We start from the raw sequence: 57,371 nt of genomic DNA, 5'->3' as shown, positions 1-57,371 counted from the left end.
GGGAGATGTTCGATTCTTCGCTCCGTTTATGGGCATGCTGATCTTTATCCCGGCTGGAGCGGGCGGAATTATTAACGCTTCGCACCAGCTGAATGCGATGGTTCATAACACCCTTTGGGTAACAGGGCATTTCCATCTTACGGTGGCAACGAGCGTCGCGCTGACCTTCTTCGGAATCACTTACTGGCTTGTACCGCATGTTATGGGGCGTAAGCTGACAAAGAGCATGAATACGCTCGGGATTTGGCAGACGATATTATGGGTTGTCGGGATGTTCTTTATGTCTGGTTCGATGCACACTGTCGGGTTGTTCGGATCGCCTCGCCGCACGGCTTATACAACCTACGGCGACCATCCGGATGCGATCCTGTGGATGCCGTACCACGTAGCGATGGCTGTAGGCGGAACGATTTTATTTATCGCAGTTATCCTTATGTTTGTAAATCTCTTTATTCTTATGCGCGCTCCGAAAGGAGAAGAGGAGTTTCCGATTGGTGAAACGGCAGAGGAGGCCGCGCCGACTCCGGCGATCCTGGAGCGTTGGGGGCTGTGGATTGGTGTAGTCGCCGTGCTGATCTTGTTAGCCTATACGGTGCCAGTGTTAGACATGATCCGTTCCGATGTTCCGGGCTCCAAAGGCTTTATTACTTGGTAAACTAACAAATTCTTTAGCTAATATAGAGAAATCATTCATAGGATTTGCGCGAACCGGTGTCTGGCGATCAGGCGCCGGTTTTTTCTCATTTTGAAAGAAGAGGAACCTTTTTCCGGGGAAGAAGAAAAGGCAACTCGGGAAAACTGATAGCTGCGTCTCATATTGATGGAAATCGAGGAAGGAGGCTACTCGCGATGGAAAGCACAGAGCAGTTTGTAAAAAAGGTGCATGATACGCAAGCCAAGGATGAGAAAAACCGCCGCACGCAGGGAGGAAATCATCCGGAAAACAGCTTGCCGGCGAAGCAGCATAACAAAATGCCTTAATATGCTTCGCGCAGTCTTTCGGCTGGCGGTTGACCTCAATGGATTGTGAAAAATGTTAGAGACCGGGCAGGCGTTCATCAGCCCGGTCCATTCGCTATTTCACGCCTGCGTATCAAGTAAATACTTCGCATAAGCCATCGGATTGCGATAGGTTGCTGCGAACGCATCGTCCAAGCCGGCTTTGCGGAAGCTGTAGCGCTGGTCGCGTCCGTTGCACTCGATAAACAGCGGTGTGCCGTCCGCTGCAATGCCGATATCCATACCGAGGTCGGCGAGCCTCGGCAGCTCCTCGTCAAGCCGCCGCGCAATAAGCATTGCGGCTTCCTCCACATCTTTTCTCACCCGTTCCGGATTCAGCTGCGGATACTCCTTCAGCACGTCCTCCAGGGTACGCACACTTCCTCCCCGGGCTACGTTCGTTACAAATTTCCGCTTTCCAGCGATTTTGCAAACCATCCCCGTAATGCCCCATTCTCCATTCCCACCGCGTTGTACGGAAACACGAAGATCAAACGGCCGCCCTTTGTAGGTAGCAAGAGGCAGGTACTGCTGCACGATATATCGGCCTGTACGGAGCTTTGGATAGAGAATCCGGTTTATTTGCTTTGTGCCGATCACACTTTTCCATGCCCCGTTTGTAGGCCGGTAGCTGAGCTTCCACGATCCCCCTATTTTCTCCAGCTTCATTACTCCAATGCCGATGCTGCTGCTGCGCGGCTTAATAATTAGGGCATCGAAACGTTGCTTCATTTGCCCGACATTTTGGATGCTCGCGATCATCGTGTACGGCAAATATTGACGAACGGCATCACTTTCATTTAATAAACGATGAATATGCCATTTGCTGTAACGATTTTTCTGGTTGAACAAAATGGTGTCGCAGGATAAAAGGCGGCTGGCCTTTTGAATGGACGGCTTTTTAAAGTACAGCGCCCGATTATGGATTACGGCGGGGATCGGAACGGTTTTCAACTGAAATACACCGTCACTCTCGATATAAGCCTTCACGCTCCGGCGCTGAATGGAAACCTGCTTCAGGGTGAAAAAGCAAGGCACAACGCCGAGCAGCCGGCAGGCTTCCATATAATGCGGAAGCACTTCCTGCTTTGTTTTACACTTTGGAATCCCCTGGAATATATCATGATTCAGCAAAATGCCTACATAGGGTTGCTCCACTCCTGACACTCCTCATCATTTACAGATCTATACGCGAATGGCGTCTTTGTAGTATATGAAGCGGCACTTGAATCGGTTTAGACGGACGAGCTGGTTCACTCGTCTATTTTTTCGTGAAGAACGCCCATAGTCTGTACACCTGCCTTTACCGCGTTTGTCTCGGAGGCATACGATGCAGGGTAGTTATCCTGCTAAGGGAGTGACGAGACGATGAAACCGCGTAAATCGACCAAACGGCGGAACACGCGGCTGCGGCGGCTGACGGCAATTGCGAATGCTGCGGAGCCGGCAGTGTCCGTCATTATCCCAGCTGCTAATGAGAGAAAAACGATTCGCCAAGTCATTTATGAAGCAAGGCATGTGCATCCGGAAACGGAGGTTATCGTCGTTGTCAACGGCAGTACCGACGGAACCGAGCGGCTTGCGGAAGAAATGGGTGCGAGGGTGGTCGTTTTTCCCGAGGTGCTCGGCCATGATGTCGGCCGCGCCATTGGCGCGCGGGAAGCAAAAGGGCGCATCCTTTTATTCACGGATGCGGACATTGTTATTCCGGCGGCAAAGCTGCGTCCTTTTGTTGAGCAGATAGACCAAGGTGCAGATATTGCTTTAAACCGTTATCTTGGGCCCGTAAAGACGAAGAGACCGCATCCGGTCATCTTGGCAAAGCATGCGCTTAACGCAATGTGCAGCAGACCGGACCTTCGCGGCTTTTCATTGACAACCGTTCCTCATGCGATGAGCAGGGAGGCGTTGGAAAAGGTCGGTATGGAATTGCTGGTAATTCCGCCGAAAGCGATGGCTGCCGCCGTTCATCTCGGCATGAATATCAAGCTTCCGTGCCGGGTGGATGTAGGCCGCTCTAATCCGAGGCGGCGTACCAAGTATAGAGTAGACCCGGTCCAAACGCTTATACTGGGCGACCATTTGGAAGCGCTCGGCTGGCTGCTGGAGGCGGTGCGGGACAACGAGTCTGGAATTCGAATCGGGATGACGGATCTACAGAGGAACCGCCAGAGGGTGAGGTGAGGCCTTTTGAATCAATCGACGAAGACGAATAAAACAAAAAAGAACACGGTATTTGCCAGAACCGCCTTTTCTGCAGGCAAACGCTTGGGGGGCAGCAGTAAGCTGGGACGGTCCGCAGCGGATCAAGTCAAGGCAGGCCAGCTGTGGGCCGACTGGTATGCTGCACGTAAAAATAAAGTGCGGAAATGGAACACGTATCACCGCGCAGCTAAAGCGTTTTTGCGCGGCTTGTATGGCAAGCGGAAGGCGCCCGACTGGGTGCTGCCCCCCGTCGCTAAGCCGCTGGATATTGTGGTAACGGCGATGAATGAGGAGCGCACGCTGCCGCGGCTGCTCAGGCAGCTCGGACGTCTGCCGCAGGCTAACGTGGTTGTTGTGGTGAACGGCGCGACGGACCGCAGCTTTGAAGTATCGAGGGATGCGCTTGACGCAGCTATCGTTCATTTCACCGATCCGCTCGGGCATGACGTAGGCCGAGGCGTCGGGGCGAAGCTGACCCGGTCGGAGATCGTTCTATTCTTAGATGGAGATATGGTTGTGAAGGCGGAGGAGTTAATTCCATTCATTTCCTCCATAGCGTCCGGCGACGACGTTGCATTAAACCGGATTGACCCGCTGCTTCCGTTGTTTCATCGAAGGGACAGCGTGACTTATGTAAAGCAGTTTTTAAACCATGTGCTGGGACATTCGAAGCTGGGGGCCGCATCGATGACGGCCGTCCCGCATGCTCTTTCGCGGCGTGCGATTGATGTGATCGGATATCCGAATCTCGTGGTCCCGCCTAAGGCTCAAACGATTGCAGCGCTCAGCGGCCTTCGCATCAGTGCGCCGGGAATCGTAAACGTCATCCAAAGAAACCGTGTCCGCAGTTTAAATGCGGGTGAGGGCAATCCTGTCGCGGAGCTGATTATCGGCGACCATATCGAGGCCCTTCAGCACGCGTTGGAGGTAAAGGGAAATCGGATGACTTTTCCTGACCTGCTTCGCTTGCGGGGAGAATTTGTTCAGTAGCGGGTTGATTCGTTGTCGAAAGAGAAGCATTCGGTAACAAGGGAGGGCACGAAATGAAAACGAGTATCGTTATTCCAACGTATAACGGGCTGCACCTGCTTGCTCCGTGCATTGAATCCATCCGCCGTTACACGGCTGGATCGTATGAAATTATTGTTGTTGACAATGGTTCATCAGACGGCACTGTGCAGTGGTGCAGGCAGGAAGCCATCGACTTCGTGTCCCTGCCTGCCAATCTAGGCTTTCCCCAAGCCTGCAACATCGGTTTACAGGTGGCTAGCGGGGATGTCCTGGTGCTGCTGAATAACGACATCGTAGTGAGCCATCGCTGGCTGTCCAATATGCTTGCCTGTTTATTTGCGAAGGATTCGATCGGTATTGTAGGTCCCATGAGTAATTATGTGAGCGGCAGTCAGAAATCCGAACTGCAGTACAGCTCACTGGAGCAGTTTCATGCTTTAACACCCGAGGCGAACCGGCACGATCCGGAAAAATGGGTGGAGGTGCAAAGGCTTGTAGGATTCTGCATGGTTTTCCGCCGCGAGCTGGTGGAGCGGATCGGTCTGCTTGACGAACGCTTCTCACCGGGGCATTACGAGGATGACGATTACTGTCATCGGGCACGCGAGGCGGGATACCAGCTCTATATGTGCGGCGATACGCATGTGCATCATTATGGGAGCGCAAGCTTCCGGCAAAATCAACCGGAATCCCTACAGCTCTTAATCGAACGAAATCATCAGCTTTTTATGGAGAAATGGGGTTTCGATCCCCATCGCTATATTTAAATTCGGAGAAGGAGGATCGGTACGATGAAAGGTGTGATATTAGCAGGAGGAAGCGGGACTCGGCTGCGTCCGCTTACCACAGTGGTGAACAAACACTTGCTGCCGGTCGGAAAATTTCCGATGATTCATTATTCATTGGAGAAGCTTCATTCCGCGGGAATCCGCGAAGTAATGATTGTAACCGGAGCACAGTCCATCGGGCTGTACGCCGCTTATATCGGAAGCGGCGCGGAACGGGGAATGAAGGTTCATTATGCAGTACAGGATGAGGCCGGAGGAATTGCCCAGGCGCTCGGACTTGCAGAGTCGTTCATTGGCGACGATGAGAAATTTATTGTGCTGTTAGGCGACAATTTGTTCGAGGATTCGCTGGACCCGTTCGTCAAGAAATATGAGAGCCAGTCTTCCGGAGCGATGGTGCTGCTTAAAGAGGTAGAGGATCCCCGCCGCTACGGTGTTGCCGAATTGGACGGCGGACGGATTACCTCAATTGAAGAAAAACCGGAGCATCCGAAATCGAACTACAGCGTTACCGGCATTTATATGTACGATCCCGAAGTGTTCGATATCGTGAGACGGATAAAGCCATCGGCCCGTGGCGAGCTGGAAATTACCGATGTGAACAACGTTTATGCGGAGGCCGGCACGTTAACCTATGACGTGCTGGAAGGCTGGTGGACGGATGCGGGAACGCATGAGTCGCTGCGGGAAGCTGCAGATCGGCTGTCCAAGGACGATGGGGAGAACGGAAAATGAGCAGGGGCGTAAAGCACCAATTTGGCTTTTGGAGGAATGAGTATGCCTAAGGAAACAGCAGCTATCCGCGGGTCTGAGGCTGGGTTTCGTTTGGGGGAGGAGCACGGCTATCATTACGGTCGCTGCGAGGCGCTGCTTCGCAGCATTCCTCCTGCAGAGTATCAAGCGTGGCCGCTCCGCGTGCTGTTTATTCCGCAGGGGTTTCCTGCGATTGACTGCGGAATCATCTCCGCACTAACGAAGCAATCGGCAGAGCTGATTGTCGGGCAGCAGACGGATCTTGCCGGTCAGGCGGCCGCGCATCAGCCGGATTTGCTGCTGGTGATGAATGGCCTGCACACGTTTCCGGCTACCTTGGTTGAGGAGCTGAACACAGTGCGGGGGATGGGGATTCCGTCTGCGGTATGGTTTGCAGACGACCCTTATTTTACGGATTTCACAGTAGAGCTTGCTCCCCATTTTGATTATGTGTTTACTCACGAGCTTGGCTGCATTGAGCTATACAGAGGGGCAGGCTGCAGACAGGTGCACTATTTGCCGCTTGCTGCCAACTTGGAAGTGTTTCGTCCGCGTCCTGCCGGTATGAACTATCGAGCGGACCTCTGCTTTATCGGTACGGGGTTTTGGAACCGGATCGAGTTGTTTGATCGGTTGACACCCTTTCTGCGGGGCAAAAAGGTCATCATCGCAGGAGGAATGTGGGATCGTTTGAAGCACTACAAAAAGCTTGCTTCATCGATTATTTCGGAGGGAATTCCTCCCGAGCAAACGCCGTTCTACTACAGCGGTGCCAAGATTGTGATTAATTTACACCGCTCCTGGAAGCCAGGACCGGATAACCGAAACAGCCGTGGAGTACCGGCGTTATCCATTAACCCCCGCACCTTCGAAATGTCCGCATGCGGCACATTTCAACTGACGGATTTGCGCCATGACCTTCCTTCCTATTACGTTCCTGGAAGTGAAGTCGGTGTATTTCAGACGACAGATGAACTCATAGCGAAGATAGAATATTACTTGCGGCATGAAGAACAGCGAAAGGAAGCGGCACTGCGTGCTCTCGGCCGGACAGCACGGGAGCACTCTTACGATAACCGCGTTCATCGTCTGCTCCATGCCGTGTTCGGAGGATGAGGAGGAATATGAAAAAAAGAAAGAAAGCGGCGGTAACGGGGCCGCAATTAGGTTGGAATGACGGCTACCATGCAGGCTACAAATTAGGATCCGATTACGGATACTGGACGGGACGCCGTGAAGCAGTCGTGCGCAAGGTGTCGGCGGAGCCGACGACCTTCTGGGATCTTAAGATGATTTATGTGGCCAGCGGCAAAGGGTTCCCTTATTCACCGTTGGATCATTCGATCATGGAGACGCTTGGAAAGCTAGTGAGCGAATTGCACGTGGTTCAACCGGAAGAAGATCTGGTTCAGGCCGTCGACGCTATTTCTCCGCAGCTCGTTCTCGTGCTTGACGGATTGTCTTATCCCGTCGAGCCAATCGATAGTGTACGTGCGCGCGGAGTAAAAACAGCGATATGGCTTACCGACGATCCTTACTACACGGACATGACGGTGGATATTGCCCCGCATTACGATTATGTATTTACCCTGGATCTCAGCTGTGTTTCTTTATACCAGTCGTATGGCTGCAGTCAGGTTCATTATTTGCCTTTTGCTGCAGACCCGAATCTCTATGTGCCTCAACGGGTGCCCTATGGAGAAAATCGGGATGTAGGGTTTGTCGGCAGCGCCTACTGGAACCGTGTTGCTTTCTTTGATAAGATGGCTCCTTTTCTATCGGACAAAAAGATGAATATTGTCGGTATTTGGTGGGATCGCTTATCCAATTATGAGCTGCTGGCGCCAAAAATTCGCCTCAACCATTGGATGGGAGCGGCGGAAACAGCGTATTTTTACAGCGGTACCCGGATTGTTATCAATATGCATCGGGCTCATAATGACGATTCCTACAATAAAAACAGCCGGCTTATTGAGGCGATGTCGCCGAACCCGCGCACGTTTGAAATATGCAGTACCGGGGCACTGCAGCTGACAGATGCGCGCAGCGATCTCACCCGCTTCTATAAACCGGGCGAGGAGATCGTCACCTACTCCTCTCCGGAGGAGTTAATTCAAAAATTGGATTATTACCTGAATCATGAGGAGGAGCGGCGTTCGATCGCGCTCCGTGCTCTTGAACGTACTCGGCGTGAGCACACGTACGCCAACCGTTTGACTCAGATGCTGCAAATTATAGTTGGAAGCTAAAGAAGGAGGGGAACCGGATGGCAGCAATTAAAAATAAAAAATCCCGCAAAGTCAGAGGCAAGAAACGTCGTGTATTAACCAAGAAGAAGCGTCAGCATGCGGTGAGAGGGTCTGTCCGCCGCAAAAAAGGATTCGATTCAGCTGCATACAACACAGCTTACAATGATGCATTTAATATCGCTTATGACAGAGGGTTTGATTCGGGCTTCGCGAAGGGTCTCGCTGAGGCCGGGGCGCTCGAGCAGCAGCTTGTTTCCGTATAACAACCGGCGAATGGCAAGGCGGTCCGGCGGGGGTACAATTTTAGACGGATGCATCCGGTTCAACTGTCCGTGCCCCCCCGGCAGGCTGACCCATATATTGGTATGACCACACCGAAGGAGGTGAATTCCATACCTGTTCCCGCCGGTTAAGGTATGACACTATGACTGTTCACACAGGAAAAGTAATGATGTTTTCTCATATATGCAACGCCGACTATTTTACAGGGGCAGAACGGCTCCTCCATTTTCTGGCTAAAGAGCTTTCTAATGTGTTTGATTGCGTGCTTGTTGTTCCGAATGAAGGGATGCTGGCAGAATCGGCGAGAAACGATGGAATTTCGGTTGTTGTCTACGATTATCCGTTGCTTTGGAGCATGTATCAGGCGGACGCCACAACGGAAATGGAGCTGAATCAGCTTCGAGATAGCGCTTCGTGCGGCGGACTTATTAACCTGCTTCACATGCATCGCCCAGATTGGGTGCTGGTCAACACTGTTGTCAACCCGTATCCCGCTGCGGCCGCAAAAGCCTTAGGGATTCCGGTGGTATGGAATGTGACTGAGGCGATGGAAGCGGGGACGCATCTGGCAGGAGTGGCGTCGTTTATCGAACGCGAAGCGGACTGGGTTGTCGGTATTTCTCATACGACGCTGAAGCCGCTCTACGAAGGCAATGACTCACTCCGGCACAAGAGCGTCATTCTGTATCCCTCTTGGAGCGATTCGGCTGACGAGGCGCACGTTCAGAGCCGCCGCAGTTTGCTCCGCACAACGAGAGGGATCGGTGAGCATGAGCTCTGCGTCGGCTACGTATCATCCGTATTTTACCCGAATAAAGGGCTTGAGCATTTTGTACGGATGGCCATTGAAATAGCCGGTCAGCATCCAGATGTGCGTTTTGTCATCTATGGCAGCCCTGGGGAACCGGGCTATTATCACCAATGCGTCGAGTTGATTGAGGGTTCCGGTTTTTCCGAGCGGTTTCTCATGCTGCCCTTTGAGCCGGACGTCTGCGATCTATACGCCGTAATGGATATTCTTGTCGTCCCAAGTCTTGTGGATGAAGGGTTTGGAATGACTGCCCTGGAGGGACTCGTATACGGCAAGCCAGTCGTGGCCTACGATGCGGGCGGTCTTCGGGAAATCTTGGATTCGACCGGGCAATCGCAGTTTATTGCTGCGAAAGGGGACATTGCCGGGCTTGCCGAACGCGTTAAAGCCTTGTGCATCGATCCGGCGCTGAGGGCAGCGGCAGCAGTGCACGGATCCCACGCGGTACGCAGCGTCTTTGGTCAAGGAGCGTACCAAGGAAGACTTCATGCTTGGCTTCAGCAGCTTATGCCGACGATTCACAGCGCTAAGCAGCATACAGCCGGGCGAATGAAAAGCTTTCCGAGCGGTACGTTGCTCAAGGGAGAACGGTCGACAGCCGTGTTCCTGCTGGAAAACGATGTGAAACGGCCTTTTTCCAGCGGAGAAGCATTTGAATTTTACCGCTATTCGTGGGAAGAGGTTATCACGTTGCCGGATGCTGAGCTGCATGCTTATTCGACAGGAGCACGGGTTAGTGAAAAGCCTCCTTTTTCCACTCACGCGCCATCCACTTTTTTAGCAAAGGGAAGCGGACCGACTGTTTACTTGATCAAGAACGGGATCAGGCATCCGTTCCAGTCCGAGGAACAGTTCCGTTGGATGAATTACCGGTTCGAGCGTGTCGTGACGCTTTCGGACGAGGTAATAGGCAGTCTGCCGGAAGGTGAGCCATTCTCGGCCCGAATGACGCCTGTCGCCGTAAAGCGGAAGGCGGGCAAGAGCAAGCGCAAAAAGGCGAAAATCATTCGCAGTAAGCGCGGTGCGCACAAGAAGGGGCTTCGTTTACGCCGCCGTCACAAGCCAAGTAAAGCGAAGGGCGGCAAACGACATCGCAAAACCCGCACGATCAAAAACAGAAAACGGAAAATGGGGAGGAGAGCGGGATGAGGATTGTAACCGTACTGGGCACGAGGCCGGAAATCATCCGCCTCAGTCTAATCATTCCGAAGCTTGACCGAAACGCCGACCGCCATGTGCTGGTGCACACCGGTCAAAATTTCAGCAGAAGCTTGAGCGATATATTTTTTGAAGAGCTTGGGCTGCGTAAGCCCGATCACGTGTTGATGAACGCGCAGGCCTCGCTCGGCGGCCAGCTGGCCGCCATGTACTCGCAATTTGAAGCCATATTGGAGAAGGAGCAGCCTGATAAGGTTCTGCTGCTTGGGGACACGAACAGCGCGCTTTGCGCGATTTTAGCGGAGCGCATGGGGATCCCTGTTGTTCATATGGAAGCGGGAAACCGCTGCTACGATCTGAGAGTACCGGAGGAAAAAAACCGGAAGGTCATCGATGCAATTTCCACCATCAACATGCCCTATACGCCGCAGAGCAAACAAAACCTGCTGCGGGAAGGGGTCCCTGTAAATCGGATTATCGTAACCGGCAATCCGATTTACGAAGTGCTTCAGCATTATACGCCGCAAATCGAATCCAGTACGATTCTCAACAAGCTCCAGCTTCAGCCGCAGCAATACTACCTCGTAACCGCACACCGTGCAGAAAACGTCGATCATCCGGAGCATCTGGCCGCAATTATTGGCGGCTTGAACGCCGCAGCAGAACAAAGCGGACACCGGATTATATGCAGCATTCATCCCCGCACTCGATCGAAACTGGAAAACCAACCTGATATCAAGCTTCATTCGCTTGTAGAATTTCATGAACCGTTTGGCTTCTTCGATTTCGTCCAATTGGAGAAGCATGCCAAGTGCGCCATTACCGACAGTGGGACCGTGCAGGAGGAATGCTGTATCTTTGGTGTTCCTACAGTCACAATCCGCAATACGACTGAGCGTCCGGAAACCGTCGACTGCGGCAGCAATGTGGTAACCGGACTCGATTCGAAGCGGATTGCGGATGCCGTACGGCTCATGTCGGAAATGAACACCAAATGGGAATGCCCGGCAGGATATACGGCCCCTGATGTTTCGGACATTGTCGTTAAATATGTACTGGGAGGGAAAACGGATGTTTCGTAACAAACGTATTTTGGTAACCGGTGGTACAGGATCTTGGGGGTATGAGCTTGTCACCCAGCTGTTAAGCCGGGAACCGCAAGAAATTGTTGTGTATTCGAGAAGCGAATCGAGCCAGGTTTCCATGCAGCGCGCGTTTGACGACGATCGGCTCAGCTTTGTCATTGGCGACGTACGTGATCGCGAAGCTTTGACGATCGCCTGCGAAGGGATCGACTACGTGTTTCATTTGGCAGCCTTAAAGCATGTTCCGGTCTGTGAGGAGCAGCCGTACGAGGCGCTGAAAACGAACGTAGAGGGAACGGAAAATCTGATTCATGCTGCGATTGAAAACAATGTTGAGAAGGTCATTAACGTATCGACCGATAAAGCGGCGAATCCGTCGAACTTTTACGGTATGACCAAGGCCATTGGAGAAAAGCTGACGATTCATGCGAATCTGCTGAAAACAAACACGAAGTTTATGTGCGTTCGCGGCGGCAACGTTCTGGGTACGAACGGCAGTGTCATTCATTTGTTTAAGAAGCAGATCCGTGAGAAAGGGCAGGTAGGGATTACCCACAGAGACATGACGCGCTTTTTCCTTACCTTGGAGGAAGCGATCGGTCTGCTGCTTCGCGCCACGAAGGAAGGCATTGGCGGAGAAACCTTTGTTATGCATATGCCGACCTGCCGCATTATCGACTTGGCTGAAGTGCTTGGTGAAGCGATGGGTGTCAAAAATGTAAAGACGATTGAGCTTGGAATTCGTCCAGGGGAAAAAATTCATGAAATCTTGTTCTCAGAATTCGAGAGCGTATCGACGTACCATTTCGATCAAGAGAACTATGTGGTGCTTCCTCCGCTTGATATTCCCGGACTCAAGCGTCATTACTCGGGTTATACGCCTGTAGCGATGGGCAGCTATTCCTCCTCCGAAAACTTGATGAACAAGGAGCAAATTCGCCAAATGCTTGTGAAAGGCGGCTTCATTTCATGATAACAAAGCTTCTTGTCATCGGAGGAAATGGAATGGCCGGGCATGTCATCGCAGATTATTTCCGCAAGAAGGAGAACTTCCGCGTATTCTATACGAGCCGGGAACGCAAGGACCCGAACACCCTTTACTTGGACGTACGTAAGTACGACCAAGTGGACAGTGTTGTTAATGCAGTGAGCCCCGACATCATCGTTAACTGTGTCGGGCTCCTCAACCAATACGCCGAGCAGAACGAGATTGACGCGTACCTGGTCAACGGCTTGCTGCCGCATCGATTGGCCGATGCGGCGGATCGGGTCGGGGCTAAGGTCATTCATATCAGCTCCGACTGCGTCTTCACTGGAAACCGCGGCAATTACACGGAGAAGGATAAACCGGACGGAGTTACCGTCTATGCCCGGACGAAGTGTCTTGGGGAAGTTGTCCGCGCGCCGCATATGACCATCCGGACATCCATAATCGGTCCGGAAATTCGCCGCGGCGGCATTGGGCTGTTCGAATGGTTTATGAGTCGGAGCGGCACGATAAAGGGTTACCGCAACGTGCTTTGGAACGGTGTGACGACATTGGAGCTTGCGAAAGCGATTGACTATTATATTGAACGTCCAGTGAGCGGTTTGATTCATTTGACCGCTCCCAAAAAAATCAGCAAGCATGATCTGCTTCACCTGTTTCAGCGTACTTTCGATAAAAATAACGTCGAAATCATCCCAGACGATGAAATCCGCAACGACCGTTCGCTCGTTAATACCCGGGAAGACGCAGCGTTCAGCGTGTGCGGTTATGAGCAAATGCTGCAGGAAATGCGCGATTGGATGAACCGGCGGTGAAAACGCCGGTCATCTTGATTACCGGAGCCGGCGGATTTACAGGGCAGCATGCGGTTCGCCGGTTTTCCCAGCTTGGTTACGAAGTGGCCGCGGTTGTGCGGACTCTTCGAACCAAGGAGGAGCAGCTTCCCGGTGTAAGCGAGCTCCCTTGTGATTTAACGGACGAAGCAGCGGTAAGGCAGCTTGTCGATGAAGTGAGGCCTGACTATGTGCTTCATCTCGCCGGTCAAAATGCGGTTGGCGATTCCTGGAAGGAGCCGTCTGTGAGCTTCCGTACCAACGTCGCCGCTACGCTGTACCTGCTGAACGCGGTCCGCCATTACCCGCACAGCCGGACTCTCGTCGTAGGCTCGAACCTGAGCTCCGCCGCGCTAAAGGGTCAAACCCAGCCTGCGCATCCGTACGGTTTTTTCAAAGCGCAGCAGAGCAGTCTGGCTCTGGCGTTCGGACATTTGTTCGAAATGAACGTTATGGTTGCGGAGCCAACGAACCTGGTAGGCCCGGGACCGTCGACAGGCGTATGCGGACTGCTTGCCCGCTATGTCGTTCGCAGAGAACGCGGTGAAACAGAGCAGCCGTTCACGCTGTCCTCGCGGTATGAGGAGAGGGACTATCTGGATGTGCGAGACGCGGTTAGCGCTTATGAAAAGCTGCTTGTGCTAGGCAAGGCCGGAACGATTTATCCGGTTGGCTCGAGGGTGACGCGCAGCTTGCTTGAAATCGGGCGCACGTTTCAGGAGCAGGCCCGCGTTCCGATCACGTTTGAGATCGGAGAGGCGAAAGCAGCCGCACAGTCGAAGCCAGCCGATACGCAGGAGCTGCTAAAGCTGGGCTGGCAGCCTGCGATTCCCTTTTCCCAATCCGTTGCAGATACCCTTGATTATTACAGATCGAAAGGAGAGTAGCGATGCTGCCGAGAGTATCGATTGTTATTCCTTTTTATAATGACCCATATGTTGGAGTCGCCCTGCAATCGGCGGTGAGCCAAAACTATCCGAATTATGAAGTGCTCTTGGTCAATGACGGGGCTACTATGTATTTGGATCGAATTACTCCTTTTACAGACCGGATCAATGTGATTTCGAAACCAAACGGAGGAACGGCAACCGCGCTTAACGAGGGCATTCAGCATGCCAGCGGAGAATATATCGCATGGCTCAGCTCAGATGACGAATTTCATCCCGACAAGCTAAACAATCAGATTAAGTTTATGCTGGAACACAATTCCTCGCTTAGCTGCACTAATTTTGACCAGATCAATGAACATGGCGCAGTCATTCAACCATCGGCAAATCCGACGTACCCGTCGCCCCATGAATTTTACCGCACATTAAAGTCGGCGTGCCCGGTGAATGGATGCACGGTCATCATGCGAAAGCAGCTCTTAACGCATGTCGGCTTATTTAATCCGGTTTTTCGATACACGCATGATTACGAGCTTTGGTGCCGCGCGCTGGTGAATGGCTACGACATTCACTTTTTAAACCAGCCGCTTACACGGTACCGCGTGCACGGTGGAATGGGAACCAAACGACATTGGCCTGTCATCCAGCGGGAAATTTCACGAATCAAGCATAAGTACCGGAAACGTCTGCAGCGTCTATACGGCTAGGTGCTTGGGACCGGGGATAAGAGGAGTGTTACAACTATGAAAATATTACTCGCGACGTATTGGGTGCTCCCGCATTTAGGCGGCGTATGGCCCTTTATGACGCAAATGAAACGAAAGCTAGAGGAACAGGGGCATACGGTCGATATATTGGGCCATTCGCAAGATATGGAGTCGTTTCATCTACTGACTCGCGATGAGCATTTCCGCAAGGATTGGGTAATGCCCGTCCTGAACGCAAAGCTTTCTCCTGAGCAGGTCCCCAACATTTATATCCATGACTTTGTAAAGGATTACGAACTGTATCGTTATTGCATGGAATTGGCTGCCGGGTATTTCAATGTTGGGCAGTATGATCTCATTCATACTCAGGACGTTATTTCGACGCTTGCCTTAAACCGGGTCAGACCGCAGCATGTCCCGCTAATCGCGAGCATACACGGTTCCTTTACGAGTGAGATTGGCGAACTGCTGAGATATACAACGGACGGCAGCCCGGAGAAGAACCGGCAGGCACAGCTTGCTGAACAATATTTTTATGCCCTGGAGCGGGAAGGGGCAAGCGCGGGGGATGTTACGGTTTGCTCCACCTTTTGGATGAAGAAATTGCTGACTGACCGGTACGCGATTCCCGATCAGCAGTTTGCCGTTTTCCCTTACGGTTTGGACACAGATACGTTTTATAAAACAGGAACGTCTTCGGTTGAACGGGATTACGGGAAAAAGGTAATTGTTTATACAGGCAGACTGCATCGTTATAAAGGGGTTCATCTTTTACTCGACGCTCTGGCCGAGGTGAAGCAGTACAGAAACGATTGGGTCTGCTGGATTGCCGGTGAGGGCGCTGAAGAGGATATACTTCGCGCGCAAGCGAAAGAATTAGGCATAGCCGGAGATGTTCGCTTCTTGGGTAAAGTGGAAGGTATTGCTGATTTATTGCATAAAGCCGATATGTATGTGCTGCCCACGCTGAATGACAATATGCCGTTTTCTATTATGGAGGCGCAAATGGCGGGTCTGCCAGCCATTGTGAGTAATGCCGGCGGCTTACCGGAAATGGTCAGCCACGGAGAGACGGGACTCATCTTTTCGAATGGCGATACTGCAGGATTACGAAATCATCTCCTTCATCTTTTGGAGGACGATGCATATCGCGCGGCACTCGGACGTCAGGCTAAGCAATCGGCGCAGGTGAAGTGGTCGCTTGATACGATGATCGGCAAGTTTATGTCCCTTTATTCGCAAGAGCTTGTGAAGAAGGGCAGGAGTATGGAAGGAGGGCTGCGGTAAATGATGACGATTAGTGATCTCTATAATTCAATGTTCCGAATCGAAACGAGCAATCCGGAGGTACTCGTAAATTTGCATGTGTGGAACCGAATCTTGAAGGGACTACCAGCGAATTACCAGCTCCATGACGACACGCTGCTAAAGGAAATTACGGATTCAGTTATCGTGTAACACCTTTTGATTTTCGTTTCCGCCAATATTGGACGGAAACGATTTTTTGGCATGCGTTCGGACAGGCTGCGGGCCTTTGTCCATACCCCATCTTGATGCATTCACCAGTATCCTTGATTCGGGCTCGTCCTTAATAATGGAAAAAAGACGGCCTCAAGCCGTCCTGCATGATGACAGATTCTTCCCTCTCCTTTACGCTTCAAGTATTCCCCGCGTCAGCCCTCTTCCATCCCGCATTCCAATTCCGTAAACTCGGCTACCGTTACGCCGCGTACGTCCCTCATCGTAACGTGAATTGAAGCCGATGCACAATCCGGGGTGTTCGTTACAATATGCAAATGGAGCTGATCATACGCACAGCATATCGGTTCAAGTGAAAGGACAGAGCCTTGGCTGTTAGCCGGGAAAACTTTGTTCAGCGTGACTCGGAGAAGTGTTTCTTCATGATAAACTAAAATAAGCACATTAAACGGTTCATGAGAGTGATTTTGGACTTGGATTTCCATCGTTTGATATACGCGGTTACCGTCCAGAAGCGGATTCGGAATCCGGCCCATGTGATATACGGCCATTAAAGCACCTTCCTTATTTGATTTGGAGTAAACCTGCGCCCTTGCGAGCCCTACTGCATTGTACTCCGCAATGTATCGAAATTCTTGGACAGCTGCTTATTTCCCCAAGGAAAAGGCAGCGGTCCAGCTTGAACCGGTACTTGGCCCACGCAACCTGAGTATCGTCCACATAAAGTGGAAAGAAAGACCATTTTGACGGAGGAATAATATGAAGGTATTGGTTACAGGAGGCGCAGGGTTTATCGGCTCGCATCTTGCGGAGCAGTTGGCCGCACAGGGAGCCGAGGTTCATATCGCAGACAATTTGAGCACGGGCAAAAGAGAATATATCCCAAGCGGAGTTACACTGCATGAGCAGGACATCACGACAGAGGAAACGGCAGACTTAGTCCGCAGTTTAGCGCCGAAGGCTGTCTTTCATCTGGCGGCACAGGCGGATGTACAGCGGTCGATTGCCGACCCTGCCATGGATGCCGATGTGAATGTACTCGGCACGGTTCGGCTTCTAAAAGCGTGTGCCGATGCGTCGGTCGGTAAGCTGGTGTTTGCTTCAACCTCGGCGGTTTACGGGGATTTAGAAGCAAATCTTATTCAGGAGACGGATCCCGCGGTTCCTGTCTCTTACTACGGGCTTTCCAAGCTGTCAGCGGAAGGCTATATCCGATTGTTTAGCCGGCTTTATGGGTTGAATTACACCATCCTGCGTTATGCAAACGTATTTGGGCCGCGGCAGACGCCAAAAGGGGAAGGCGGGGTCGTTTCGCAATTCATGACCCGAATTTTTAAAGGGGAGCCGTTGACCGTATTCGGGGACGGCGGGCAAACCCGCGACTTTGTTTATGTTCGGGATGTCGTAGGGGCCAATCTCGCTGCACTTACCGCCGGTGATCGTGCAACGGTGCATGTGAGCACTTCGCAAAGCACATCGGTTAACGAGCTGATCGCTCTGCTCGAAAGAGCCGCAGGCACAAGGCTTCCGGTTGTGCATCGTCCTGCGCGTGAAGGAGACATTCGCCACAGCTGCCTGGACAATCGATTAGCGGGGGAGCTGCTCGGTTATCAACCCCGTTACGCTTTGGATGAAGCACTGAAGGAAACGTATTCGTATTACCGCACAGCTTGGTCGGCATTGTAACGGACAGGGTGAGCGCACGGTATAAAGAATAAGGCTATTTCGATGAGAAGGACTGGCGCCCATAACTCCGAAGGCAGTGGAGGAATTGGGCAGCGCAGTCCTTTAGTTTTGTTATAAATTCGCTTTTCCGTTGTATAAAAAACGCAGCGTAGCGATCTAGTAAGATGCGCCGCTGCGTTACTTTGCCTGCACTTCCCCCTACACAGCCCCGATAGCACGCAGCATGCTTGCTAAATTTACTACATATAGATCGGGCGAAAACGTACTGTTCACATGATGGTACGCGTGCTGCCGGATCGCTTCCCGTAAAGGGTGGTTCTGCATCAAATGCAGCCCCTCGGCTACTGCGACATCGGTATATCCATAAGGGAAAAATTTACCGGTTACGTTGTGCGTTACGAAGCTGCGTACCCCGTCGGAATCCGTAGTCAGTACCGGACAACGGCAGGCCATCGCTTCCAAAACTGCATAACCGAATCCCTCCATCTTGGAGGTGGAGCATAAAAAACCTCCGGAATCCCCGATGATGGACAAATGATCCTGCATGACCGTGTGCGGCACATTAAAATGGCGCGTGATGTTCCCGCTAATGCCAAGCTGACGAATGGTTTCAAAGAAAGCTTCCTGTTCCGGGCATAAGTCGGCATCATCGAACACATGAAGCTGCAAATTAGGATAATGTGCGATGAGCCTTTGTCCAATTTCAAGAAAGCCCCGCCAGTTTTTATTCGGTTCAAAGCGACCAATCCAGCCCACGATCGGAAAAGGGCGAACCGGGTAGGAGCGGTAGTTGAAGCTGTCGCTTTCAAACGGCAGGTGAAACACGGAACGCGGAAACGTCGGCAAATGATGCGAGAAAAGCTCGGATAAGTGCTGGGTTACCGGATGAAGAATGGCGTTCGCGTGTGCGAACAGTACCGGTGCCGCTTGGATGATGGTTTGCTCCGCCTCCGCTCGGTCTCCTAATCCAACGGCTTCATATACAATGATGCGGTGGTAACCGAGCGCGCGCAGCCGCTGTACCATCCAGAAATCGGAGCTGACCACAATGGCATCGTACTGCTCTCTGTCCAAAATCGCTTTGATCTCCGCATCGCTGTTCGTAATCCATGTAGGGATCGCTCCGACATTTTGTATCCCGCTCCCGGCACGCAAATACAGCTGATGCGCAGCAATTCCGTGCCTGTGAAGCGCTCTGCAGCGGTATCGGTTCTGCGTCTCTACCCCGCCGCTGGCCACAAAGAACGTAAACAATATCTTCAAGGTATCGGCCTCCCCTCTTGTAAGCTTAACTTATTTTATGTTGGACTGCTCTGCCGCGTAATCGGCTGCTGTACTGAACCGGCTCATTTTAGGTAAATAGCTGTGCCGTATAACGCAGGGGTGCATATGCTGTAGTGACCTTATCCTGATTTGAGAAGAAACGGAGGAACGAATGTGCATCAATCGAACGCCATCCTGCATCACATGGCAAAATCGCATTCCGAGCTTGCGCGTATATTGGAAGCCAAGCGGGACACGATCATCCATGCGGCTGCGGTCGTCGGCGGTCTTCCAGACCGGAACACATCGTTTTGTACAACCGAGGACATTGCGGAGCATTCGCTCTCGCTTACGAAAAATCTTGCTGCATATTTGTACAGCTTGTCGGAGCTGGAGGAAGCGCTAGCCGAAAATTTGACATGTCTTGTAAAAGAAATGCAGCCGGGAGATGAGGAATAATGGAACGCGAGCAGTCCTATATGACGATTTTGGATGCGATGGCAAAAATCCAGTTCAACGTATCCTTAATTTTGGAAGCGAAGGCGGCGGAAGCTGAAAAAAGCCGAAACTGGGTGTGCGGACAAATTCATTCGGCATCGTTTGAAGCTCACGAAGACGGAGTCAAGCACTCGTTGGACTTTCATGAGCAGCTGATCGAAGTAATCGATGGGATTACCAAAATGGAAAACAGCTTAGCAAGAAATATGAAATTGGTGCTCGGTCACGAAAATGAAGACAGTTCATCCGGCGGCGGCTTTGGTAATTTTATGGAATTCGGCGCCGATTCGGATAATGATGACTAAGCAAAGGGGATGAAATCAATGTGGCGCAGCGGATTTACATCACCATACGACGCGCGCCGTTTGGAGCTTCAGCTGTCGATTTTAGAATCGCTTGCAGCCAGTCAAAAGGCGGTCACAAAGATGATCGAATCGGTAGCGGATCAAACTGTAGAGCCGAAGTTTGAGCTTGAGCTGGTTTCCCACGTGCAGGCCATCGCCTCTTATCAGCGCGCACTCGCCGATAAGCTTGCAGCCATTGAGCCGGGATTGCTTCCGAGAAGGCTGAAGCGGGGGGTACCCGCAGCGCCGTGGCTCTCATTCCGTTATACGGAAGGAAGGCGCGCCCATGATTAAAGATGAGCGGCAGCGTCTGCTTTGGATTACGCCGGGCACATTTCCCGTTCCTTCGGGCAAAAGCAGCTCGGTTGAACAGGCGGTGTATAATATGGCCCGGCGAATGGCGCCGTATGCCGAGATTACGCTGCTCAGCCGAAGAGCGGAATCGCTGCCGGGAGTGGAGCAGCAGGCGGGAATCCGCCACGTCCGTCCGCGTAAGCGGCGCATTTATTTGGAATCGGCCGGGAAGTGGCTGACCCGGCTCCAGCCGGATGTGGTGCTTGTGGAGAATCGGCCGATTGCGGCCTCCAGCCTGAAGCGCCGTTATCCGAAGGAGCGGATTTGGCTTACGCTGCATTCGCTTACCTACATTTCAAGGCCGAACGCGACGAAGGCACAGGTCTGCAGAGCGTTTCGCCGGGTAGAGAGGGTAATCGTGAACAGCGAATATTTAAAACGCGAGCTGATCCGAAAGTATCCTGCTTACAAGGGCAAATATGTTGTGAACCATCTTGGGGTGGAAGCGGAGGGCTTTCCTTCTCGCTGGTCGGAAGCAGGCGAGTTATTACGCTGGAAGAAGCTGAATGAGCTTGGTTACGAACAGGATAAAAAGCTGATCTTATTTGTCGGCCGGCTGCTTCCCATGAAGGGAGTACATTTTGCCGTAAAAGCCATGAAGGAAATCGCGGAAAAGCATCCTGATGCGGTGCTTCTGGTCATTGGGAGCGCGAAATACGGAAGGAACGGAGTTACTCCTTACGTAAAGAAGCTGCATCGGATCGCGAGCGAAATTCCGAACCATATTCGCTTCCTTCCCTTTGTGGATCACAATCTGATCCATGAATGGTATGCGGCAGCCGATGCCGTTGTCGTTCCATCTGATCCGACGGAAGCTTTTGGGCTTGTTGTTGTTGAGGCGATGGCGGCCGGGGTTCCTGTGATCGCAACAAACGGCGGAGGCATGCGGGAAATTGTAGTCGATGGAAAAACGGGTTATCTAATCGATACGAAGAAGCGCCGGCAGCAAATCGCCGAAAAGCTGGATACGCTTCTCTCCGATTATACGCTCCTGCGGCAGATGGGCGAAGCAGGAAGGAAGCGGGTGTTCGAGCATTTCACCTGGCAGCACACGTCTGATCGGCTTTTGCATATGGTTCAGGGAAAATAGCGGCAGGCCATTGGCATTACCGGATGCGGCTTCATGGTACAATAGAGGCAACTTGCTTCCGGGAGTGTGCATATGGGCCTGCCTGTTCAATCTTTTACGTATACAAAAACGGTTAACTATCCAATCGATACGATGTGGGAGCTCCTTAGCGATACAGATCATCTTAACCGAGTGATCGGGCTCTTTTCGATTCAAAATGTACCGGTTCAGCCGGGGGAGGAACATGGAATGTTCCGTGCCATTAGAGCAAAGGTTGCAGGTATAGTGCCGATTGCGTGGGACGAGCATCCCTTTGAATGGAAGCAGCAAGAGTTTTATCATGTGGTTCGAAATTATAAAACAGGACCGATCCAGCGTTTTGTTGGAGGGGTCCGTCTTCAGGACAGAACGAGCGATCGAGGTTCCGTGTGTACGGAAGTTACGCTGTTTGCCGATTTTACGCCGCGCGGACTTCTCGGACTGGCCGCTATTTATGCAACGGGTGTTTCATCGATGAAACGGACGTTAGAGTATATCGAGCGGTTCGTTCAGCTTCGAGAGGAGCAGCCCCAGCGAACCGTTTTGCCGCAGCCGAAGGAAGGGTATGGCTTTGATCAGGCTGCTTTGGAGCGGCAGCTTCTTTCATTGCGGAAGCAATCCGTTTCAGAGAAAGTAAGTGAGCGGATGAAGGAATGGATTGCGTTGGGCGGGGATGACGATGTTGTTGATATGCGGCCCTACCGACTGGCCAAGCTGTGGAAGCTGGAGAAGGACGAGGTGCTGCGCTGGTTTCTGTATGCCACGAAAGAAGGAATCGTAAATTTAAGCTGGAATTTGCTTTGTCCCAACTGCCGGGTCGTGAAGTCGAGCGTAAACACGATGTCTGCGCTGAAAAATGCGTTTCATTGCGATTTTTGCGGGATCGATTACGATTTGCAGTTTGACCGGAATGTTGAGCTATGTTTTACCGTGCACCCGCAGATCCGCCCTGCCTTTAAAAACACCTTCTGCATCGGCGGGCCGATGATCACGCCGCATATTCGCGAGCAGCGTAGAATTACTCCGGGGTCCAGCGCCCATTTTACAGCCCCAACGGCGATGGACAGGCCTTATCGGCTGCGTACGCTTCAAACCAACCATAAGCTGCTGCTTGAGACTGCTTTGTATCCGCTCGGCACGGTAGAACAAGCTGCTCCTTTGCCCGAGCGTTCTATTGTATATTCTGAAGTCGGCTTTGAAGCAAACCAATTGCTGCTTGTTCCATTGGAGACTTCGAATATTGAGGTTAAAAACCATGGTGACCGGGACATTGTAGTCGCTTTGGAAGCTTTGCAGCCCTCGGATGACATTGTGACTGCTGCGGAAGCTGCGGCCTTTGCTGAATTTCGCCGGTTATTCTCGTCGGAGGTTCTTGCTCCTGGACTACAGGTAGGAGTAGAGAACGTTACGATTTGGTTCAGCGATCTGCTGGATTCCACCTTATTTTACGAGCAAGTCGGAGACGCTTCGGCATATGGAACGGTTCATAAGCACTTTACTTTTGTAGACGATGCGGTACGAAAGCATAAAGGCAGTGTTGTGAAAACGATCGGCGATGCGGTAATGGCTGTGTTTATAAAGCCGGAGGATGCAATGCGGTGCTCTCTTTTTATCATGCGCGGCTTGAAAGCCTTTAATACCGTGCACAGCCGAAATGCTCCTTTGGCGATGAAGCTCGGATTTCATTTCGGGCCGGCTATTGCGGTAGGCATGAACGACCGCTTGGATTATTTTGGGAGGACCGTGAACATGGCTGCCCGAATCCAAGCACTTGGTGGAAAAGGTGAAATTGTCGTAAGCCGGGAAGCTTTTGAAAGAGACGAATTTGCTCGAATCCTAAACGAGGGAAATGCCGAGGTACAAGGGTTTACGGCAGCTATGAAGGGCTTTGCTGAACAGGCGCAGCTTGCTCGCATCGTCTGCCGGGATTGTGAAAGTGACTAGGCGCTATGACTTGATGGTACCTAGTGAAATCTGTCGTACTGCCGGCCGGTATAAGCTTTTACATGTTGCTCCGGTTACGGCAAAAACTTCTCCGCGTGGGGTGAAAGGATGAGGGGATGCTAAAAAAGCATCACCACTTTGCGCTCAAGGAGGAGATGTCACCGTGGCAAAAAGCCGAATGATACCTTTATCAGCGGCAGCTATTGCGGCCATGATTGCTTTATCCGGCTGCGGAACCCAAAAGATCGACGATACGGGTTCTAAAGCAAGAGCGGTTCCAGGCTCGTTCGAAATGGATGGGAACCGTAATGAAACACTGAGCACGAACTATTTGGGCATCGATCGTGAACCCCGTGACCCGTCTTGGGGACGATATGGCTCGCTTATGAACGGCGGTGGAATGCATTCGAACGGAACCATCGCGGTGAATGAGGATTTGGCCCGCCAAATCGCGCTGCTGGACGGCGTGGAATCGGCAACTGTGCTTGTGAGCGACGTTAATGCTTATGTCGGGCTCCGTTTGCACGAGAAGCTGAGCGGTTCTAACGGAGCTCATATGAAGAACGGGACTGAGCTTCCGGGGGTCCGCAATGACGCAAACCCGGCTCCGGGTATGGCCGCTAAAGGAGCGGAAACGGAAACAGGCCGTTACGGGACTACGAAAATTATGGGAATTCGCGATTACAACGGAACGATGCGCCAGTATAACGATGCGGGACAAATCAATGCAGGCGCACCAGACCTGTCAACAGAGCCCCCGGCGCAAACTCGCAATCCACAGGCTCCGTCTGCCTCTGGAATGCAGGGCTCTTATGGTGGTTTATCCTCATTAGGATATGGAGCGGGGACGCAGGCAAATGGGGTTTCGAGCTTTTTGAAAACGCAGATCGAGGATCTGATCCGCAGTAGAGATACGACGATCCGTCATGTGTTCATATCGGCGGAACCTGAGTTTTTGGGAGAGCTGGAGAATTACGTTGGGCGTATTGATCAAGGAAGCGCCGTACGTACCTATCTAAATCCGTTTAATGCGATGGCGGAACGTTTCTTTCCGTCTGAATTAGGCGGAGATCCGGTGCTTGATAATAATCGCGTGGAAACAACAGATAGCGATACAAACCAGGGCGTGCATATGCCGCGGACCTTGTGGGGAATCTATCCGAGTATGGACAACAACTTTTTAGACCGGCCGAACCAAACCGGCAAATTGGACTAAGGAGTGTGACCTATGAGCCAGCTAACTGAAATCATCGAAAATCATGAGACGCTTGATCAGCTTACCGCGATTTTTAAGCATCATGGAATTAGTACGGAATTCATTGCTCAAGCGGTTTTAGAACAATTCGAAGGCTTGGGAGATGAAGAGCAGGAAAAGGAAGAAAAAGACCGGGTCGAGGTTCTAGTGGGCGATCTGAAGCAATTTTTACTTCGATTTTAAATTAGTAAGCAAATGACCGGAGAGCTTCTTGTTCTCCGGTCATTGATATTTTTCGGACTTCAATTTGGCATACATCGCAATAGGTCCGGTGGGCTGACCGCTGCCGCCTTTCGGTTCGATGCTAACCATAAGATCGTCGCTGTCAACGATGTCGGGACCGCTAACGTAAAGCTGGAGCATGCCGTTTTGCAATGATAATAATCCGCCGCTGCGAAGCTTTCCGGTTGATCCCAGCCAAGCCTGATAATCGTGGTCGTTTATCGGGGAAAGGCCATATGCCGCCACGGCCAGCTCTCCGGTGGCCTCATTGACAAGAACGGTTGCATGTAAAGGCTTGACCGTATTCGCAACGGGAACATGAATGGCGGAGGTTTGCGGATGGTTGGCCAGCAGCTGAACCGGATTGGACAATAGACGATCTGTTTTTCCTGAAGGGCTGTTTGAACCGGATTGCACGGCCACTAACGAAATCCAAACCGCCGCGGCTGCACCTGCGGCGTATGGTGCTAACCGCTTAAGGGTATTCGCGGCACGTATTGTTCTCCAATGACGGCGAACGCGACGTTTATGTTCATTAGCGGGAAGAATTTCGGTGCTTTCATGGTTCCCGGTTGGCAGCAGCGACATCCATTCTTGATAGAGGGCAAAACAAGCTTTGCATTGGCTGATATGGCTATGCAGCAGCTTCGACCTGTTAGAAGGCAGTCTCCCCGCAGCGAGATCGATGATCTCCATTTCATCCGCGCATTCTTGGCGATTCATAGGATTCATCCTTCGTCCCCCCTTGCTGCAGCGCTGTCAGCTGCTTTTTCATATTGTTGATTCCCGCTCGAATTACTGATTTCACGGTACCCAAAGGTCTGCCCAGCGCCTCCGCCGTTTCCTTATGCGTAAGTGACTTCCAATAGGTTGCCAGCAGTGCCTCGCGCTGTTGAACCGGCAGCCGATGAAGAGCTGCGACGAGCTCTTGATTTTGAACGCTGCGCAGCAGTGCTTCCTCGGGTGAAAATGAGGCTGTCCGATGCTCCGGCAGCGTGTCCATTGTTTTGGCTGTCATCTTTTCAAGCTTTCGTAATTGATCTAGGCTCCTGCTTTTGGCAATGACTGAAATCCAAGCATCCAGCGAGCCACGTTTCGGGTCGTAATCCTTCAGCTTGCGAAGTGCCTCAAGCAGAACCTCGTGGCAAATATCCTCTGCTTCCATCCAATCCCCCGTTATTCGCTGAGCGATATGGACAACAAGAGGGGCGTACCGGTCATAAAACCGATCAAACGCCGCTTTCTTACCGTCCAGCAGCTCCTGAATCAGGTCGGATTGCTCCCGGTAATCCATGTGTGAATGTCCCTCCGTTTTAAATAGTCCTCTCCTTATTTTTCTATCAAAAAAGGTGGGCGCACAAAAGCGGCTCCTTTATTTTTAATTGTTTTTTAAGCGAATTTTTAACGTTTTTTAAGGTTGCGGTTCATCCAAGGGCGTTTTTGCTGCGTAGTAGGGGTGAAATTTTTTAAATGATGGATAAGGGGGACTTGCAACGTGAGGAATGCGGGTAAGACGGGAAGCATTACTTTTTCGGTCAATGCGGCGGTGGGGAGACTGCTGCGAACGATGCTGTCGATGGTGCTTGGTATGGCGCTTGCCCTTGGCGGGCTGCTGCCGACACCTGCTTTCGCGGCACAGGGGGATGTCACTTTGTATACGCCCTATACGGATATATCTGTAATGCCGGGGGAAACGATCAATTATTCGATTGATGTCTTAAATCAAACAGGCAGTGTTCAGGAGGCACGCTTTACGATCAGCGGACCGGAGGGCTGGGAGCATACGCTGACAGCCGGAGGCTGGTCCGTTTCCGAGCTGTCGGTTAAGCCGAACAGCACCCAATCGCTAAATCTTGAGGTGGAAGTGCCGCTTAAAGTGGAAAAAGGGGAATATCGTGTCACGTTAGAAGCGGAAGGCAAAAGTGTGCTGCCTCTGACGATTCGTGTAGCGGAACAAGGAAGCTTTCGCACGGAGCTGACGTCTGAGCAGCCGAATCGCCAAGGCAGCGCGTCCTCGTCCTTCAGCTTCAGTGCGAATTTGCGGAACCGCACAGCGGATAAGCAGGTTTATGCCTTAACCGCCGAGGCGCCGCGCGGCTGGGCTGTAACCTTTGCCGAAGGCGGGCAGAAGGTCACTTCCGTGAGTGTGGATGCGTCTGGCTCCAAGACGGTCAGCATTGATGCGAAGCCGCCGGAAAATGTAACTGCCGGATCGTATAAAATTCCTGTCGCAGCGACTTCCGGAGGAACAAGTGCCAAGCTGGAGCTGGAGGTTGTAATTACCGGAACCTACGAGGTAGCGTTATCGACGCCGCAGGGCGTGCTATCTACGGATGTAACGGCCGGTGGAGAGAGGAAGCTGGAGCTTGTGGTAGCTAACAAGGGCTCCTCCGATTTGACTGATTTGGAGCTGTCTTCTACGCTTCCTTCGGATTGGGAGGCGACCTTTGAGCCGCGCCGCATCGCTAAATTGGAGCCAGGAAAAAGCGCGAGTGTACAGGTGTCGCTGAAATCGTCGGATAAAGCCATTGCGGGTGATTATGCCTCCGTATTTTCGGTTCGTTCACCGGAAGCCTCTGATGATGCGGAATTCAGGGTAACAGTGAAGACCTCTGTGCTTTGGGGATTCACCGGTATTTTGGTGATTGCAGCCGTAGTTGGAGGGATTTATTACTTGTTCCGCAAGTATGGGAGGCGATAAAAGGTGGACGCAGTATTAGGAGCGGCATCGTCAAGGCCTCAACGGGAGCAAGAGGCAATGATCGAGCTGACCTCTTTAACGAAGCAATATGGCGAGCATCGGGCCGTTGATGGTTTAGACTTAACGATTCAAAAGGGTGAAATTTTTGGACTGCTGGGCCCGAATGGGGCAGGAAAATCAACGACGATCTTAATGATGCTGGGGCTAACGGAGCCCACCTCGGGTTCTGTGACGGTCTGCGGCATCGATTCCACGCGAAATCCGATTCGGGTCAAGCAAAAGGTCGGTTACCTGCCGGACGACATTGGTTTTTATGACGACCGTAGCGGACGGGAAAATTTGATGCTCACAGCACAGCTGAACCGAATACCGAAGAAGGAAGCCGAACTGAGGGCGGTTGAGCTGCTGCAGCGCGTTGGGTTAGAGCACGCCGGCGAGAAGCGGGTCGGAACATACTCCCGGGGAATGCGGCAGCGTTTAGGGCTTGCCGATGTGCTGATTAAACAGCCTGACGTCATCATATTGGATGAGCCGACGTTAGGGATTGACCCGGAGGGGGTCCGTGAGTTTATGGATTTGATTCGTACATTAAGCCGCAAGGAAGGCTTGACGGTGCTGTTGTCTTCGCATCATCTGCACCAAGTTCAGCAGGTTTGCGATCGAGTGGGATTGTTCGTAGGGGGCAGGCTGCTCGCTTGTGGAGATGTGGATTCATTGTCACGTCAGCTTTTTAGCGGGGAGCCGTATGCCATTGACGTGGAGGCGGAGCCTTTTAGTGAAGAGTTGTTTGCTTTACTGAAGGAGATGGATGGGGTTTGCAGCGCGAAGCGCTTGGATGAGCGTCGAGCCGAATTTGGCTGCCAGCTGGATGTATCCGGTTTGATCGCCCGCAAGGTTGTTGAAACAGGAGCGGAACTGCGCCAGTTAAGCAGAAAGCAGTACGGTCTCGATGAAATTTACCGCAGATATTTTGAAAGTGAGGTGGATCGCCATGGCTTCTCCGTATGAGAATCCGGGGAACAAAAAGCCCCGCGCCGGCGATTCGGGACCATCCATTGAATCGGAAGCAGCGAGCAGCTTGGCGGGTTCCGATGCGTCTGAGCATTCTCATGATTCTGGTACATCCTTTGCATCGGGGGTGACAGGAGACTTGAAGGCATCGGAAACCTCTGACACAGCAGGTTTGCCCGATGAAATAATCATCAAAGGAGCATCTGCCACATCTGGCCCATCCAGTAAAACCGGCATGTTCGGTTCATCTGGCGCGGTTTTGCCGCCGCACCCTTTTCTCGTGCTTGTGCAAAAGGAAATGTCCGATCATATTAGGTCTTGGCGATTTATTATTTTACTGGGCTTAATTTGGTTGACATGTATTGGCTCGCTTTACGCGGCATTGAGCACGATCCGCAGCATCGACCCGGCTTCTGAGGAGCTTCAATCCTTCTTGTTTCTAAGGTTGTTTACTCTTCAAGGGGATACGCTGCCATCGTTTATTACCTTTGTAGGGTTTCTTGGACCATTGCTCGGAATCGGTATGGGTTTTGACGTCGTGTCGTCAGAGCGTTCCAAAGGTACTCTAAGCAGGCTGCTTTCACAGCCAATATATCGTGACCAGGTTCTGCATGCCAAGTTTGTGGCCGCATTGCTGGTCATTTCTGTAATGTTTGTCGCACTTGGCTTCATGGTAATGGGTATGGGTTTATTGGCGATTGGCATTCCGCCAACGGCAGAGGAGCTCGGCCGCATGATCTTGTTTTTACTGCTGAGCATCGTTTATATTGGCTTCTGGCTCAATTTATCGATCTGGTTTTCAGCACGATTCAAGCAAGCGGCCACTGCCGCATTGGCCGGGATCGCGGTTTGGATTTTTTATAGTGTGTTTTTTAGCATGCTGGTGCAGCTTGTGGCTAATGCTACTGCACCGGCAGCCGGTGGGGACGCCGCCGCAGCAGCGGTTAACCATGCGGGGTGGATGCAGCAGCTTATGCGCTTATCCCCAAATCAGCTGTATCAAGAGGCGACGACAACTTTACTCGTGCCGGAAATCCGCACGTTGGGGCCGCTAACGATGGATCAGGTCATCGGTGCAATTCCGAATAGCGCTTTGCCGCTAGGACAGAGCCTGCTTATCGTTTGGCCGCAGGTGACGGGGCTTATTGCAGCGACGCTTGTTTGCTTCGCATTAGCGTATGTGCATTTCATGCGGCAGGAAATTCGCTCGCGATCCTAAGAAGGGTAAGGGCTGGCTGATCCTCAGCCAACCCCCTATTAACCTTCGCCGCAGTTTCGCCGAATGGTCGCTAAGCCGGCCAACTGGCTTTGTTCGGGAAATAGCGGCCAACTGGTAAACGTCCAGTCGACCGATACCANGGTGGGAGGACTCCAGTTTAATTAGGGGGCCTAAGAGAAAGCGCCGCCTGCGAGCCCAACAATACAAGTAATTTGTATTAACCGCCTCGAATCGCTCGTGTGCGAGGCCAACAATACAAATTACTTGTATAACCCGCCGCTCACCTGCCGAAAGCGGCGCATGCGAGCCCAACAATACAAGTAATTTGTATTAACCGCCTCGAATCGCGCGTGTGCGAGGCCAACAATACAAATTACTTGTATAACCCGCCGCTCCCCTGCCGAAAGCGGCGCATGCGAGCCCAACAATACAAGTAATTTGTATTAACCGCCTCGAATCGCGCGTGTGCGAGGCCAACAATACAAATTACTTGTATAACCCGCCGCTCCCCTGCCGAAAGCGGCGCATGCGAGCCCAACAATACAAGTAATTTGTATTAACCGCCTCGAATCGCTCGTGTGCGAGGCCAACAATACAAATTACTTGTATAACCCGCCGCTCACCTGCCGAAAGCGGCGCATGCGAGCCCAACAATACAAGTAATTTGTATGAACCGCCTCGAATCGCTCGTGTGCGAGGCCAACACTACAAATTACTTGTATAATCCCGCCGCTCGCCCGCCGAAAGCGCCACTTCCCGGCTCCCTAGCCACCAATCCAACTAGCTCACCCCACACTCAAGCGTTGCGATTCACGTGCAAATCGTTCCCGAATTGCCAGCACTCAGGTGTTCTTCCAAACGGGCATCGTTGCTTCCCTATCCAAGACTCAGCTGCATTTTAAAGCGCCCATTTTTGATAGCCGCATCACCAACAAAGTAGCCCCTTCATAGTATATCTTGACTGTATCCCTTAACCTTGTGTAACAAAATCCCGAGCAAGGAGGGGTGACACTAACTTGAAGGGCATGGATTACCGCAACAAGTTCTTGCTGACGAACCGTGAGCGCGAAGTGTTTGAACTGCTTGTTCAGGACAAAACGACGAGAGACATTGCCCAGCAGCTGTTTATTAGTGAAAAAACAGTGCGCAATCATATATCGAATGTGATGCAGAAGCTGAATGTAAAAGGTCGGTCCCAAGCAGTCGTCGAACTAATCAAGCTCGGGGAGCTCAAAATCTAATGTACACAATCATGAAACTCCGGTCGGCGCCTTGCAAACGAGGTGTCGCGGAGTTTTTGATTTTACATAAGGTGTATCGTCATGCTGCATGTAAGCTGCTTCCAAGAGAAGCGGCTTTTTCTTGTTGCTTTTGATGATGCTTCAGTGTATATTTAGTTATACAGTTTAACAATTTTCATATAAAGATATTACATTATATAAATTGTTGCGGAGTGAACGACATGGGTGAAAAAACAATCCAAGAGGTTGAGCGTTTTGAAGCTGCGATTAAGGCAGTATCAGGTAAACTGAGGGGAAAAATGCAGGAAGAGCTGGCATCTCTGGACATAGGGTTGACGGGACCGCAGTACTTTATGCTGTATTTTATCGAAGAAAAAGGCAGCTGCCGTGTGAAGGAAATAGCGGAACAAATGGAAGTCAAGCCAAGCGCGGTAACCGTGATGGTCGATCGGCTTGTACAAGCCGGGGTGGCTGAACGCGAGCACGATGAGCAGGACCGCCGCTCCGTTATCGTCAGAGTCACGCCTGAAGGAAAGCGGGTGCTAACAGCAATCAACGAAAAAAGAAAGAAAATGCTGGGACGCCTGATCGCCAATATCGAACAATCGGATTTAGAGCAGTTTCTACAAACTCTGGAATTCATAGCGCAGCAAGAATAAAGATACAACGGGGAGGAATTCCAATGGCAAAAGTATTACCACGAAAGCTAGCCGCCGCACATTCGGAAAACGACCGGATGGGGGAGCTTACACCAGATACAGATAAGAATGCGGGGCTGTACCGCAATCGCTCGCTGTTAATTGCAGGACTTATCATTGCCATGCTATTTGGCGCATTAGAAGGAACCATTGTCGGAACGGCAATGCCGACAATCGTTGGAGAATTTGGAGGCTTAGGCCTCATGACTTGGCTGACAACAGCGTACATGCTGACGTCGACGGTTGTTGTTCCCGTGGCCGGCAAGCTCGCTGACTTGATCGGCCGCAGAACGGTATACGTTACAGGCTTAACGATTTTTATTGTTTCCTCCGCATTATGCGGAATGTCGCAAAACATGACGGAGCTCATTTTGTTCCGCGGACTGCAAGGCATCGGCGGCGGCATTATGATGCCGATGGCCATGATCATTATCGGGGATATGTTTACAGGAAAGCAGCGTGCCAAATGGCAGGGGGTATTCGGGGCGTTATTTGGTCTTTCCTCTGTAATCGGGCCGCAGGTTGGCGGATGGATTGTTGACGCTTGGAACTGGAGATGGGTATTTTATATCAACCTTCCGGTAGGGATCATTGCAACGATTTTCATAGCGCTGGCGCTTCCGAAGCATCAATCAAAAGGCAAGGTTACCTTTGATATTCCGGGCATCCTTTCTATGATCGTCGGGGTTGTCAGTTTGCTGCTGGCTTTGACCTTCGGAGGAGTGGATTATCCTTGGGGTTCGTGGCAAATCCTAAGCTTGTTTGCCTTGTCGGTCATCTCGCTGCTGTTGTTTGTGCGTTTCGAATCCAAAGCAGAAGAACCGATTCTTCCGATCCGTTTATTCAAAAACCGTACGTTTACCGTGATTAACGGGATCGGCTTTTTGATGAGTGTCGGTATGTTCGGGGCCATCATGTTTGTACCTTTGTTTATGCAGGGCATCGTCGGCATCAGTCCGTCGGCTTCGGGAACCGTAATGACGCCTATGATGATAACGATGATTGCTGCGAGTATGATCGGTGGTCAGCTGGTGCATAAGATTGGAGTCCGCAATCAAATGATTGCCGGGATGATCGTTATGGCGGCAGGCTTCTTCCTGCTTACGAACCTGGGTATGGATACAAGCAAATTAACGGCTTCGTCTTATATGGTAGTGATGGGATTGGGCATGGGTCTAGTCATGCCGCTCTTAACACTCAGCCTTCAGGAAAGCTTCCCGAAATCGGAGCTTGGTGTCGTAACCTCATCAAGCCAGTTTTTCCGCCAGATCGGCGGTACCTTCGGGATGACGATTCTTGGCGCGGTCATGAACCACCGTTCCACGGACCTTCTTTCGGAAAATCTCGTGCCGATGCTGAAGCAGCTTCCAGCGGAAGCACAAGCAATGACGGGTGAGATGACACACTTAGTTGAAACGAACCCGCAGCAGCTGTACTCGATGCTGCTAAGTCCGGAAACGCTCGCGAAGCTTCCTGAGGCTCTTGTACAACGAATCGGTCCAATATTAAAAACGTCCTTGGTGGATTCGCTTCACAGCGTTTTTTGGCTTGGCCTTGGATTCATCGTATTGGGGGCGGTGTTAACGTTCTTCGTTGGTAAAATTAAGCTGTCCGACCGCAACGACCGCCAAACGGAGCCGGAGGCAGAGACAGCACAATAAGAGCAGCTTACAGCTTTAAAAGCAAGTAAAAAGGCGTTCAGTCGGTTTTTCCGATTGAACGCCTTTTTGATTAATGCCCGCCTTGCGCGGATAACCCGATTTGATCGATGAGCTGCTTGCTTTCCTCGTTTAATCCAGTAATGGAAACCGTTTTGCCGAGCTGCTGGTACTTCAGAACAATTTTTGCGATAGCGTTGACTCCGGAATGATCCCAAACATGGGAATGAACGAAATCAATCACGATTCGATCCGGGTCCTGCCCGGCGTCAAACTGCTCAACAAACTGTGAGGTTGTTCCGAAGAACAGCTGTCCATACACGGCATAATGCTTGCCGCTCTGGAGATCAATGCTGGTTTGTACGCGTATGCGCGCCATGCGGTAAGCAAAAATCAATGCGCTCAAAATAACTCCGGCAAATACCCCTTTGGACAAATCATGCGTAACAACGACGATGGCTACGGTTACGATCATGACAATGGCATCCGGACGCGGGGTTTTCGCAAGATTGCGCAATGAGCTCCAATCAAACGTACCGATAGATACCATAATCATGACGCCGACGAGCGCGGCCATTGGAATTTGCTTGACGACTTCACTGAGCACCATGATTAGAAATAAGAGAAATACACCTGCAGTAAGGGCCGAAAGGCGGGTTCTACCGCCTGATTTGACATTAATAACAGATTGCCCGATCATCGCACAGCCGGCCATTCCGCCAAAAAAGCCGGTAACGATGTTGGCGATGCCCTGGCCCTTCACTTCACGGTTTTTATCGCTGCGCGTATCCGTCATTTCATCGACAATCGTTGCGGTAAGCAGTGATTCCAAAATTCCGACGATCGCAAGCGATAAGGAATAAGGGAAGATGATCGTCAGTGTTTCCCAGGAAATGGGAACCATGGGCAGATGGAAGATCGGAGGAGCGCTTGAAATGTGCCCCATATCACCGACCGTATTCAGATTAAGGCCAAAGCCGATTACAATCGCCGAAACAATGATGATTGCCGCGAGTGCGGAAGGTACAGCCTTGGTAAGACGAGGCAGCGTATAAATGATCAGCAGCGTCAGCCCGACAAGCGCGTACATCATCCAGCCTTGGCCGACAAAATGGGGCAGCTGCGCCATAAAGATTAAGATGGCCAGCGCGTTAACGAAGCCGGTCATAACCGAATGCGGAACGAAGGTAATGAACCGGCCAAGCTTTAACAGTCCCATCCCAACCTGCAGAACCCCCGCAAGAATACTTGCCGCAAATAAATACTCAACCCCGTACTCTTTCACTAAGCCGACCATCAGGAGGGCCATCGCCCCGGTAGCGGCGGAGATCATGCCTGGTCGTCCCCCGACAAAGGCAATTACAACCGCAATGCAAAACGAAGCATACAATCCGACCATCGGATCCACTCCGGCAATAATGGAAAAGGCGATCGCTTCCGGAATAAGGGCCAGCGCTACGGTAATCCCCGCTAAAATATCCATCCTTACATTGCTAAACCATTGATTTTTCAATTGTGACAAATTCATATGTTTCTCCTCTCCTTTAAAATCCATTGAAAATAAAATGGCTTCCCACTTTCAGAGAAGCCGGGGCCGATGTCAACGTCCTTGATTATACAATGAGATGAATTTGCGAATCGACAGAAAAAAGACTCATGTAAGCGCATAAATCAATGTAATTCGGACGTTTACACGAATTTTGGACGATTTTCAGGAATTTAAAAGTTTTTTATCGATACTAATACTTTCCTAACAACTTTATTAGAGAATAGGGTACAAAGTTATTTATGAAGCAGGTGTGGATGATGTTTTCAAGAATGCTGGACAAGCCCAATAGCAGGATCGAACGAATATTTATAATTTCGTTAATTGTGATTTTTATTGTTAATACATCCATCCCTATGCTGCGATCTTATTTCGAATTAGACAAGAAGTATTGGGAATATGTATGGTCTACTATTTCGTTTTGCGTTTCTGGACTATTCATTTATTCCTCTTACAAAAGACGATCTGTTTTGAAAATGATTTTGTATGTCTTGCTTTTCAGCATAATTGCGATACTGGAACTTGTAATGGATGTTGTCGGTTTTGGAGGTTCCCGCGAAGAGCATGAAGGCTGGATCGACCAGATTGTAGATACAGCATTGTTTCTGGTGACCATCGCGGTATTGACGTCCGTTCATTTGTTTAACAGAAAGACCGAGCAGAAGCTTCAAGAATCGTTGGAAATGACAGAGACCTTGTTAGAATCTTCCGTTGATGGCATCATCACCTTTGATGGCAGCGGGCGAATATTATCAATGAACCGCGCAGCCGAAGCGATGTGCGGAATGAGCCGAATCGAAGCGCTGGGACAGCATTTTGTAAACGTGTTTTTTGCTCCTCAATTAGTGGAGCTGCATCGAATTACACCCGAGACCTATTCCGTAGCCGGGAGCGGCGCGATTATCGGGCAAAGGCTGGAGGCATTAGTCAAGGGCAATGGAAATGGCCATGTTCTTGTAGAAATGGTCGTTACGCGATCGGGAGTGTACACCGCTCATTTACGCGACATTACGGAACGAAGCCGCTTAGCAGAGCAGATTCGGAAAAGCATTGAACAGTATCAAAGCGTTGTAAACCAAGTAAAAGAAATTATATTTCAAGCCGATGCACAGGGCCGTTTTCTTTTTGTGAATCCCGCTTGGGAAGCAGTAACCGGTTATCCGATAGAAGATACTTTGGGAAAAAGCATTTTTGCTTATGTGCATCCATTGGATGAAGCGGCGGTTCGAAAATCGTGGGATTCGATGAGGCGCAATGGAACGCCTTTTATGGGTGAAGCTCGGTTTTTGCATTATACGGATGGCGGGCGTTGGTTAGAGTGGTCCAGCCAGCCGGTATTTGGAGAATTTAAAGAATTAACAGGAATTACCGGTATTATGATCGATGTAACTGACCGAAAAAAACAAGAGCAGGAACTGCTTCGGCGGGATGAGCTTTTGTCGGCCGTCGCTCAATGCTCCGCCTATTTGCTGGAGCACGGAGAAAACATGGAATCGTTTAATCAAGCTCTTCGTCTGTTAGGTGAATCAGCGCATGTCGACCGTGTGCTTGTTTTTGAATTTCATGATGCTGAGGAGCGTCCGGTTTACAGTTTGCGCTACATCTGGTCAAATCATGATTTCTTAGTGCCGGATGATTACTCCGACCTGCACATAGGGGCCGATATTGCCAAATGGTCTGAAGCGATGCAGCAGGGGCTGGCAGTGAAGGGCCATGCGAATTCCTTTTCCGATGAGTTATCGGTGCAGCTTCACGAAGCTGGGATTCACTCCCTGCTGAACGTGCCGATCTTTGTTGAAAAGCAGCTATGGGGATTTATATGCTTCAATGATTGTGTAGAGGAAAGGGACTGGACCGATGCCGAGCAGTCCATTTTGCAAGCGGCAGCGGCAAGCTTTGGCGGAGCAATACACCGTAATAAGACAGTAGCGAAGCTGCAGGAAGCGATGCATAACGATTTCCGTCAAACGGTGCAAAATCAGCAGCAGCTGATTTTTAAGGTCAGCCGAGACGAGCAGCAGCAATATGTGTGTACCTTCTTCGAAGGGCGGCTCATCGAAAAGTTCGGCTTACGCCGCGAGGATATTTATGGACAGCGTCTTGATCGCGTATTGTCGGCAAACGTATATCGGATCTTGGATAGTAAGCTTGTTCATAGCTTTCGAAACGAAAGTGTAACGTTCGAGCTGAACGTGGGGCAGAGTTTCCTCCTTGTCAGCTTGTCTCCTCTCACTTATCTGACCGGTGAAGTGCATGAGCTGGTTGGCTCGGCGATGGATATTACCGAACGCAAGGAAGCCGAGCGGAGCGTTCATCGGCTCGCTTATTACGATACATTAACCGGTCTGCCGAACCGTACCATGTTCCGTATGCTGCTTTCCCAGGAGATTACACTAGCTCAGGAGCACGGAGAACGGCTTGCCGTATTTCTTTTGGATCTTGACCGGTTTAAAAATATTAACGATACGTTGGGCCATCCGATCGGTGACCGTTTACTTGTGACAATCGCAGAACGGCTTGACCAATTTGTCACCTATACGGGAATCGTCAGCCGGCTTGGCGGCGATGAGTTTCTACTGGCAAGGCGCATAACGGGGCAGGAAGATGCAAGTGAATTTGCGAATGAGCTGATAAGCCTTATTTCCAAGCCCTGCCGCATCGAGGGCTTTGAGCTTCATACGACTCCAAGTATCGGGATCAGTATGTTCCCCGATGACGGAGACACTACGGATATTTTAATGAAGAATGCGGATACAGCTTTATACCGGATCAAGGAAAAAGGAAAAAACGGATTTATTCTTTACACCGAAGAGATGGACGCCAGCATAAGACGGCGGATGGCGATGGAAAGCAGCATGAGAAAAGCGCTGGAGAAAAATGAGTTTGAGCTCTACTATCAGCCGCGAATGCATACGAAAAATCGGGATTGGCATGGTATGGAAGCGCTGATCCGTTGGCATTCCCCGGAAATGGGCTTTGTTTCTCCTGCTGAATTTATTCCAATCGCCGAGGAAACCGGCGCAATTTTTTCCATTGGCGAGTGGGTGCTCCGCACCGCTTGTTTTCAAACGAAGGCTTGGCAGGAGGCGGGTTATCCGCCGGCCAAAGTATCCGTGAATTTATCCATGCGCCAGCTGGAGCAATCAAACCTGCCAGAGCTTGTGTCAGCGGCGCTGCGAGATTCCGCGCTTGACCCGCAGTGGCTGGAGCTTGAAATTACAGAAACGCTGGCCATGAATAATGTTGAGTTTACGATAGATAGACTGGAACAACTAAGAGCTCTTGGTGTGAGTCTTGCGATCGATGACTTCGGAACCGGGCATTCTTCGCTCAGTTATTTAAAAAGACTTCCTGTCAATTCTTTAAAAATTGATCGCTCGTTCGTTAAGGATCTTTCGTTAAACGATAATGACGGAGAAATTGTCGGAGGGATTGTCGCGCTGGCTAAAAATCTGAATTTACACGTCGTTGCGGAAGGTGTGGAAACTGAGGAGCAGTACAATGCGCTAATGGCAAGGCATTGCGACGAAGTTCAGGGCTATCTGTTTGGAAAGCCGATGGCAGTCGATGTTTTTGAACAGTGGGTAAAAAAAAGATCACGCATTATATTCGAAACGTAGATGTTGTCAAGTGTTTTTTGCGCGTTTCAAATGCACTGCCCTGATTTACATTATTTGTTATCATATTCATGTTCTTTTGTGAAGAGAGGGTTTTATATGGAAAATCGGGAGATTGTAAGTATTATTGAAGCGCTCCGTATACGATTAACGGAGCTGGTTATGGAAAAGGGGACTTTTCTAGATCCATCCGTCATTGCCATTAGTCAGGAGCTGGATGAGTTTATCGTTGCTTACTATGCCAATCCAAGCAAACTGAAAGCAAACTCTCACTAATACCATAAAGGATCGGAAGCATGATGGAATAATATTGTTATGAATACCGCCGTATTGGCGGTTTTTTTTTGCCCTCGCAGGTTTGTCAGGTACGCCTGTTTTCGCTATGCTTGGAGAGATGGCTTTCAAACGGAGGGGAACTGCGGGAATGGATGCATGGTATACCAAAAGCTTCGGCGATGATTATTTGCTTGTTTATAAGCACAGAGATATGGAAGGCGCTGCGGCCGAGGTGAAGGCAATGATAAATTGGCTGAAGCTGCCGGATCAAGCGACGGTGCTTGATTTATGCTGCGGGACGGGCAGGCATTCGCAGGCTTTGGCGGAAGCGGGATATCGGGTAACGGGTGTCGATTTATCCGATCGCCTGCTCGAAGAAGCGCATAAGACGAATTCGGATGGCAAAATCCGCTTTGTAAGAGGAGACATGCGTCATGTTCCGCTGGAGGGACCCTTTGACGCGGTTGTGAATTTGTTTACTTCTTTTGGTTATTTCGATGAGGAACGAGAAAATCAGCTTGTGCTTCGCGAAATTGCGCGTCTGCTTAAACCGGAAGGCAGGTTCATTATTGATTATTTAAATGCGCCGTATATTGCGGAAAGGCTCGTGCCTTATTCGGAACGCGAGGACGGAGGCGTGCGGATTGAGGAGCGGAGAAGTCTGGAGGATGGCTTTGTCCGGAAACGCATTTCGATTCGATCCGCAGAAGCACCGGAGCAGGAGCGCCACTATATGGAGCAGGTGAAGCTGTATGGGCTCGCCGATTTTAAACGGCTGCTGAAGGGTACTGGGCTACTGCTCGATCGTATTTACGGCGGATATGACGGCAGCGAATATGACCCGGTTCACTCCACACGGCTCATCATGACCGGACATAAAGGGGAGGAAACTGCAATTGAATAGGTACACCGTTCACAATGAAGGAATTTCGGGTGTGATTCGAGTAAAGGTTCCGCTGCCTTTTCCGCTGCGCTGGGTTAATGCTTACCTTGTTCCGGAGGCGGAAGGCGCCTATACCTTGATTGACCCTGGGCTGCGCACGGAAGAGGGAATTCGTGTTTGGCTTGAGGTCATGGAGGAGCTAGGTATTCCGTTTCGGGACATTAAACGGGTGCTTCTGACCCATTACCATCCCGATCATTATGGATTGGCGGGCTGGTTCCAGGAGCAGAGCGGGGCCGAAGTCTTCCTGACGGCGCAGGGAGAGAAGCTGGCGCGCGCATTATGGGATGAGCCGCTGACGCCGTTGTCGCAGCAGCTGCTTGCTGTGTTTGTGCGCAGCGGTTTTCCGGCTGCCGACGTGGAGGCGATGAAGGAGCATATGGCCTCCTTCCTGCCTCAGGTGTCACCGGCGCCGCGCATTACGCCGCTTCGTACGGACGAGCCGTTCCTGCTGGCCGGCAGAAGGTTCGAGGTCATCGAGACCCCGGGACATGCGGTCGGTCATGTTTGCTTGTACGAACCGGAAACGCGGGTCATGTTTTGCGGCGACCATGTGCTTCCGCAAATTACGCCGAACGTCAGCTTTATTCCGGGCTTTGAACCGAACCCGCTCAAAGCGTTTCTTCACAGCTTGGAGAAAATGGCTGGGCTGGAGCCGATTATCGCCTACCCGGGGCATCGCGATCCGTTTTCGGGCTTGGCGGACCGTGCCCGCGACATTATGGCGCACCATGATGAGCGGCTCGCGAAGATGAGGGAGAAGCTGGCCGAGCGGCCGCTGACGGCTTATGAGCTTTGCGCAGCAATGTTTGGCAATAAATTAAACATGCATCAAATGCGCTTTGCCCTTTCGGAAACGCTGGCGCACTTGATTTATATGGAAACGGAGCTGGGGTGGGTTACCCGCAGCGAGGAAAAAGAATTTGTCCTATATTCGGCATAAACCAAGCATGGGCTCGTATACATAGTAGTACAAATTGTATACGGGAGGAACAAACATGACGAGATGGAACTGGCTTCGTTACGCTGCCGCGGGGACTGCGCTCGCTTTAATAACTACAGGATGCTCGCTTGGAGGCAGCAAGGAGATCGATCCGCCGCCGGTCGGCTACGAGATGAATGTGAACCCTGAGTCGGTGGCGGTCAACGCCGGGGCCCAGCAGCAGCTGCGTACAACCGCATTCTTCTTGGATGCAGAGGGCTTTGTGGCTCCGCTGAATATTCAGGTCGCGTCGACGGATGCGATTGCCAAGGAAACGCTGAAATATATGGTCGAGGACGGACCGGTGCAGTCGCAGCTTCCGAAGGGCTTCCGGGCGCTGCTTCCGAAGGGAACGCAAGTTAACGGGATTGATATCCGTCAAGACGAAAAGCTTGCTATCGTGGATTTCTCCAAAGAGTTCACGAATTACAATATTCAGGACGAACGTAAAATTTTGGAAGCGATCACTTGGTCGTTGACGTCTTTCCCTTCTGTAGAAAAAGTGCAGCTGTGGGTGGACGGCAAGCAGCTGAAAGAAATGCCGATGGACGGCACGCCGTTGGATGCGCCGTTGTCGCGCCAAACGCTTGGTATTAACATTGAAGCTGCAGAGGGAGTCAATTTCAGCAAAGCCAGTGCGGTCACCCTTTATTTTATGAATCAAACCGAAGACAGCAAAGGCTATTACGTGCCGGTGACTCGTCTTATCGCACAAACGGATGATTTGGCGAAAGCAACCGTTTCGGAGCTGATTAAAGGCCCTTCCAAGGCATCACTTGCCTCGGTGGTGATGCCGACCGCAGAGCTATTGAACGCGGCGGTAACGGATGAGCTTGCTACGGTTGACTTCAGCGACAAGCTCCTTGGACCGGATCAAAAGGCGCCGTCGGAAGCGCTGCAGGCGGTTGTTCTTTCTTTGACAGAAACGACAGGCGCCGATAAAGTACAAATAAAGGTGAACGGCAACGCGAAGGTCACCTCGACGGCCAATGATGCGAATTATTCCGTCCCGGTTTCCCGCCCCGTGCATATTAACGACATCAAACTGTAAATCCTGTAAAAAGAGAGCTGAGGAGCCCCTCGGCTCTTTCTTTTGCCGCAGGATGATTTTTGAAGGCTGCTTTGGTACAATGAGTTGATTGAATGTTAAACATTGGGAGGAAAAATCCATGAGAGCGGACGGTCGGAAACCGGATCAACTAAGGCCGATAAACATCACAACAGGATACAATAAATATGCGGAAGGCTCCGTTTTGATAGAGGTAGGCGACACCAAGGTCATTTGCACAGCGACAGTGGATGAGCGGGTTCCTCCATTTATGAAGGGTCAAGGGAAAGGCTGGGTGACCGCCGAGTATGCCATGCTGCCCCGGGCAACCCAAACCCGTAATCAGCGGGAATCGGCTAAGGGTAAGCTGACTGGCCGCACGATGGAAATTCAGCGGTTAATCGGACGCGCGCTTCGTTCGGTCGTAAAGCTAGAAGCTCTTGGCGAACGGACGGTTACGATAGACTGCGACGTGATTCAGGCGGATGGCGGAACGCGCACGACGTCGATTACGGGTGCGTTTGTGGCGATGGCGATGGCGATCCATAAGCTGGCTGGGACGCATAATCTTCAGGAGTTTCCGATTACTGATTTTTGCGCATCCGTCAGCGTAGGGATTGTAGGGGGAGAGGCGCTGCTCGACCTCAATTACGGCGAGGATTCCCAAGCAAAGGTCGATATGAACGTTGTGATGACCGGCGCGGGACAGTTTATCGAGGTTCAGGGAACCGGCGAGGATTCTCCTTTCTCCAGAGAGGAGCTGAACCGTCTGCTTGCGCTGGCTGAAGGCGGGATTAACGAGATGATCCGCACCCAAGCGGAAGTGCTCGGACCGATTGCTGCAAAGATTGGCGGTGGCGCCCGTGTCGGAGCCAAATAAGGTTATTGTCGTTGCGACTCGTAACGCCGGCAAGGTCAAGGAATTCGCTCATGCATTTGCGGAGCTTGGCGTGGCGGTGAGGAGCTTGGCGGACTATCCGGAAGCGCCGGAGGTTGTGGAGGATGGAGCCACCTTTGCCGATAATGCGCTGAAGAAGGCGAAGACGATCGCTGAGGCGCTCGGCGTGGCCGCGCTGGCGGATGATTCGGGCTTATGCGTCGATGAGCTGGACGGGGCGCCCGGCGTATATTCCGCTCGCTACGCGGGAGAGCCGTCTTCGGACGAGCAAAACAATGCGAAGCTTGTTCGCGAGCTGCGGCGGGTGCGCGGGCTTGAGCTCGAAGCCGGAGGCCTGCCGGACTTCGGGGCGGAAGATGAAGGGACGGAGCCGTTTGGCACTGCCCGCTTTGTCGCTTCTCTCGCTTATTACGATCCGGCATCGGGTGAGGTGCTGCGGGCGGAAGGGACATGCGAGGGCGAGATTATTCCTGAACCGAGAGGTGAGGGCGGCTTCGGCTACGATCCGCATTTTTATGTGCCGCAGCTTGGCAAGACGATGGCGGAGCTTACGGTAGCGGAAAAGCAGCAAATTAGCCATCGGGGAAAGGCGCTGGAGCGCCTGCTTGGGCTTTGGGAACAAAAAGCACGCGAAAGCCGTTAAGGCTCTGCGTGCTTTTTTGACATTCAAGGAAGCGGGCTGACGATAGCGTTCATAAGCGCGAGCTCCATGATCGATGAGGTCTACAGCTTAACGCTCACGTTGTATTCTTTCATCCAGTAGTTCACCTGTGCCAGGTAGGCGAACATTTGCGGCAGGTTCATCAGCTGGCCGAACCAAGGAATGTTGAAGGTGTCATCATCGGATACGGCAAGCTCACGGATCCGTTTTTCATTAATATATGGCAAAATCGGCGAAGACGGATCGTCGAGCACCTCCAGCATCCAGCCGCGAACCGCAGCCAAATAGTTCGGGTTATGCGTCTTCGGATAAGGGCTCTTTTTACGTGTAATGACATCCTCCGGAAGCACACCGCGCAGTGCTTTGCGCAAAATCCCCTTCTCGCGGTCGCCGGACGATTTGATTTCCCACGGGATGTTCCATACGTATTCGATCAGGCGGTGATCGCAGAACGGTACGCGCACTTCAAGCCCGACCGCCATACTCATGCGATCCTTGCGGTCCAGCAGCGTCGGCATAAACCGTGTAATGTTCAAATACGACATGCGGCGCATTTTGGCTGTTGCGTCGTCCTCGTCCGCTAGCTTCGGCACCTCGGCGATCGCTTGGGCGTAGCGGTCGTTCAAGTATTCTTGCGGTTTAATGGCATTGACCAGCTCCGGGTTTAGAAAGCCGATACGTTCTGCAGCTTTTAACGACCAAGGGAACGTATTGGCGTTTAATGCGTCCTCGCGGTGGAACCAAGGATATCCGCCGAACACTTCATCCGCCGCTTCCCCGGAAATCGCTACGGTCGCACCCTTCTTGATTTCGCGGCAGAACAGCAGCAGTGAAGCATCGATATCGGCCATCCCCGGTAAATCGCGTGCTCTTACCACATGCTTAAGCGTATCAAACAGCTCTGGCGTATCGAATTGGATGGAATGATGTACGGAGCCCAAATATTCCGTCATCCGCTGAATCCAAGGCGCATCGGAATTCGGCGTAAAGGCCGATGATTTGAAATGCTTGTCGTTATCGACGTAATCGACGGAATACGTATGCAGCTTGCCAAGGCCGTTGCGCTCATAAAAGCGGGCGGCAAACGAGCTCAGCGCACTGGAATCAAGTCCGCCGGAAAGCAGCGTACATACCGGCACGTCGGACGCCAGCTGGCGCTCCACTGTGTCCTCGAGCAGTTCTCTGACGCGTTCCGCAGTCTGCTCGACATTATCCGTATGCTCGGCCGCTTCCAGCTTCCAATAGGTGCCGATCCGCAGGCCGCTGCGATCATACACGGCAAAATGTCCCGGCTTCAGCTCATTCAGCTCGCTGTACACCCCATGGCCCGGCGTCCGTGCCGGACCTACCGCGAAAACCTCCGCCAAGCCCTCCGCTCCGACCTCGGCGGACACCTCAGGATTCGCTAAAATCGACTTCGGCTCCGAAGCGAACAGGAAGCTTCCCGTCTTTTCATTCAAGCTGTAAAACAGCGGCTTAACGCCCACGCGGTCACGGCATAAGAACAAGGTTTGTTCCTTGTCGTTCCATACGGCAAAAGCGAAAATGCCGTTCAGCTTGTCGACGCAATCCCGTCCCCACTCGATAAAGGCCGCGAGCAGCACCTCGGTATCGCAGGTCGTGCGGAAGGAATGGCCTCTGCCAATCAGCTCCCTTTTCAGCTCAGGCGCGTTATAAAGCTCTCCGTTGTAGGCAATGACAAACTGATTGTCGCCGGCTTTTCTGATCATTGGCTGTGCGCCGTTTTCCGGGTCCATGACGCTTAAGCGCCGATGGCCTAGGGCACAATGATCCGTCATCCAGGTTCCTTTTGCATCTGGGCCCCGAGGGGTTAACGTTTCAGTCATATTTTCCAGAACGGACGGATGTTGAGTTAAGTTTTTGTTCCAATCAATCCACCCCGTAATTCCACACATCGACATTCATCCTTTCCGGTTTAAGTATGCGGCTCTCTGTCTCTGTACCAAATGCCGAAGGGTACGATAATTCCTATTCGTATGCGCCCTATAGGCATAAAATGTCTGTCCATGCGGGCAAGCTATAGCGAAAAACATGTGATAGTGGAGGGTTGTGCAGGTGGAAAAGCGAAAATTTTACATCTCTGTCGGTTCGGGTACGATTTTGGCGGAAAAAGAAGAAGCGATGGATTTTGAGGTTGAAGCTTCGGTAAAGGAGCTGGAAAAGCTGGAGCAGCTGTTTGATCAAGCGGACCTTGTTGAGCCTGCGGCTAATAGACGTGAACCTGTTGGAGTGCCGGAGGCCGAAGACGATTCACTCCGAGAGGTCTACCAATATATTTATGAAATCGGGACAAATGATACGAAGCGCCAGATGGAAGACATGAACTTGGTATAAAAAAACGCCCCCGAGCAGGGAGCGTGCAGAAACTTAGCTTAGATTTGGCCCGTTCTGGCTTTTACACGGATCCAATCGATACCGGCCCCGACGAGGGCCCAGGAACCTACCGTGAGCACATAAAGCAAGTATTTGTTAACGGTTAAGATATCCACGAAAAAAGGCAGGATCCAAGCAGGTATGCTCAGTAAGTAAAAGACGACATTATCATGGTCGAAGCCAAGGGCATGGTACAGCACACTGGCCAAACCGAACAAAGTAAACCAAAACGTAATTTTCGACACGGCCTAAACCACCTCCAACGGCAGGATTTGATATTAAATTGCGCACTGGGAGGTCGGTCTACACGTGGAAGATTTGAGGAGGGCTTTTCATGCAGGTGCAAAAGGCGCATTTCCGCAGAATCGGCTTGTCCGACGAGAAACAATACGGTGAGGTAGAGGTTACAGTGGAAGGACGCGAGCAGCCGTTAATCGCTGTTTTCGAAAGAAATGGAGCGGACGAATTGGTGCTGCATTCGGTATCGGAAAACCATGAGGATTTCACTCTGGACTGGTACGAAAATCCGCTGCATCAGGCACAGCAAGTGGTCACGGAATCGTTGTTCGCTGGGCCTGATGCTGCGTTAACGGAAGAGAATAAGCAGCAGTTTATGCAATCGATTTTATCCTTTGAGGATGTAAAGCACCAATTGGACATCCACTTAGATTAGCGGTTTCACGTCGGACAGCTAGCCGATGGAGATCCAATTCACTTGCCCGGATTGTTCAAACTCCGGATTAAGATTCACAATCGTTAACGTAACGGTCGTATGCGTTTTTTCCTTGACGACGGCGTAGCATGACGGTTGATCCGTAGTAAATGTAATAACGTATTCTGTAGTCAAGTAAGGTTCATCCAGTTCAATGGCTGCGTCTACCGACGTTTCGCCTGCTGGAATTTCGAAAGAAACCAATCCGAACTGCTGTAGAGTTTGCCGCTGCTTACCGCTGCGTACGGGCTGGAAGGTCAAATGGTCTTCACTGATCGAAGAGCCTTGAATGTGGTCGGCATTAATGGATTGAGGGCGGAGGTGTCGTCCTTCTAATGCGGATTCCGCAATATGGGAGGGGCCGATGCTTCCGTCCATAATATGGCGTGATTGTATCGCGTGAATTTGCAGCTTATCTCCGGAAACGGAGTGCTCAATAAGCTGCGTTTCGCCAACGCTTGCAGGTGCAAGATGGTAGTCCTGCACGCATTGTTCCGTAAGGTGCCACGAACGAATGGCTCCTTTGCGGATATGTGCCGTTTCAATGGTTTCTCCTTGAATATGCTTTCCATCAATACTGTCCGTATTAATATGCTCTGAATGCACGGAGCTAGGGGCCAAGTGTTCGGGTCCGATTGCAGCTTCCGCAATGGTTGAGCTGATTACGCTTTTTTCTTTCAGGTGCAGCTCTCCGACTGAAGCTGGAGCAATGTTTCGCCCGTATACGGAGCGTTCAGCCAGCTTTTCTGCGGTAACAGAGCCGTCACGCAGGGTTTGGGTCGCGATGGAGTCGGCCTGCAAATGCTGCGAACCGATGGAACCGGTGGCCAGCAGATTCGACGTAATGCTTTCCGGTACAATATGTGCGGAAGAGACGCTTGCTTTGGCAAGATGCTTGCCAAGCACAGCATTAGGCGCCAGCTTTCGATCCGTCACGCACTCATCCGCTAATTTTTTTTCTTCAATAGAATCATCCTTCAGATGTCCAGACCCCACGCTTCCGGATGCAATCTTAGAGCTGATAATGGAACTGTCGGCGAGATGGTTGGTGTAAATGGCATTTTCACGAATATGGAGCTTATGAATGGCTCCAAGGCGAATTTTATTTTCTGTCACAGCACCGTCTTCGATGGTCCGGTCAATGACACTACCGCGGGCAAGCTTATGCGAGGTAATGGATTCGTCGGCAATTTTATCGCTGTCGATGGCACCTTCCGAGAGATGAGAGGAACTGATGGAAAGAAGGGCGATATGCTTCGCTAAAACGCTCTTCGTTGCTATTTTGTTCGAAGTAACGGCATTGTCCGCAATATGGTCAGTTGTGACTGCCTCGGACTTAATGTGCTCACCGCCGACATTTTCAAGGGCAATATGTGCTGACGAGACTTCCCGTTCCTGGATATGGTCGCCGACAATGATCCCTGAGCCGATATGGCGCTCTTTAATGGCACGGTCCTCAAGATGTCTGGAAAGGATTGCGCGTTCACCGATTTTGTCGGAAGTAATGGATTCGTTCATTAACTTCGCGGAATGAATCGCATTGTTTGCAATACTTGCACTGCCGATCGAGCCGTTTTTAATTTTAGCCGAGGTTACAGACCCGTCTTGAAGAAGCTCTGTGGTGATCAGCTGTTTGGCCAAATGCTTCGTTTGAATAGAGCCTTCGGCAATTTTGAAGGAGTTGATCGTCTTGTCTGCAAGCTTGGAGGAAGTGATCGAGCCTTCTTCCAGCTTTTCCCCTGTAATGCTGCGATTGCGAAGATGCTTGTTCTCGATAGATTGGGGAGCGATGTGGATGCTTGTAACGGATTCATTGGCTATTTTGCGAAAGGTTACGCTTTCGTCCGCAAGTTTTGTTTCATCGATGGCGAAGTCGGCGATTGCTTCGCGTTTGATGGATTCTGGCGCGATCTTCTCATCGTTGACTGCAAAGTTTGCGATTTTTTCATTCGTTACGGCGCCATCGACTAAATCATCCGTGTAGATGGTTCCTGCAGCACCTTCCAATTTCCCGCGTTCCTGCAGCAGCAGCAGCGGTGTGGATAAGGCTGGTTGTTCCTCCAGCGTTGCTGCTAACGTCTCGGTTTCCGCAAGCGATGTTTCGTCCTGCAAAGGTCTTTTCTCGGCATCAAGAAAGCTCAGCTCGTTTACTTCTTGTTTGGTTCTTTTCGGTTTAGGATATCTCCTCTTGGTAACGGCGCTTACTTGAACGAGCTGATCCTCCACTGATGGAGCAAAGACACGGGAGGACTTGTTAGTACCGGTAGAGCGGCGGTGTCTTTTTTTCAATGTAATTCCTTCTTTCCATTCAGTTTTACAATGCAACATATGCATTTACCTATATAGAAGTGATTTTTTAAGGGGAGAAATCCATTTTCAGGGCGGCAGAAATGAGCTATAATCCTCTCATTATTGTGATAGATAGAGGAGAAATGGCAGAATGCAAATTAGAGAAGCAGTGCTGGAGGACTTGCCAAGGCTTTTGGACATTTATAATTATGCGGTGCGGGAAACAGTTGCAACCTTTGATTTAACGGAACAAACATTGGAGCAGCGCTCGGAATGGTTTGGCAAATACGGAGGGCGCTTTCCATTGATCGTCGCAGAACTGGACGGTGTTGTGGCAGGGTATAGCTGCTTATCTTCATTTCGAGCGAAGCCGGCTTACGACCGAACGGCGGAATTATCAGTTTATATTGATCCGGAATATTGGGGACGAGGCGTCGGTAAAAGATTAATGAAGGAAATTATCGAACGGGGAAAGGCGGTTGGCCATCACTCAATCGTAGCTTGCATTACCGGCGGTAACGAAGTGAGTGTTAAGCTCCATGAGCAGCTTGGATTTCGTTTCGTGGGTACCTTTCGCGAATGCGGGTACAAGTTTGATGCGTGGCAGGACGTTTCTTTTTATGAGTTGTTGATTTAAGAAAGAAAACCTGTGGTGCTCCGAGGGTTGGAGTTCACAGGTTTTTATGGCTTTTGTTGGTATTAATGATTGGTCTTAATGAAATAGCGACCACAGACATATCATCATGCAAGGGGGCTTCTCCAGCGAACCGGGTGACCTCGCCCAGAATTGATTCCGGTGTTTGTTTTCCTGAATGAAGCAATTCCCGGAGCTGAGCATAGCCGAAACATTCACCCTGATTATTTTCTTGCTCAATGATACCATCCGTGTAAATAACAATTTGCTTAATGTCTTCAAGAGGGATCTCAAGCTGAATAAGCTTGATTTGCTCATTTACACCGATCGGAAATGATGATGATTCCAGATAAGAAGCACCGTCCTCACGAACGATTGCAGGGGGTAGATGGCCCGCGCTGACATAGGTGAAACGATTTGCCTCAAAGTCCAGCAGTGCAACTCCGCAGGTAACAAAAAAGCCGTCTTTCGTAAGAGGATACATCGTTCGATTTAAGTCCTCGATAAAATGTTTGGGTGAAGTGATTTGCGAACCCTTTGCCCGAAAGTGACCGATAAATGTCGACATAAGTAAAGAGGCTGGAAGACCTTTTCCCAGAACATCGCCTATAAACACAACAACCTTATTTTCATTAATAGAAATAATGTCGTAGAAATCGCCTCCGATTTGTCGCACTGGCTTACTAAGACCCCAGCATGTAATACGCTGATTTTGAAATAATAGTGGAGGGATTAACTGGCTATGCAGGTTTTTGGCGAAATCAAGGTCGTCGTCAATTTCCTTGTATATTTTTTTGATTTTTTGTTGGACTAAATTATAGGAGGAGGTTAACATCCCAACTTCATCAAGGGTTGTGACCGGAATCGGTTTATGAACTTCATTGCGATCCTGCTGCTCAATTAGCGCCATTTGGTTGGAGACATGGGTTACATTTTCGATATGGTCAGAAATTAAGTTCCGTAAGAAAGCTATAAAAAATAAAAAGGGGATGCTCGTCATTAAAAGAAAATTTCCGGAACCGGTTTTGTTTCCATAAAATTCAAATACGATGTTGTTAATTAAATAAATAAGAAAGAGGAGAATTCCTGATAAGCTTACCGTTTTCTTAAATGTCAGATTCGAAGGTTTGGTAAGCAGCTTATTGTTGAACGCATGTAAACAAGGACGAAGAAGCTTGCGCATGAGCACGGATATGGTCAAGGAATACATATACACAATAGAGCAACTGGATATAAATTTGAGGAGTACAAAAACGATAGATTTCAAATTAAACGAAAGGATCAATACGATTTCATATAAGTATTTGCCGAGGATCAAAAAAGCACAGATGGCAAAGGACATACGTAAGAGGCGTTCCGGAAAGTGAATGATTACATGGTAAAGATTGGGGTTTGTGTCAGATGAAATATTACCGGTTACTGGGTCGATCTTTAATTCGGACAATGATTTGAATAAGGTGAGTTTTGTAAAAAGGTAAAGTGCACCTGATTCAATCGTAATTAATAGCAGCTGGGCTGGAAAATGGAACTGCAGTGCTTCTTTGATCGTGATTGAAGTAACCGCAATCGTTTGGAGCATATGGAAAATTAAAATAGCAGTTCCGGCTCCGAAATAAAGACGTATTGTTTTTTTACTTAGCTGCTTGATCTTATGTTGAATCATGTTAGTTACCTCTTTTTATAGATGTGACTGAACAATCTATGCTTTAACGAACCCTCTCAGGGATTCAAATCATATCCATTAATCCCAGTGCATGCAAAAAAAACTCGCTCAAGGCGAGTTTTTCTTCGTACGTCCCAGAAGGGATTCGAACCCCTGACCGACGGCTTAGAAGGCCGTTGCTCTATCCAGCTGAGCTACTGGGACATGTTATGAATACTTCTTTTGTCGAAGCAGAGACTATCTTAACACATGGAAAAAAAGAAATCAACCTGCAAAATTTGCAATTCTTCCTCAGTTAATGTACGGTTGGCACAAAGCCATTTTTATATCATCAAAAAGAATAAGTGGTGACTATGTCTAAAAACAACCTGATCTTATTTCCAAAGGCTCTCGATTATTATCAAATTGAATTAACCAAGATGCTTGAATCAGAGCGGTATCGGGAAGCTGCTGAGCTCCTGCGTTTCCTGATTGAATGCAAAAATGACGACGAACGGTTGAACTTGGAGTGGATGGCATTGCTGGAATGGCTCGGGACCGCATTTCCTTCTGCGTTAAAGCCATTGGCTGAAAGTGATGCTGAGCCGGAATCCGACGAAAGAGAAATGCTGCGCCGAATGCTGGCTGACAAGTCTCAACAAGACGATTCCTACGTAAATAAACTGATATACATGCTGGATTCTTCTTCCTTAGAAAAGCAGCTCATCGCTCTGGACCAGCTTGCGCATATTAAGCAAGAGGGGCTGGCCGATAAGCTTGTCGCTTGGCTTCGTCCGATTGAAGCGCATCCGTTTATTCAGTTTAAAATACTGCAAATTGCTGCCGAAGCCGGATTGGAAGGACCTCTTACCCTTCGCCGCGGAGACGAGCTGATTACGGTAGAAATTGAACGAACGCCGCTGCTCGATTCCCATTTTCCCAAATCGCTAATGGAAATTGTGCGGCGAGTGCAGCAGGTAAGCGGAATTCATGACCCAACGATTGCCTATTTCGCGGAGCAGACCTGGAGACAATATATTGCTTTTGTATACGGTACAAACGTATATGCTTTATTGTCTCACCTGGAGGATGCGGGGATTGATGCATGGGCGGCTGCGCTTCACTTAATACTCGCGGAAAGCGTGGCCGGAGAAGCGCCGCGGGATGAAATCCTGGAATACTATGGAGTTACGTCGGATTGCCGGCTCGAATTTGAAAATGCGTGTGTTGAACTGGGAAAATTTCTGCGTTCCCAAGCATAGGCGCCAGCCTTGACAGGAGCGTTTGGATTCAGAGCGTTTACATGTTATAATGATGTGGTTATAATGGCTACTAGGAACTTACCGGCATTGCCCAGTTGTGGGATTACATAGAGCCGTTAAAAATTCGGACAAGTTTATTGGTCAATATTTGGAGGGGAAAGCATAAAATGAAAGCAACATGGGAAGTAATAGAGAAGAATCAAGGGGTATTGGATATCGAGGTAGATTCCGCCAAAGTTAACGACGCTCTGGATCGTGCATTCCGGAAAGTCGCAACAAAGGTGAATGTACCAGGCTTCCGTAAGGGCAAAGTGCCACGCCAAATTTTCGAAGCAAAGTTCGGTGTAGAAAGCCTTTATCAGGACGCACTTGACATTCTTCTTCCAGAGGTTTACACGCAGGCTGTTAAAGAAGCAGGCATCGATCCAATCGATCGTCCGGAAATCGATATCGAGCAGTTCTCCAAGAACGAGCCTTTGAAGTTTAAGGCGAAGGTATTGGTTAAGCCGGAAGTTACGCTGGGACAGTACAAAGGATTGGAAGTTGAAGCACCAAGCAGCGAAGTGAGTGAAGAAGAAGTTCAGGAAGAGCTGAAGCGTCTACAAGACCGCCATGCGGAGCTGGTTGTTCTTGAAGAGGGTAAAGCTGAGAATGGCGATACTGTCGTAATCGATTTCGAAGGTTTTGTTGACGGTGTTGCGTTTGAAGGCGGTAAAGCTGAAAAGTATTCCTTGGAATTAGGCTCGGGCTCGTTCATTCCTGGATTTGAAGAGCAGGTTGTAGGCTTGGAAAAGGACGGGGAGAAAGACATCACAGTTACCTTCCCAGAAGAGTACCATTCCGAGGCTCTTGCCGGCAAAGAAGCTGTTTTCAAAATCAAGCTGCACGACATTAAGCGTAAAAATCTTCCAGAGCTCGACGACGAGTTTGCGAAAGACGTCAGCGAATTTGAAACGCTTGAAGCCTTCAAAGAAGATATCGTAAAGCGTTTGAAAGAGCGGAAAGAAAATGACAACAAGACGAAGCTGCAAAATGCAGTCCTCGATAAAGCATCCGCTAATGCGACTGTAGATGTGCCAGAGGTTATGATTGAAACGGAACTGGACGCTATGGTGCAGGAGTTTGGCAACCGTCTCCGCATGCAGGGAATGAACCTGGAGATGTACTACCAATACTCCGGTCAAGATGCCGCTGCTTTGCGCGAGCAAATGAGAGACGACGCATCGAAGCGTGTACTTAACAATCTTGTTCTTGAGACCATTGCAAAAGAAGAGAAGCTGTCCGTAACGGAAGAAGAAGTAACCAAATACTTGCAGCAGCTGGCTTCTAGCTACCGCCGTTCTGTAGAAGAGCTTCGTCAAATTTTCGAAGCGAACGGAAATATGGACACGGTGTACAATGATCTCCTCATGCAAAAAACCGTTGATTTCCTTGTGGGAAACAGCAAGCAAGTTTCAGCAGCCTAACCCGAAGCGAGAAAACATAAACGAGAAGGCACGTAGCATGTTAACACGTGCCTTCTTTTTTACCCTCAGTCCGATGGTTTGGCTGAAATGACAGAGCAAGTGGAAAGTGTTACAATGACCGTAAGATTGATTCTAAGAAGAAAAGAGGTTGGAGCATGAATCTTGTACCTATGGTCGTGGAGCAAACAAACCGGGGAGAGCGTTCCTACGATATTTACTCTCGGTTGCTGAAGGATCGGATTATTTTTCTCGGAAGCGAGATCAATGATGATGTTGCCAATCTCGTCATCGCGCAGCTATTGTTTTTAACGGCCGAAGATCCGGAAAAGGATATTCATCTTTATATTAACTCGCCAGGTGGCTCGGTTACCGCTGGAATGGGTATTTTCGATACCATGAGATTCATTAAGCCGGATGTATCGACGATTTGTGTAGGTATGGCAGCGAGCATGGGCTCAATTCTGCTTACAGCTGGTGCTAAAGGCAAGCGCTTTGCGCTTCCGAACAGTGAGGTTATGATCCATCAGCCGCTCGGCGGTGTTCGCGGTCAAGCGACGGACATCAAAATTCATGCGGACTGGATCATCAAAACGAAACAAAAGCTCACTGAAATTTACGTGGAAACGACTGGCCAAAACTACGAGAAAATCGAACGCGACATGGATCGGGATTTCTTCATGAGCGCAGATGAGGCAGTGGCTTACGGTCTAATCGATAAAGTAATTACGGCTACGGACTTGAAATAGAGGGGAGTGGCAGCATGTTCAAATTCAACGAAGAAAAGGGACAATTGAAGTGCTCGTTTTGCGGTAAAATGCAGGACCAAGTACGAAAGCTTGTAGCAGGTCCTGGTGTTTACATTTGTGACGAGTGTATCGAGCTTTGCACGGAAATCGTAGAGGAAGAGCTCGGAAATGATGAGGAGCTTGATCTGAAGGATGTTCCGAAACCGAAGGAAATTCGGGCTATTTTGGACCAATACGTTATCGGTCAGGAACAAGCGAAAAAATCGCTTTCCGTTGCGGTATATAACCATTACAAGCGTATTAATACACAATCCAAATCGGATGATGTAGAGCTTGCGAAAAGTAATATTATGCTTGTGGGGCCGACTGGCAGCGGTAAAACGCTTCTGGCGCAAACCCTAGCGAGAATTCTAAACGTTCCTTTTGCGATTGCTGACGCAACCTCTTTAACGGAAGCAGGGTATGTAGGCGAGGACGTTGAAAATATTTTACTGAAGCTGATCCAGGCGGCTGATTACGATGTAGAGAAAGCGGAACGTGGAATTATCTACATCGACGAAATCGATAAGGTTGCCCGTAAATCCGAGAACCCGTCGATTACTCGCGACGTATCGGGCGAAGGGGTACAGCAAGCGCTGCTGAAAATTCTGGAGGGTACGGTTGCCTCTGTTCCGCCGCAAGGTGGACGTAAGCATCCTCATCAGGAATTTATCCAAATTGATACTACCAACATCTTGTTCATTTGCGGCGGCGCATTTGACGGGTTGGAGCAAATCATTAAGCGCAGAATCGGTAAGAAAGTGATTGGCTTCAACAGTGAAGGCAACAAAAATGATCTGAAGCCGGGCGAGTTTTTATCCCTTGCACTTCCGGAAGATTTGCTGAAATTCGGTTTGATCCCGGAATTTGTAGGTCGTTTGCCGGTAATTACGACGTTGGAGCCGCTTGATGAGGAAGCGTTGATCCGGATCTTGTCCGAACCGAAAAATGCACTTGTTAAGCAGTACCAAAAGCTTCTTGAGCTTGATAGTGTAAGTTTAGAGTTCGAGAAGGAAGCTTTAGAGGCTATCGCCAAAGAAGCGATCAAGCGAAATACCGGCGCTCGTGGCTTGCGTGCAATCATTGAAAGCATCATGCTTGATGTGATGTATGAAGTGCCATCGCGTACCGACGTTGCAACTTGTGTCATCAGCAAAGAAACCGTGATGCAGAAGGTTATTCCGGAAATGAAGCTGAAGGATGACAAGAAGAATAAGAAAGAAGAATCCGCATAACCGAAACAGATAAACCGGCTCCATCACTTCTCTGCCGTTCTTGGCGGAGGGGTGATGGATGTTTGAGTTTCAGGGGAGAGGAACTTATCCATGTATCATCGTAAAGATACGAGACCCGTTAAGGTCGGTGACATCACCATAGGTGGAAGCGACACTGTCATTATTCAAAGCATGTGCACGACCAAGACGGCTGACGTGAAAGCGACCGTTGCAGAAATCCATCGCTTGGAGCAGGCGGGATGTCAAGTTGTCCGCGTAACCGTGAATAACGATGAAGCGGCCGCGGCAATTAAAGAAATTAAGAAAGAAATTTCTATCCCTTTAGTAGCCGATATTCACTTCGATCATCGTTTAGCATTGAAGGCCATTGAAAATGGTATTGATAAAGTTCGTATTAATCCCGGCAATATCGGTAAACGGGAACGCGTCGAAGCAGTTGTTAAAGCATGTAAGGAGCGGGGAATTCCGATCCGTATCGGGGTAAATGCCGGTTCTCTTGAGAAGCATTTGTTGGACAAGTACGGTTATCCGACTGCAGATGCGATGGTGGAAAGCGCATTGTTCCATATTGGCATTTTGGAAGAACTCGATTTTCAGGATATTATCGTATCCTTGAAAGCCTCCGACGTTCCGCTTGCCATCGCTGCGTATACGAAGGCGGCTTCCGCATTCAACTATCCTCTCCACCTTGGAATAACCGAGGCGGGAACTTTGTTTGCGGGGACCGTTAAAAGTGCAGCAGGCTTGGGTCCTTTGCTTCATATGGGGATTGGCTCAACGGTTCGTGTTTCATTGTCGGCTGATCCGGTTGAAGAAATTAAGGTTGCCCGTGAGCTCTTAAAGACGTACGGATTAATTGCTAATGCACCGACGCTCGTATCCTGTCCAACGTGCGGACGATTGGATATTGATCTATTCTCTGTTGCAAACGAAGTAGAAGCATATCTCGAACAAATCAAAGTACCGATTAAGGTCTCGGTTCTTGGCTGTGCGGTTAACGGCCCTGGAGAAGCACGTGAAGCGGATATCGGCATTGCCGGTGCGCGCGGGGAGGGACTGCTTTTCCGTTACGGTGAAATGATTCGCAAGGTGCCGGAGCATGAGCTTGTAAATGAGCTTAAGAAGGAAATAGACGCAATTGCAGCAGAATATGCTCGTTCCGGAACAATTCCGGGCAGAAAGCATTAATTTTATAAAGAACCGCCCTCATTGGATTGTTAAAATGATGCTGTGTTTAGGAATGTCCTTTGAAGGGCTCCTGTAACGGTCGTTTTATATCGTTGAAGGCGGTTTTTCTTTTGTGATGATAGTTTTTTAAAAAAGTTACAGTGCTTGATATCATTGTACTCTGGAAAACATTTGCTGTTGTGATTCGCAGATCGTTATGGTACATTATGAATCCGCCGCAGATGAGGCGGTCGCGAAAATCATGTTAGATAGCATTTATTGATTTTTGCGAAACGCATGGCGGTTGGGAAATATTACAACTTGCTTGAAATGAATAAGCGTGGTAAGATGTAATTCCTGTCGCCGAGAGCGACGGA

General features: G+C 50.4%; 56 protein-coding genes and 1 tRNA gene (1 of these 57 running past the window's edge). 46 read left to right on the top strand and 11 right to left on the bottom strand.

Annotation, left to right across the window (positions count from 1 at the left end; all coding sequences use genetic code 11):
• Positions 1 to 655: the final stretch of a b(o/a)3-type cytochrome-c oxidase subunit 1 gene (locus GQS10_RS07045; RefSeq protein WP_424991771.1), read on the top strand. It extends 1,001 nt beyond the left edge of the window; 655 of the gene's 1,656 nt are visible here — the last part of the coding sequence; its start codon lies off the left edge, out of view; the stop codon is at positions 653 to 655.
• A gap of 194 nt (positions 656 to 849) precedes the next feature.
• The gene (locus GQS10_RS07040) at positions 850 to 981 is read left to right on the top strand and encodes a DUF4023 domain-containing protein (protein WP_166240481.1); all 132 of its coding nucleotides are present in this window, start codon (positions 850 to 852) and stop codon (positions 979 to 981) included.
• 99 nt (positions 982 to 1,080) lie between these two features.
• On the opposite strand, the gene GQS10_RS07035 is transcribed toward GQS10_RS07040, so the two are convergent.
• On the bottom strand, positions 1,081 to 2,157 hold the full coding sequence (locus tag GQS10_RS07035) for a YheC/YheD family protein (protein WP_166240479.1): 1,077 nt from the start codon (positions 2,155 to 2,157) through the stop codon (positions 1,081 to 1,083).
• A 210-nt stretch (positions 2,158 to 2,367) separates the two neighbouring features.
• Between GQS10_RS07035 and GQS10_RS07030 the strand changes: the two genes are divergently transcribed.
• The 15 genes from GQS10_RS07030 (at position 2,368) to GQS10_RS06960 (ending at position 16,214) form a co-directional block, all read left to right on the top strand.
• Complete coding sequence (locus GQS10_RS07030; RefSeq protein WP_166240477.1) at positions 2,368 to 3,183, top strand: glycosyltransferase family 2 protein; 816 nt, start codon at positions 2,368 to 2,370, stop codon at positions 3,181 to 3,183.
• 6 nt (positions 3,184 to 3,189) lie between these two features.
• The gene (locus GQS10_RS07025; protein WP_243735015.1) at positions 3,190 to 4,194 is read left to right on the top strand and encodes a glycosyltransferase; all 1,005 of its coding nucleotides are present in this window, start codon (positions 3,190 to 3,192) and stop codon (positions 4,192 to 4,194) included.
• 53 nt (positions 4,195 to 4,247) lie between these two features.
• A complete protein-coding gene (locus GQS10_RS07020) occupies positions 4,248 to 4,982 on the top strand; it encodes a glycosyltransferase family 2 protein (protein WP_166240475.1) in 735 nt (244 codons plus the stop codon).
• A gap of 24 nt (positions 4,983 to 5,006) precedes the next feature.
• On the top strand, positions 5,007 to 5,738 hold the full coding sequence (locus GQS10_RS07015) for a sugar phosphate nucleotidyltransferase (protein ID WP_166240473.1): 732 nt from the start codon (positions 5,007 to 5,009) through the stop codon (positions 5,736 to 5,738).
• Between the two features lie 42 nt (positions 5,739 to 5,780).
• The gene (locus tag GQS10_RS07010) at positions 5,781 to 6,872 is read left to right on the top strand and encodes a CgeB family protein (RefSeq protein WP_243735014.1); all 1,092 of its coding nucleotides are present in this window, start codon (positions 5,781 to 5,783) and stop codon (positions 6,870 to 6,872) included.
• Positions 6,873 to 6,880: 8 nt separating this feature from the next.
• Complete coding sequence (locus GQS10_RS07005; protein WP_166240469.1) at positions 6,881 to 8,005, top strand: CgeB family protein; 1,125 nt, start codon at positions 6,881 to 6,883, stop codon at positions 8,003 to 8,005.
• A gap of 17 nt (positions 8,006 to 8,022) precedes the next feature.
• Positions 8,023 to 8,268 (top strand): hypothetical protein, encoded by a 246-nt coding sequence (locus GQS10_RS07000; protein ID WP_166240467.1) that lies wholly within the window; start codon positions 8,023 to 8,025, stop codon positions 8,266 to 8,268.
• A 188-nt stretch (positions 8,269 to 8,456) separates the two neighbouring features.
• Positions 8,457 to 10,247 carry a glycosyltransferase family 4 protein gene (locus GQS10_RS06995; protein WP_166240465.1) on the top strand — a complete coding sequence of 597 codons (1,791 nt, stop codon included), beginning with the start codon at positions 8,457 to 8,459 and terminating at the stop codon, positions 10,245 to 10,247.
• Positions 10,244 to 11,338, top strand: a complete 1,095-nt coding sequence (wecB, locus tag GQS10_RS06990) for a non-hydrolyzing UDP-N-acetylglucosamine 2-epimerase (RefSeq protein ID WP_166240463.1) — start codon at positions 10,244 to 10,246, stop codon at positions 11,336 to 11,338. The genes GQS10_RS06995 and wecB overlap by 4 nt, the downstream gene beginning before the upstream one ends.
• A complete protein-coding gene (locus GQS10_RS06985; RefSeq protein WP_166240461.1) occupies positions 11,328 to 12,314 on the top strand; it encodes a polysaccharide biosynthesis protein in 987 nt (328 codons plus the stop codon). Before wecB ends, GQS10_RS06985 begins: the two co-directional genes overlap by 11 nt.
• The gene (locus tag GQS10_RS06980; protein WP_166240459.1) at positions 12,311 to 13,144 is read left to right on the top strand and encodes a dTDP-4-dehydrorhamnose reductase family protein; all 834 of its coding nucleotides are present in this window, start codon (positions 12,311 to 12,313) and stop codon (positions 13,142 to 13,144) included. The genes GQS10_RS06985 and GQS10_RS06980 overlap by 4 nt, the downstream gene beginning before the upstream one ends.
• On the top strand, positions 13,126 to 14,049 hold the full coding sequence (locus GQS10_RS06975) for an NAD-dependent epimerase/dehydratase family protein (RefSeq protein WP_166240457.1): 924 nt from the start codon (positions 13,126 to 13,128) through the stop codon (positions 14,047 to 14,049). Before GQS10_RS06980 ends, GQS10_RS06975 begins: the two co-directional genes overlap by 19 nt.
• A 2-nt stretch (positions 14,050 to 14,051) precedes the next feature.
• A complete protein-coding gene (locus GQS10_RS06970) occupies positions 14,052 to 14,756 on the top strand; it encodes a glycosyltransferase (RefSeq protein WP_166240455.1) in 705 nt (234 codons plus the stop codon).
• Between the two features lie 36 nt (positions 14,757 to 14,792).
• A complete protein-coding gene (locus GQS10_RS06965) occupies positions 14,793 to 16,043 on the top strand; it encodes a glycosyltransferase family 4 protein (protein ID WP_166240453.1) in 1,251 nt (416 codons plus the stop codon).
• Positions 16,044 to 16,214, top strand: a complete 171-nt coding sequence (locus tag GQS10_RS06960; RefSeq protein ID WP_166240451.1) for a hypothetical protein — start codon at positions 16,044 to 16,046, stop codon at positions 16,212 to 16,214.
• Between the two features lie 215 nt (positions 16,215 to 16,429).
• Here GQS10_RS06960 and GQS10_RS06955 read toward each other — a convergent pair whose 3' ends face one another.
• Positions 16,430 to 16,786, bottom strand: a complete 357-nt coding sequence (locus tag GQS10_RS06955) for a hypothetical protein (RefSeq protein ID WP_166240449.1) — start codon at positions 16,784 to 16,786, stop codon at positions 16,430 to 16,432.
• A gap of 208 nt (positions 16,787 to 16,994) precedes the next feature.
• Between GQS10_RS06955 and GQS10_RS06950 the strand changes: the two genes are divergently transcribed.
• Positions 16,995 to 17,921 (top strand): NAD-dependent epimerase/dehydratase family protein, encoded by a 927-nt coding sequence (locus GQS10_RS06950; protein ID WP_166240447.1) that lies wholly within the window; start codon positions 16,995 to 16,997, stop codon positions 17,919 to 17,921.
• A gap of 198 nt (positions 17,922 to 18,119) precedes the next feature.
• On the opposite strand, the gene GQS10_RS06945 is transcribed toward GQS10_RS06950, so the two are convergent.
• Positions 18,120 to 19,184, bottom strand: coding sequence for a glycosyltransferase family 4 protein (locus tag GQS10_RS06945; protein WP_166240445.1), 1,065 nt, complete (start codon positions 19,182 to 19,184; stop codon positions 18,120 to 18,122).
• A 174-nt stretch (positions 19,185 to 19,358) separates the two neighbouring features.
• On the opposite strand from GQS10_RS06945, the gene GQS10_RS06940 reads away from it, so the two are divergent.
• The 7 genes from GQS10_RS06940 to GQS10_RS06910 all read left to right on the top strand — a co-directional run bounded on the left by GQS10_RS06940 (position 19,359) and on the right by GQS10_RS06910 (position 24,870).
• The gene (locus tag GQS10_RS06940; protein ID WP_166240442.1) at positions 19,359 to 19,643 is read left to right on the top strand and encodes a nucleoside-diphosphate sugar epimerase; all 285 of its coding nucleotides are present in this window, start codon (positions 19,359 to 19,361) and stop codon (positions 19,641 to 19,643) included.
• Positions 19,643 to 19,987 (top strand): alpha-helical endospore appendage domain-containing protein, encoded by a 345-nt coding sequence (locus GQS10_RS06935; protein ID WP_166240440.1) that lies wholly within the window; start codon positions 19,643 to 19,645, stop codon positions 19,985 to 19,987. Before GQS10_RS06940 ends, GQS10_RS06935 begins: the two co-directional genes overlap by 1 nt.
• An 18-nt stretch (positions 19,988 to 20,005) precedes the next feature.
• Complete coding sequence (locus GQS10_RS06930; protein WP_166240438.1) at positions 20,006 to 20,320, top strand: hypothetical protein; 315 nt, start codon at positions 20,006 to 20,008, stop codon at positions 20,318 to 20,320.
• On the top strand, positions 20,313 to 21,470 hold the full coding sequence (locus GQS10_RS06925) for a glycosyltransferase family 4 protein (RefSeq protein WP_166240436.1): 1,158 nt from the start codon (positions 20,313 to 20,315) through the stop codon (positions 21,468 to 21,470). The genes GQS10_RS06930 and GQS10_RS06925 overlap by 8 nt, the downstream gene beginning before the upstream one ends.
• 72 nt (positions 21,471 to 21,542) lie before the next feature.
• Positions 21,543 to 23,432 (top strand): adenylate/guanylate cyclase domain-containing protein, encoded by a 1,890-nt coding sequence (locus GQS10_RS06920; protein WP_166240434.1) that lies wholly within the window; start codon positions 21,543 to 21,545, stop codon positions 23,430 to 23,432.
• A 163-nt stretch (positions 23,433 to 23,595) separates the two neighbouring features.
• Positions 23,596 to 24,648, top strand: coding sequence for a YhcN/YlaJ family sporulation lipoprotein (locus GQS10_RS06915; protein ID WP_166240432.1), 1,053 nt, complete (start codon positions 23,596 to 23,598; stop codon positions 24,646 to 24,648).
• Between the two features lie 12 nt (positions 24,649 to 24,660).
• Positions 24,661 to 24,870 (top strand): hypothetical protein, encoded by a 210-nt coding sequence (locus tag GQS10_RS06910; protein WP_166240430.1) that lies wholly within the window; start codon positions 24,661 to 24,663, stop codon positions 24,868 to 24,870.
• Between the two features lie 39 nt (positions 24,871 to 24,909).
• Here GQS10_RS06910 and GQS10_RS06905 read toward each other — a convergent pair whose 3' ends face one another.
• The gene (locus GQS10_RS06905; RefSeq protein WP_166240428.1) at positions 24,910 to 25,641 is read right to left on the bottom strand and encodes an anti-sigma factor; all 732 of its coding nucleotides are present in this window, start codon (positions 25,639 to 25,641) and stop codon (positions 24,910 to 24,912) included.
• Complete coding sequence (locus GQS10_RS06900) at positions 25,607 to 26,203, bottom strand: RNA polymerase sigma factor (protein WP_166240426.1); 597 nt, start codon at positions 26,201 to 26,203, stop codon at positions 25,607 to 25,609. The genes GQS10_RS06905 and GQS10_RS06900 overlap by 35 nt, the downstream gene beginning before the upstream one ends.
• Before the next feature lie 201 nt (positions 26,204 to 26,404).
• Here GQS10_RS06900 and GQS10_RS06895 point away from each other — a divergent pair, with 201 nt between their 5' ends.
• The 6 genes from GQS10_RS06895 to GQS10_RS06870 all read left to right on the top strand — a co-directional run bounded on the left by GQS10_RS06895 (position 26,405) and on the right by GQS10_RS06870 (position 33,440).
• On the top strand, positions 26,405 to 27,610 hold the full coding sequence (locus GQS10_RS06895) for a COG1470 family protein (RefSeq protein WP_341805020.1): 1,206 nt from the start codon (positions 26,405 to 26,407) through the stop codon (positions 27,608 to 27,610).
• Between the two features lie 57 nt (positions 27,611 to 27,667).
• Entirely contained in the window at positions 27,668 to 28,618 is a 951-nt protein-coding gene (locus GQS10_RS06890; protein ID WP_166240743.1) for an ABC transporter ATP-binding protein, read from the top strand.
• Positions 28,602 to 29,840 carry an ABC transporter permease gene (locus GQS10_RS06885; RefSeq protein WP_279537932.1) on the top strand — a complete coding sequence of 413 codons (1,239 nt, stop codon included), beginning with the start codon at positions 28,602 to 28,604 and terminating at the stop codon, positions 29,838 to 29,840. The genes GQS10_RS06890 and GQS10_RS06885 overlap by 17 nt, the downstream gene beginning before the upstream one ends.
• 1,025 nt (positions 29,841 to 30,865) lie before the next feature.
• Positions 30,866 to 31,081 carry a helix-turn-helix domain-containing protein gene (locus tag GQS10_RS06880; RefSeq protein WP_424991772.1) on the top strand — a complete coding sequence of 72 codons (216 nt, stop codon included), beginning with the start codon at positions 30,866 to 30,868 and terminating at the stop codon, positions 31,079 to 31,081.
• A gap of 221 nt (positions 31,082 to 31,302) precedes the next feature.
• Positions 31,303 to 31,740 (top strand): MarR family winged helix-turn-helix transcriptional regulator, encoded by a 438-nt coding sequence (locus tag GQS10_RS06875; RefSeq protein ID WP_166240422.1) that lies wholly within the window; start codon positions 31,303 to 31,305, stop codon positions 31,738 to 31,740.
• Positions 31,741 to 31,817: 77 nt separating this feature from the next.
• Positions 31,818 to 33,440 (top strand): MDR family MFS transporter, encoded by a 1,623-nt coding sequence (locus GQS10_RS06870; RefSeq protein WP_166240739.1) that lies wholly within the window; start codon positions 31,818 to 31,820, stop codon positions 33,438 to 33,440.
• 70 nt (positions 33,441 to 33,510) lie between these two features.
• On the opposite strand, the gene GQS10_RS06865 is transcribed toward GQS10_RS06870, so the two are convergent.
• Entirely contained in the window at positions 33,511 to 34,965 is a 1,455-nt protein-coding gene (locus GQS10_RS06865) for a SulP family inorganic anion transporter (protein ID WP_166240420.1), read from the bottom strand.
• Between the two features lie 545 nt (positions 34,966 to 35,510).
• Here GQS10_RS06865 and GQS10_RS06860 point away from each other — a divergent pair.
• The 7 genes from GQS10_RS06860 (at position 35,511) to GQS10_RS06830 (ending at position 43,390) form a co-directional block, all read left to right on the top strand.
• A complete protein-coding gene (locus GQS10_RS06860; RefSeq protein ID WP_166240418.1) occupies positions 35,511 to 38,603 on the top strand; it encodes a bifunctional diguanylate cyclase/phosphodiesterase in 3,093 nt (1,030 codons plus the stop codon).
• 96 nt (positions 38,604 to 38,699) lie between these two features.
• On the top strand, positions 38,700 to 38,876 hold the full coding sequence (locus tag GQS10_RS06855; RefSeq protein ID WP_166240417.1) for an aspartyl-phosphate phosphatase Spo0E family protein: 177 nt from the start codon (positions 38,700 to 38,702) through the stop codon (positions 38,874 to 38,876).
• Between the two features lie 148 nt (positions 38,877 to 39,024).
• A complete protein-coding gene (locus GQS10_RS06850; RefSeq protein ID WP_166240415.1) occupies positions 39,025 to 39,780 on the top strand; it encodes a class I SAM-dependent methyltransferase in 756 nt (251 codons plus the stop codon).
• Positions 39,773 to 40,762, top strand: a complete 990-nt coding sequence (locus GQS10_RS06845) for an MBL fold metallo-hydrolase (RefSeq protein WP_243735012.1) — start codon at positions 39,773 to 39,775, stop codon at positions 40,760 to 40,762. The genes GQS10_RS06850 and GQS10_RS06845 overlap by 8 nt, the downstream gene beginning before the upstream one ends.
• A gap of 55 nt (positions 40,763 to 40,817) precedes the next feature.
• Positions 40,818 to 41,852 carry a GerMN domain-containing protein gene (locus GQS10_RS06840; RefSeq protein WP_166240413.1) on the top strand — a complete coding sequence of 345 codons (1,035 nt, stop codon included), beginning with the start codon at positions 40,818 to 40,820 and terminating at the stop codon, positions 41,850 to 41,852.
• A gap of 118 nt (positions 41,853 to 41,970) precedes the next feature.
• Positions 41,971 to 42,729 (top strand): ribonuclease PH, encoded by a 759-nt coding sequence (gene rph / locus GQS10_RS06835; RefSeq protein ID WP_166240411.1) that lies wholly within the window; start codon positions 41,971 to 41,973, stop codon positions 42,727 to 42,729.
• Positions 42,713 to 43,390, top strand: a complete 678-nt coding sequence (locus GQS10_RS06830; protein ID WP_166240409.1) for a non-canonical purine NTP pyrophosphatase — start codon at positions 42,713 to 42,715, stop codon at positions 43,388 to 43,390. Before rph ends, GQS10_RS06830 begins: the two co-directional genes overlap by 17 nt.
• Positions 43,391 to 43,470: 80 nt before the next feature.
• Here GQS10_RS06830 and asnB read toward each other — a convergent pair whose 3' ends face one another.
• Entirely contained in the window at positions 43,471 to 45,324 is a 1,854-nt protein-coding gene (asnB, locus tag GQS10_RS06825) for an asparagine synthase (glutamine-hydrolyzing) (protein ID WP_166240407.1), read from the bottom strand.
• A 160-nt stretch (positions 45,325 to 45,484) separates the two neighbouring features.
• On the opposite strand from asnB, the gene GQS10_RS06820 reads away from it, so the two are divergent.
• Positions 45,485 to 45,763, top strand: a complete 279-nt coding sequence (locus GQS10_RS06820; RefSeq protein WP_166240405.1) for a hypothetical protein — start codon at positions 45,485 to 45,487, stop codon at positions 45,761 to 45,763.
• Positions 45,764 to 45,801: 38 nt separating this feature from the next.
• Here GQS10_RS06820 and GQS10_RS06815 read toward each other — a convergent pair whose 3' ends face one another.
• Positions 45,802 to 46,047, bottom strand: a complete 246-nt coding sequence (locus GQS10_RS06815; RefSeq protein WP_166240403.1) for a hypothetical protein — start codon at positions 46,045 to 46,047, stop codon at positions 45,802 to 45,804.
• Between the two features lie 89 nt (positions 46,048 to 46,136).
• Between GQS10_RS06815 and GQS10_RS06810 the strand changes: the two genes are divergently transcribed.
• A complete protein-coding gene (locus GQS10_RS06810; protein ID WP_166240401.1) occupies positions 46,137 to 46,475 on the top strand; it encodes a hypothetical protein in 339 nt (112 codons plus the stop codon).
• 18 nt (positions 46,476 to 46,493) lie between these two features.
• Here the strand turns inward: GQS10_RS06810 and GQS10_RS06805 are convergent, their stop codons facing one another.
• A complete protein-coding gene (locus GQS10_RS06805; RefSeq protein WP_166240399.1) occupies positions 46,494 to 48,803 on the bottom strand; it encodes a WIAG-tail domain in 2,310 nt (769 codons plus the stop codon).
• 151 nt (positions 48,804 to 48,954) lie between these two features.
• Between GQS10_RS06805 and GQS10_RS06800 the strand changes: the two genes are divergently transcribed.
• Positions 48,955 to 49,440, top strand: coding sequence for a GNAT family N-acetyltransferase (locus GQS10_RS06800; protein WP_166240397.1), 486 nt, complete (start codon positions 48,955 to 48,957; stop codon positions 49,438 to 49,440).
• Positions 49,441 to 49,474: 34 nt separating this feature from the next.
• Here GQS10_RS06800 and GQS10_RS06795 read toward each other — a convergent pair whose 3' ends face one another.
• Together GQS10_RS06795 and GQS10_RS06790 are read right to left on the bottom strand one after the other, a co-directional pair.
• Positions 49,475 to 51,100 carry a PP2C family protein-serine/threonine phosphatase gene (locus tag GQS10_RS06795; protein ID WP_166240395.1) on the bottom strand — a complete coding sequence of 542 codons (1,626 nt, stop codon included), beginning with the start codon at positions 51,098 to 51,100 and terminating at the stop codon, positions 49,475 to 49,477.
• 130 nt (positions 51,101 to 51,230) lie between these two features.
• Positions 51,231 to 51,304, bottom strand: a tRNA-Arg gene (locus tag GQS10_RS06790).
• Positions 51,305 to 51,453: 149 nt separating this feature from the next.
• Between GQS10_RS06790 and GQS10_RS06785 the strand changes: the two genes are divergently transcribed.
• The 5 genes from GQS10_RS06785 to ispG all read left to right on the top strand — a co-directional run bounded on the left by GQS10_RS06785 (position 51,454) and on the right by ispG (position 57,015).
• The gene (locus tag GQS10_RS06785) at positions 51,454 to 52,341 is read left to right on the top strand and encodes a hypothetical protein (RefSeq protein ID WP_166240393.1); all 888 of its coding nucleotides are present in this window, start codon (positions 51,454 to 51,456) and stop codon (positions 52,339 to 52,341) included.
• 167 nt (positions 52,342 to 52,508) lie between these two features.
• Positions 52,509 to 53,807: a trigger factor gene (tig, locus tag GQS10_RS06780; RefSeq protein WP_166240391.1), complete on the top strand. Its 1,299-nt coding sequence runs from the start codon at positions 52,509 to 52,511 to the stop codon at positions 53,805 to 53,807.
• Between the two features lie 155 nt (positions 53,808 to 53,962).
• A complete protein-coding gene (gene clpP / locus GQS10_RS06775) occupies positions 53,963 to 54,553 on the top strand; it encodes an ATP-dependent Clp endopeptidase proteolytic subunit ClpP (RefSeq protein WP_166240389.1) in 591 nt (196 codons plus the stop codon).
• Positions 54,554 to 54,567: 14 nt separating this feature from the next.
• Complete coding sequence (gene clpX / locus GQS10_RS06770; RefSeq protein WP_166240387.1) at positions 54,568 to 55,827, top strand: ATP-dependent protease ATP-binding subunit ClpX; 1,260 nt, start codon at positions 54,568 to 54,570, stop codon at positions 55,825 to 55,827.
• Between the two features lie 90 nt (positions 55,828 to 55,917).
• Complete coding sequence (gene ispG, locus GQS10_RS06765) at positions 55,918 to 57,015, top strand: flavodoxin-dependent (E)-4-hydroxy-3-methylbut-2-enyl-diphosphate synthase (protein WP_166240385.1); 1,098 nt, start codon at positions 55,918 to 55,920, stop codon at positions 57,013 to 57,015.
• Positions 57,016 to 57,371: the final 356 nt, after the last annotated feature.

This window comes from Paenibacillus turpanensis (assembly GCF_011421635.1).
In the GTDB taxonomy this organism is placed as follows: domain Bacteria; phylum Bacillota; class Bacilli; order Paenibacillales; family YIM-B00363; genus Paenibacillus_AK; species Paenibacillus_AK turpanensis.
This window is presented reverse-complemented; position numbering and strand designations above follow the sequence as displayed.

Bases quoted from the DNA above. Each gene is read 5' to 3' on its own strand.
- GQS10_RS06955 (WP_166240449.1), bottom strand. From the start codon at position 16,786: ATGGCCGTATATCACATGGGCCGGATTCCGAATCCGCTTCTGGACGGT.
- asnB (WP_166240407.1), bottom strand. From the start codon at position 45,324: ATGTGTGGAATTACGGGGTGGATTGATTGGAACAAAAACTTAACTCAA.
- GQS10_RS06860 (WP_166240418.1), top strand. From the start codon at position 35,511: ATGGATGTTGTCGGTTTTGGAGGTTCCCGCGAAGAGCATGAAGGCTGG.
- GQS10_RS06910 (WP_166240430.1), top strand. From the start codon at position 24,661: ATGAGCCAGCTAACTGAAATCATCGAAAATCATGAGACGCTTGATCAG.
- GQS10_RS06880 (WP_424991772.1), top strand. From the start codon at position 30,866: ATGGATTACCGCAACAAGTTCTTGCTGACGAACCGTGAGCGCGAAGTG.
- GQS10_RS06985 (WP_166240461.1), top strand. From the start codon at position 11,328: ATGTTTCGTAACAAACGTATTTTGGTAACCGGTGGTACAGGATCTTGG.
- GQS10_RS07030 (WP_166240477.1), top strand. From the start codon at position 2,368: ATGAAACCGCGTAAATCGACCAAACGGCGGAACACGCGGCTGCGGCGG.
- clpX (WP_166240387.1), top strand. From the start codon at position 54,568: ATGTTCAAATTCAACGAAGAAAAGGGACAATTGAAGTGCTCGTTTTGC.
- GQS10_RS07040 (WP_166240481.1), top strand. From the start codon at position 850: ATGGAAAGCACAGAGCAGTTTGTAAAAAAGGTGCATGATACGCAAGCC.
- GQS10_RS06950 (WP_166240447.1), top strand. From the start codon at position 16,995: ATGAAGGTATTGGTTACAGGAGGCGCAGGGTTTATCGGCTCGCATCTT.
- GQS10_RS06935 (WP_166240440.1), top strand. From the start codon at position 19,643: ATGGAACGCGAGCAGTCCTATATGACGATTTTGGATGCGATGGCAAAA.
- GQS10_RS06870 (WP_166240739.1), top strand. From the start codon at position 31,818: ATGGGGGAGCTTACACCAGATACAGATAAGAATGCGGGGCTGTACCGC.
- GQS10_RS06930 (WP_166240438.1), top strand. From the start codon at position 20,006: ATGTGGCGCAGCGGATTTACATCACCATACGACGCGCGCCGTTTGGAG.
- GQS10_RS06885 (WP_279537932.1), top strand. From the start codon at position 28,602: ATGGCTTCTCCGTATGAGAATCCGGGGAACAAAAAGCCCCGCGCCGGC.
- clpP (WP_166240389.1), top strand. From the start codon at position 53,963: ATGAATCTTGTACCTATGGTCGTGGAGCAAACAAACCGGGGAGAGCGT.
- GQS10_RS06810 (WP_166240401.1), top strand. From the start codon at position 46,137: ATGCAGGTGCAAAAGGCGCATTTCCGCAGAATCGGCTTGTCCGACGAG.
- GQS10_RS06900 (WP_166240426.1), bottom strand. From the start codon at position 26,203: ATGGATTACCGGGAGCAATCCGACCTGATTCAGGAGCTGCTGGACGGT.
- GQS10_RS06875 (WP_166240422.1), top strand. From the start codon at position 31,303: ATGGGTGAAAAAACAATCCAAGAGGTTGAGCGTTTTGAAGCTGCGATT.
- GQS10_RS06840 (WP_166240413.1), top strand. From the start codon at position 40,818: ATGACGAGATGGAACTGGCTTCGTTACGCTGCCGCGGGGACTGCGCTC.
- GQS10_RS06850 (WP_166240415.1), top strand. From the start codon at position 39,025: ATGGATGCATGGTATACCAAAAGCTTCGGCGATGATTATTTGCTTGTT.
- GQS10_RS06905 (WP_166240428.1), bottom strand. From the start codon at position 25,641: ATGAATCCTATGAATCGCCAAGAATGCGCGGATGAAATGGAGATCATC.
- GQS10_RS06800 (WP_166240397.1), top strand. From the start codon at position 48,955: ATGCAAATTAGAGAAGCAGTGCTGGAGGACTTGCCAAGGCTTTTGGAC.
- GQS10_RS07010 (WP_243735014.1), top strand. From the start codon at position 5,781: ATGCCTAAGGAAACAGCAGCTATCCGCGGGTCTGAGGCTGGGTTTCGT.
- tig (WP_166240391.1), top strand. From the start codon at position 52,509: ATGAAAGCAACATGGGAAGTAATAGAGAAGAATCAAGGGGTATTGGAT.
- GQS10_RS06965 (WP_166240453.1), top strand. From the start codon at position 14,793: ATGAAAATATTACTCGCGACGTATTGGGTGCTCCCGCATTTAGGCGGC.
- GQS10_RS07000 (WP_166240467.1), top strand. From the start codon at position 8,023: ATGGCAGCAATTAAAAATAAAAAATCCCGCAAAGTCAGAGGCAAGAAA.
- ispG (WP_166240385.1), top strand. From the start codon at position 55,918: ATGTATCATCGTAAAGATACGAGACCCGTTAAGGTCGGTGACATCACC.
- GQS10_RS06970 (WP_166240455.1), top strand. From the start codon at position 14,052: ATGCTGCCGAGAGTATCGATTGTTATTCCTTTTTATAATGACCCATAT.
- GQS10_RS06890 (WP_166240743.1), top strand. From the start codon at position 27,668: ATGATCGAGCTGACCTCTTTAACGAAGCAATATGGCGAGCATCGGGCC.
- GQS10_RS06960 (WP_166240451.1), top strand. From the start codon at position 16,044: ATGATGACGATTAGTGATCTCTATAATTCAATGTTCCGAATCGAAACG.
- GQS10_RS06855 (WP_166240417.1), top strand. From the start codon at position 38,700: ATGGAAAATCGGGAGATTGTAAGTATTATTGAAGCGCTCCGTATACGA.
- GQS10_RS06925 (WP_166240436.1), top strand. From the start codon at position 20,313: ATGATTAAAGATGAGCGGCAGCGTCTGCTTTGGATTACGCCGGGCACA.
- GQS10_RS06865 (WP_166240420.1), bottom strand. From the start codon at position 34,965: ATGAATTTGTCACAATTGAAAAATCAATGGTTTAGCAATGTAAGGATG.
- GQS10_RS06785 (WP_166240393.1), top strand. From the start codon at position 51,454: ATGTCTAAAAACAACCTGATCTTATTTCCAAAGGCTCTCGATTATTAT.
- GQS10_RS06980 (WP_166240459.1), top strand. From the start codon at position 12,311: ATGATAACAAAGCTTCTTGTCATCGGAGGAAATGGAATGGCCGGGCAT.
- GQS10_RS06995 (WP_166240465.1), top strand. From the start codon at position 8,457: ATGTTTTCTCATATATGCAACGCCGACTATTTTACAGGGGCAGAACGG.
- wecB (WP_166240463.1), top strand. From the start codon at position 10,244: ATGAGGATTGTAACCGTACTGGGCACGAGGCCGGAAATCATCCGCCTC.
- GQS10_RS07015 (WP_166240473.1), top strand. From the start codon at position 5,007: ATGAAAGGTGTGATATTAGCAGGAGGAAGCGGGACTCGGCTGCGTCCG.
- GQS10_RS06920 (WP_166240434.1), top strand. From the start codon at position 21,543: ATGGGCCTGCCTGTTCAATCTTTTACGTATACAAAAACGGTTAACTAT.
- GQS10_RS06795 (WP_166240395.1), bottom strand. From the start codon at position 51,100: ATGATTCAACATAAGATCAAGCAGCTAAGTAAAAAAACAATACGTCTT.
- rph (WP_166240411.1), top strand. From the start codon at position 41,971: ATGAGAGCGGACGGTCGGAAACCGGATCAACTAAGGCCGATAAACATC.
- GQS10_RS07020 (WP_166240475.1), top strand. From the start codon at position 4,248: ATGAAAACGAGTATCGTTATTCCAACGTATAACGGGCTGCACCTGCTT.
- GQS10_RS07005 (WP_166240469.1), top strand. From the start codon at position 6,881: ATGAAAAAAAGAAAGAAAGCGGCGGTAACGGGGCCGCAATTAGGTTGG.